General features: G+C 68.2%; 52 protein-coding genes, 1 tRNA gene and 3 pseudogenes (1 of these 56 only partly in view). 21 read left to right on the forward strand and 35 right to left on the reverse strand.

Annotated features, from left to right (window positions below; genetic code table 11):
* Window positions 1-1,049, forward strand: the 3' portion of a protein-coding gene (locus G3I71_RS07890) for a DNA cytosine methyltransferase (RefSeq protein ID WP_164313181.1). Its footprint begins 313 nt before the window's first position; 1,049 of the gene's 1,362 nt are visible here — the last part of the coding sequence; its start codon lies beyond the left edge, outside the window; the stop codon is at window positions 1,047-1,049.
* Window positions 1,050-1,056: 7 nt separating this feature from the next.
* Here the strand turns inward: G3I71_RS07890 and G3I71_RS07895 are convergent, their stop codons facing one another.
* On the reverse strand, window positions 1,057-1,689 hold the full coding sequence (locus tag G3I71_RS07895; RefSeq protein ID WP_164313182.1) for an ATP-binding protein: 633 nt from the start codon (window positions 1,687-1,689) through the stop codon (window positions 1,057-1,059).
* A 225-nt stretch (window positions 1,690-1,914) separates the two neighbouring features.
* Here G3I71_RS07895 and G3I71_RS07900 point away from each other — a divergent pair, with 225 nt between their 5' ends.
* Together G3I71_RS07900 and G3I71_RS07905 are read left to right on the forward strand one after the other, a co-directional pair.
* Window positions 1,915-2,763 carry a helix-turn-helix transcriptional regulator gene (locus G3I71_RS07900; RefSeq protein WP_343242880.1) on the forward strand — a complete coding sequence of 283 codons (849 nt, stop codon included), beginning with the start codon at window positions 1,915-1,917 and terminating at the stop codon, window positions 2,761-2,763.
* Window positions 2,760-3,005, forward strand: a complete 246-nt coding sequence (locus G3I71_RS07905; protein ID WP_164313183.1) for a DUF397 domain-containing protein — start codon at window positions 2,760-2,762, stop codon at window positions 3,003-3,005. The genes G3I71_RS07900 and G3I71_RS07905 overlap by 4 nt, the downstream gene beginning before the upstream one ends.
* A 169-nt stretch (window positions 3,006-3,174) precedes the next feature.
* Here the strand turns inward: G3I71_RS07905 and G3I71_RS50960 are convergent, their stop codons facing one another.
* On the reverse strand, window positions 3,175-3,705 hold the full coding sequence (locus G3I71_RS50960; RefSeq protein ID WP_239148993.1) for a DUF6082 family protein: 531 nt from the start codon (window positions 3,703-3,705) through the stop codon (window positions 3,175-3,177).
* A 470-nt stretch (window positions 3,706-4,175) separates the two neighbouring features.
* On the opposite strand from G3I71_RS50960, the gene G3I71_RS07915 reads away from it, so the two are divergent.
* From G3I71_RS07915 to G3I71_RS07925, 3 genes and pseudogenes are all read left to right on the forward strand, one after another.
* The gene (locus G3I71_RS07915) at window positions 4,176-4,730 is read left to right on the forward strand and encodes a GNAT family N-acetyltransferase (RefSeq protein ID WP_164313185.1); all 555 of its coding nucleotides are present in this window, start codon (window positions 4,176-4,178) and stop codon (window positions 4,728-4,730) included.
* A 62-nt stretch (window positions 4,731-4,792) separates the two neighbouring features.
* Window positions 4,793-5,398, forward strand: coding sequence for a DUF5753 domain-containing protein (locus tag G3I71_RS07920; protein WP_164313186.1), 606 nt, complete (start codon window positions 4,793-4,795; stop codon window positions 5,396-5,398).
* Window positions 5,398-5,733: pseudogene (locus tag G3I71_RS07925) on the forward strand (PIG-L deacetylase family protein); the annotation flags it as partial. The gene G3I71_RS07920 and the pseudogene G3I71_RS07925, both read left to right, overlap by 1 nt.
* Window positions 5,734-6,084: 351 nt before the next feature.
* On the opposite strand, the gene G3I71_RS07930 reads toward G3I71_RS07925, so the two are convergent.
* The 5 genes from G3I71_RS07930 to G3I71_RS07950 all read right to left on the reverse strand — a co-directional run bounded on the left by G3I71_RS07930 (window position 6,085) and on the right by G3I71_RS07950 (window position 13,480).
* Window positions 6,085-7,353, reverse strand: a complete 1,269-nt coding sequence (locus tag G3I71_RS07930; RefSeq protein WP_343242881.1) for an MFS transporter — start codon at window positions 7,351-7,353, stop codon at window positions 6,085-6,087.
* A gap of 319 nt (window positions 7,354-7,672) precedes the next feature.
* Window positions 7,673-8,086 (reverse strand): hypothetical protein, encoded by a 414-nt coding sequence (locus G3I71_RS07935; protein WP_164313188.1) that lies wholly within the window; start codon window positions 8,084-8,086, stop codon window positions 7,673-7,675.
* Window positions 8,083-10,176: an integrase gene (locus G3I71_RS07940; protein WP_164313260.1), complete on the reverse strand. Its 2,094-nt coding sequence runs from the start codon at window positions 10,174-10,176 to the stop codon at window positions 8,083-8,085. The genes G3I71_RS07935 and G3I71_RS07940 overlap by 4 nt, the downstream gene beginning before the upstream one ends.
* Window positions 10,177-10,214: 38 nt before the next feature.
* Entirely contained in the window at window positions 10,215-11,867 is a 1,653-nt protein-coding gene (locus G3I71_RS07945; protein ID WP_343242882.1) for a hypothetical protein, read from the reverse strand.
* A gap of 77 nt (window positions 11,868-11,944) precedes the next feature.
* Window positions 11,945-13,480: an integrase gene (locus G3I71_RS07950; protein WP_164313190.1), complete on the reverse strand. Its 1,536-nt coding sequence runs from the start codon at window positions 13,478-13,480 to the stop codon at window positions 11,945-11,947.
* A 44-nt stretch (window positions 13,481-13,524) separates the two neighbouring features.
* Between G3I71_RS07950 and G3I71_RS07955 the strand changes: the two are divergent.
* The 3 genes and pseudogenes from G3I71_RS07955 to G3I71_RS07965 form a co-directional block, all read left to right on the forward strand.
* A pseudogene (locus tag G3I71_RS07955) lies at window positions 13,525-13,968 on the forward strand (PIG-L deacetylase family protein); the annotation flags it as partial.
* A gap of 137 nt (window positions 13,969-14,105) precedes the next feature.
* Window positions 14,106-14,552: a hypothetical protein gene (locus tag G3I71_RS07960; protein WP_239148994.1), complete on the forward strand. Its 447-nt coding sequence runs from the start codon at window positions 14,106-14,108 to the stop codon at window positions 14,550-14,552.
* Window positions 14,553-14,596: 44 nt separating this feature from the next.
* The gene (locus G3I71_RS07965) at window positions 14,597-15,166 is read left to right on the forward strand and encodes a hypothetical protein (RefSeq protein WP_164313192.1); all 570 of its coding nucleotides are present in this window, start codon (window positions 14,597-14,599) and stop codon (window positions 15,164-15,166) included.
* Between the two features lie 121 nt (window positions 15,167-15,287).
* Here G3I71_RS07965 and G3I71_RS07970 read toward each other — a convergent pair whose 3' ends face one another.
* The gene (locus tag G3I71_RS07970) at window positions 15,288-15,710 is read right to left on the reverse strand and encodes a hypothetical protein (protein WP_164313193.1); all 423 of its coding nucleotides are present in this window, start codon (window positions 15,708-15,710) and stop codon (window positions 15,288-15,290) included.
* An 18-nt stretch (window positions 15,711-15,728) separates the two neighbouring features.
* Complete coding sequence (locus tag G3I71_RS07975; protein ID WP_164313194.1) at window positions 15,729-15,926, reverse strand: hypothetical protein; 198 nt, start codon at window positions 15,924-15,926, stop codon at window positions 15,729-15,731.
* Window positions 15,927-16,202: 276 nt separating this feature from the next.
* On the opposite strand from G3I71_RS07975, the gene G3I71_RS07980 reads away from it, so the two are divergent.
* Window positions 16,203-16,616, forward strand: coding sequence for a hypothetical protein (locus G3I71_RS07980; protein WP_164313195.1), 414 nt, complete (start codon window positions 16,203-16,205; stop codon window positions 16,614-16,616).
* 329 nt (window positions 16,617-16,945) lie between these two features.
* On the opposite strand, the gene G3I71_RS07985 is transcribed toward G3I71_RS07980, so the two are convergent.
* Both G3I71_RS07985 and G3I71_RS07990 read right to left on the reverse strand, forming a co-directional pair.
* Window positions 16,946-17,125: a hypothetical protein gene (locus G3I71_RS07985; protein WP_164313196.1), complete on the reverse strand. Its 180-nt coding sequence runs from the start codon at window positions 17,123-17,125 to the stop codon at window positions 16,946-16,948.
* Window positions 17,126-17,143: 18 nt separating this feature from the next.
* Window positions 17,144-17,308, reverse strand: a complete 165-nt coding sequence (locus tag G3I71_RS07990) for a hypothetical protein (RefSeq protein WP_164313197.1) — start codon at window positions 17,306-17,308, stop codon at window positions 17,144-17,146.
* A gap of 298 nt (window positions 17,309-17,606) precedes the next feature.
* On the opposite strand from G3I71_RS07990, the gene G3I71_RS07995 reads away from it, so the two are divergent.
* On the forward strand, window positions 17,607-17,927 hold the full coding sequence (locus tag G3I71_RS07995) for a hypothetical protein (RefSeq protein WP_164313261.1): 321 nt from the start codon (window positions 17,607-17,609) through the stop codon (window positions 17,925-17,927).
* A 105-nt stretch (window positions 17,928-18,032) separates the two neighbouring features.
* Here the strand turns inward: G3I71_RS07995 and G3I71_RS08000 are convergent, their stop codons facing one another.
* Together G3I71_RS08000 and G3I71_RS08005 are read right to left on the reverse strand one after the other, a co-directional pair.
* Complete coding sequence (locus tag G3I71_RS08000) at window positions 18,033-18,524, reverse strand: hypothetical protein (protein ID WP_164313198.1); 492 nt, start codon at window positions 18,522-18,524, stop codon at window positions 18,033-18,035.
* Between the two features lie 109 nt (window positions 18,525-18,633).
* Window positions 18,634-19,992, reverse strand: coding sequence for a DUF445 domain-containing protein (locus G3I71_RS08005; protein ID WP_164313199.1), 1,359 nt, complete (start codon window positions 19,990-19,992; stop codon window positions 18,634-18,636).
* A gap of 203 nt (window positions 19,993-20,195) precedes the next feature.
* Between G3I71_RS08005 and G3I71_RS08010 the strand changes: the two genes are divergently transcribed.
* A complete protein-coding gene (locus G3I71_RS08010) occupies window positions 20,196-21,545 on the forward strand; it encodes an SGNH/GDSL hydrolase family protein (RefSeq protein WP_164313200.1) in 1,350 nt (449 codons plus the stop codon).
* 123 nt (window positions 21,546-21,668) lie between these two features.
* Here G3I71_RS08010 and G3I71_RS08015 read toward each other — a convergent pair whose 3' ends face one another.
* From G3I71_RS08015 to G3I71_RS08030, 4 genes are all read right to left on the reverse strand, one after another.
* Complete coding sequence (locus G3I71_RS08015) at window positions 21,669-22,379, reverse strand: DUF1707 domain-containing protein (RefSeq protein WP_164313201.1); 711 nt, start codon at window positions 22,377-22,379, stop codon at window positions 21,669-21,671.
* 42 nt (window positions 22,380-22,421) lie between these two features.
* A complete protein-coding gene (locus G3I71_RS08020) occupies window positions 22,422-23,390 on the reverse strand; it encodes an ATP-binding cassette domain-containing protein (RefSeq protein WP_164313262.1) in 969 nt (322 codons plus the stop codon).
* Between the two features lie 95 nt (window positions 23,391-23,485).
* On the reverse strand, window positions 23,486-24,292 hold the full coding sequence (locus tag G3I71_RS08025; protein ID WP_164313263.1) for an ABC transporter permease: 807 nt from the start codon (window positions 24,290-24,292) through the stop codon (window positions 23,486-23,488).
* Between the two features lie 136 nt (window positions 24,293-24,428).
* Window positions 24,429-25,229, reverse strand: a complete 801-nt coding sequence (locus G3I71_RS08030) for an ABC-2 family transporter protein (RefSeq protein WP_164313202.1) — start codon at window positions 25,227-25,229, stop codon at window positions 24,429-24,431.
* 214 nt (window positions 25,230-25,443) lie between these two features.
* Between G3I71_RS08030 and G3I71_RS08035 the strand changes: the two genes are divergently transcribed.
* A complete protein-coding gene (locus tag G3I71_RS08035) occupies window positions 25,444-28,107 on the forward strand; it encodes a transglycosylase domain-containing protein (RefSeq protein ID WP_239148995.1) in 2,664 nt (887 codons plus the stop codon).
* A gap of 74 nt (window positions 28,108-28,181) precedes the next feature.
* Here G3I71_RS08035 and G3I71_RS08040 read toward each other — a convergent pair whose 3' ends face one another.
* Both G3I71_RS08040 and G3I71_RS08045 read right to left on the reverse strand, forming a co-directional pair.
* Window positions 28,182-28,538 (reverse strand): co-chaperone GroES, encoded by a 357-nt coding sequence (locus G3I71_RS08040; protein WP_164313203.1) that lies wholly within the window; start codon window positions 28,536-28,538, stop codon window positions 28,182-28,184.
* Window positions 28,539-28,559: 21 nt separating this feature from the next.
* Window positions 28,560-28,892: a DUF3618 domain-containing protein gene (locus G3I71_RS08045; RefSeq protein WP_164313204.1), complete on the reverse strand. Its 333-nt coding sequence runs from the start codon at window positions 28,890-28,892 to the stop codon at window positions 28,560-28,562.
* 163 nt (window positions 28,893-29,055) lie between these two features.
* On the opposite strand from G3I71_RS08045, the gene bcp reads away from it, so the two are divergent.
* The 3 genes from bcp to G3I71_RS08060 all read left to right on the forward strand — a co-directional run bounded on the left by bcp (window position 29,056) and on the right by G3I71_RS08060 (window position 30,836).
* Complete coding sequence (gene bcp / locus G3I71_RS08050; RefSeq protein ID WP_164313205.1) at window positions 29,056-29,523, forward strand: thioredoxin-dependent thiol peroxidase; 468 nt, start codon at window positions 29,056-29,058, stop codon at window positions 29,521-29,523.
* Between the two features lie 147 nt (window positions 29,524-29,670).
* The gene (locus G3I71_RS50250) at window positions 29,671-30,699 is read left to right on the forward strand and encodes an HNH endonuclease (protein ID WP_239148996.1); all 1,029 of its coding nucleotides are present in this window, start codon (window positions 29,671-29,673) and stop codon (window positions 30,697-30,699) included.
* Between the two features lie 54 nt (window positions 30,700-30,753).
* Window positions 30,754-30,836, forward strand: a tRNA-Leu gene (locus tag G3I71_RS08060).
* 64 nt (window positions 30,837-30,900) lie between these two features.
* On the opposite strand, the gene rdgB is transcribed toward G3I71_RS08060, so the two are convergent.
* From rdgB to G3I71_RS08080, 4 genes are all read right to left on the reverse strand, one after another.
* Window positions 30,901-31,503, reverse strand: coding sequence for an RdgB/HAM1 family non-canonical purine NTP pyrophosphatase (rdgB, locus tag G3I71_RS08065; RefSeq protein ID WP_164313206.1), 603 nt, complete (start codon window positions 31,501-31,503; stop codon window positions 30,901-30,903).
* Between the two features lie 92 nt (window positions 31,504-31,595).
* The gene (locus G3I71_RS08070) at window positions 31,596-32,024 is read right to left on the reverse strand and encodes a hypothetical protein (protein WP_203729611.1); all 429 of its coding nucleotides are present in this window, start codon (window positions 32,022-32,024) and stop codon (window positions 31,596-31,598) included.
* 156 nt (window positions 32,025-32,180) lie between these two features.
* Window positions 32,181-32,918, reverse strand: coding sequence for a ribonuclease PH (gene rph, locus G3I71_RS08075; RefSeq protein ID WP_164313207.1), 738 nt, complete (start codon window positions 32,916-32,918; stop codon window positions 32,181-32,183).
* Between the two features lie 104 nt (window positions 32,919-33,022).
* Window positions 33,023-33,280 (reverse strand): PTS glucose/sucrose transporter subunit IIB, encoded by a 258-nt coding sequence (locus G3I71_RS08080; protein ID WP_343242883.1) that lies wholly within the window; start codon window positions 33,278-33,280, stop codon window positions 33,023-33,025.
* Window positions 33,281-33,471: 191 nt separating this feature from the next.
* On the opposite strand from G3I71_RS08080, the gene G3I71_RS08085 reads away from it, so the two are divergent.
* The gene (locus G3I71_RS08085) at window positions 33,472-34,722 is read left to right on the forward strand and encodes a PTS transporter subunit EIIC (RefSeq protein WP_164313209.1); all 1,251 of its coding nucleotides are present in this window, start codon (window positions 33,472-33,474) and stop codon (window positions 34,720-34,722) included.
* Between the two features lie 95 nt (window positions 34,723-34,817).
* Here the strand turns inward: G3I71_RS08085 and G3I71_RS08090 are convergent, their stop codons facing one another.
* On the reverse strand, window positions 34,818-35,570 hold the full coding sequence (locus G3I71_RS08090) for an MBL fold metallo-hydrolase (protein WP_164313210.1): 753 nt from the start codon (window positions 35,568-35,570) through the stop codon (window positions 34,818-34,820).
* Between the two features lie 206 nt (window positions 35,571-35,776).
* Here G3I71_RS08090 and G3I71_RS08095 point away from each other — a divergent pair, with 206 nt between their 5' ends.
* On the forward strand, window positions 35,777-36,244 hold the full coding sequence (locus G3I71_RS08095) for a type II toxin-antitoxin system PemK/MazF family toxin (RefSeq protein ID WP_164313211.1): 468 nt from the start codon (window positions 35,777-35,779) through the stop codon (window positions 36,242-36,244).
* A 90-nt stretch (window positions 36,245-36,334) separates the two neighbouring features.
* On the opposite strand, the gene G3I71_RS08100 is transcribed toward G3I71_RS08095, so the two are convergent.
* From G3I71_RS08100 to clpS, 6 genes are all read right to left on the reverse strand, one after another.
* The gene (locus tag G3I71_RS08100; protein WP_164313212.1) at window positions 36,335-37,285 is read right to left on the reverse strand and encodes a PLP-dependent cysteine synthase family protein; all 951 of its coding nucleotides are present in this window, start codon (window positions 37,283-37,285) and stop codon (window positions 36,335-36,337) included.
* 16 nt (window positions 37,286-37,301) lie between these two features.
* A complete protein-coding gene (locus G3I71_RS08105; protein WP_164313213.1) occupies window positions 37,302-37,580 on the reverse strand; it encodes a MoaD/ThiS family protein in 279 nt (92 codons plus the stop codon).
* A gap of 121 nt (window positions 37,581-37,701) precedes the next feature.
* Entirely contained in the window at window positions 37,702-37,800 is a 99-nt protein-coding gene (locus G3I71_RS52640; RefSeq protein ID WP_343242884.1) for a putative leader peptide, read from the reverse strand.
* 79 nt (window positions 37,801-37,879) lie between these two features.
* Window positions 37,880-38,302, reverse strand: coding sequence for a Mov34/MPN/PAD-1 family protein (locus G3I71_RS08110; protein WP_164313214.1), 423 nt, complete (start codon window positions 38,300-38,302; stop codon window positions 37,880-37,882).
* 96 nt (window positions 38,303-38,398) lie between these two features.
* Window positions 38,399-39,004, reverse strand: coding sequence for a DUF2017 domain-containing protein (locus G3I71_RS08115; protein ID WP_164313215.1), 606 nt, complete (start codon window positions 39,002-39,004; stop codon window positions 38,399-38,401).
* A gap of 12 nt (window positions 39,005-39,016) precedes the next feature.
* Window positions 39,017-39,334 (reverse strand): ATP-dependent Clp protease adapter ClpS, encoded by a 318-nt coding sequence (clpS, locus tag G3I71_RS08120; RefSeq protein ID WP_164313216.1) that lies wholly within the window; start codon window positions 39,332-39,334, stop codon window positions 39,017-39,019.
* A 101-nt stretch (window positions 39,335-39,435) separates the two neighbouring features.
* Between clpS and G3I71_RS08125 the strand changes: the two genes are divergently transcribed.
* Complete coding sequence (locus tag G3I71_RS08125) at window positions 39,436-40,776, forward strand: nicotinate phosphoribosyltransferase (RefSeq protein WP_164313217.1); 1,341 nt, start codon at window positions 39,436-39,438, stop codon at window positions 40,774-40,776.
* A gap of 205 nt (window positions 40,777-40,981) precedes the next feature.
* Window positions 40,982-41,566, forward strand: coding sequence for a nicotinamidase (locus G3I71_RS08130; RefSeq protein WP_164313218.1), 585 nt, complete (start codon window positions 40,982-40,984; stop codon window positions 41,564-41,566).
* A gap of 21 nt (window positions 41,567-41,587) precedes the next feature.
* Here the strand turns inward: G3I71_RS08130 and G3I71_RS08135 are convergent, their stop codons facing one another.
* The 3 genes and pseudogenes from G3I71_RS08135 to G3I71_RS08145 form a co-directional block, all read right to left on the reverse strand.
* Window positions 41,588-42,094: a pyridoxamine 5'-phosphate oxidase family protein gene (locus G3I71_RS08135; RefSeq protein WP_164313219.1), complete on the reverse strand. Its 507-nt coding sequence runs from the start codon at window positions 42,092-42,094 to the stop codon at window positions 41,588-41,590.
* Window positions 42,095-42,219: 125 nt separating this feature from the next.
* Window positions 42,220-42,567: pseudogene (locus G3I71_RS08140) on the reverse strand (hypothetical protein); the annotation flags it as partial.
* A 122-nt stretch (window positions 42,568-42,689) separates the two neighbouring features.
* On the reverse strand, window positions 42,690-45,038 hold the full coding sequence (locus G3I71_RS08145; protein ID WP_164313220.1) for an immune inhibitor A domain-containing protein: 2,349 nt from the start codon (window positions 45,036-45,038) through the stop codon (window positions 42,690-42,692).
* 457 nt (window positions 45,039-45,495) lie between these two features.
* Here G3I71_RS08145 and G3I71_RS08150 point away from each other — a divergent pair, with 457 nt between their 5' ends.
* Window positions 45,496-45,777 (forward strand): hypothetical protein, encoded by a 282-nt coding sequence (locus G3I71_RS08150; protein ID WP_164313221.1) that lies wholly within the window; start codon window positions 45,496-45,498, stop codon window positions 45,775-45,777.
* A gap of 98 nt (window positions 45,778-45,875) precedes the next feature.
* Here G3I71_RS08150 and G3I71_RS08155 read toward each other — a convergent pair whose 3' ends face one another.
* Window positions 45,876-46,553, reverse strand: coding sequence for an RDD family protein (locus tag G3I71_RS08155; protein WP_164313222.1), 678 nt, complete (start codon window positions 46,551-46,553; stop codon window positions 45,876-45,878).
* Window positions 46,554-46,728: 175 nt separating this feature from the next.
* The coding region (locus G3I71_RS08160; RefSeq protein WP_239148997.1) for an RDD family protein at window positions 46,729-47,478 on the reverse strand (750 nt) is incomplete at its 5' end.

Here is a 47,478-nt window from a genome sequence, read left to right on the forward strand (position 1 = left end):
GTTTCTCGGCCTTGAACCGCAGCAAGAAGGGCAGCGATCGTAACCGGCTGTGGGAGGAATATGTTCGCATCGTTGCCAAGATTCGCCCGAAGGTCTTCGTCATTGAGAACGTCGACCGCTTCCTCAAGTCGAACGAGTTCCTCAACCTCCTCAGCCAGGTCGAGGAAGGCGGCCTGCTGGCCGACTACGAACTTGTCGACCCTCCTGGGCACGAACCGACCGACACCGACGAGCAGAAGCACAAGCGGTACTTGCTCAACTCCGCCAACTACGGGGCAGTTCAAGCGCGCCGCCGAACGATCGTCATCGGAGTGCTTCGCGATGTCGACAATGGTCGCAGGATGGCCTACCCCGCCGCGACACATGTCCGACGCCCCAAGCGCAACTCGGGCCTCCCGTCGAATCTGCAACTCGACGGCGCCCATGCCGAACCCTCGTTCTGGCAAGCCGTGCGGAGCGTGTTCGACGAGTCGGCCAAGCTCAAGATCGAAGGCACTGAGCTTCCGGATGGCAAGGACCACATCCCTGAAATCGATGCCGTGATCCCGGGTGTCTTCACCACTCGCGACCTGCACTTCGGCCGAAATCCGGAACCTCTTTCAAGGGCTCGCTACCGCGCCATCCCGGAGGGGGGGAACCGCAAGGACCTGCGCAACAAGTGGTACACAGTGAATGAATCCGGTGAAATCCGCCTGTTCAACACTCCTGAACCTGCAGGTGTGAGAACAACGGTCGGCTACCTCTCCACCGCAAGTTGGGACAACCACAACACCGGCACAGGCGACGTTATGGGCCGGCTCCGCATGGATGAGCCCTCGGTCACCATTCGAACCGAGTTCTTCAAACCGGAGAAGGGCCGATACCTCCACCCGACGGAACCCCGTCCGATCACCCATTACGAAGCCGCTCGCATTCAAGGATTCCCCACCGACTTCCGCTGGTGCGGATCGAAGACGGAGATCGCTACACAGATCGGCAACGCGGTGCCTATCCCTCTCGGGAAAGCCATTGCCGAGGCGATTCATACGTACCTGCACGGAAACGCCTGACGCCCCTTCACCCATCGCCCCCTTCCGCCTCGAAGTGCATCTGAGCCCGGTCCAACACGTCATCCGCATCGCGACCGTGCGCCCGGAGCCAGTGAAGAAGGTCCGCAATGGCACCGACCACTGCCTCCTCCGCCACAGTTGCACCCAGGCGGCTTGAACCAGCTGCGGTCGGCAGCTTTGCCCCGCAGTAGAGGCCGAGCATCTGCTCCGCTCTTGCCACATGAGGGCGTCCACTGTGGCCGTTGGCCGAGGTCAGCGTGGTGGAGAGCTCACACCACGTCACTTTCCGGTCGGCGAAGAGTTGCACGCCCCAGCGGTCGGCAGCGAAGGTGATGAGCCCCATACCCCGCCCCGATTCGGAGTTGACGTCCTCGCTGAGAAGTGTTGGCAGAGCGCGCGTGTCGGGGTCATAGACCTCGATCCGCAGATGGGTTCCCTTCATCGCCACAGCGAGGGTAGTGGGAGTACCGGGACCGACATGAGTGATCACATTGGAGACCAGCTCGCTGACGCAAAGTTGAGCCGCGTCGATGAGCTCGTCCAGGCCCCACAACCCCAAGTGGACCCGCAGCACGCGTCGCAGGCCCGCCACTTCCTCGGGCTCCGCCAGAAAGTGAAGGTCCCACGGCTTTCGTGACATACATGCTTCCCGGATCACGAAGACCCCTCTCGTCGCATGTCGCCTCCCCTGACCCCACATGATCAGCGGAGAGTTGCACGCACTCACAGCGAGTTGCGTCACCGGAAGCATGGACTGGGCGTATCCCTTTATGCAATGTGCACGACGGGATTCCCACTTACGAGTGATTGGCAAGCAGCTCCCTTGGCGCAAGACTGAACGCCCGCTATCCGAAAGAGGGTTGAAGTGGCCGGTTCACCGACGGCACGGCGTCGTCGTCTCTCGATCGAGCTGAAGAAGCTCCGCGAGAAGAGCGCGTTCACGTGCGCCCAGGTCGGCGAGGCGCTGGACTGGAGCGGCTCCAAGGTCAACCGCATGGAGACGGGCAGCGGCAGGGTCCAGCCGTCCGACATCGATGCCCTGTGCCGGTTCTACGCCACTAGCGACGAGCTGCGCGAATTCCTCAAGTCGCTGGCTCGGCAGGCCAAGACGCGCGGTTGGTGGCAGGTGCACGGCGCCGGCGTCCCGGAATGGTTCAACATCTACATCGGCCTGGAGCAGGACGCCTCCACACTCCGCCAGTACCAGTGCGAGTTGCTGCCGGGCCTGATGCAGACCCCGGCCTACACGGGCGAACTCCACAAGACCGGCGCACACATGTCCACGGAAGACATCGACCGTGCCGTGCGGGTACGTATGGAGCGCCAGGCCATGCTGACGCAGCCAGGCGCCCCCGACGCATGGTTCATCGTGAACGAGGGCGCTCTGCGCAACGTCATCGGCGATCGGGCCTTGATGCGAGAGCAGCTTGAACGTGTCCTGGACGCTTCCGAGTTGCCAAGCGTGACCTTGCAGGTCCTCGCCTTCGACTCAGGCACCTACCCCGCGACCGGCTCGTTCACGATGCTCGGCTTCCCTGATCAGGCAGATCCGGACATCGTGTATCGGGACGGCATCACCGACGCCGTCTATCTTGAGGGCGAGCATCATGTCCGTGAGTACACCCGGGCCTTCGACGGCCTCAGGGCCGCGGCCTTGAGCCCTCAGCGTTCCGGTCAACTGATCAAGTCCGTTCTGAAGGAATACGCACGATGAGCACTGCACGATCCAAGGACGACGGCCCCCCGACGTGGTTCACGTCGTCGTACAGCAACGGCGCGGGGGGCGAGTGCGTTGAGTGTGCGCGCACTGGCGACGGCGCTCTTGTACGTGACTCCAAAAGTACTGGAGGGCCTGTCATCGTTGTTCGAGGTCAAGGCTGGCAGACCTTCATACGAGCCCTGAACAAGAGGGAGTTGAAAGGCTGGTTCCGTGACCGCACAGGTTCGACGGCGTGACGGGTGCGGTAGGCGGTGGGCGGTTGGATGTGCGAGAAAGCTGGCTCTCCAACACCGCCCACCACCCTCGACCGCCTCGTTCAGGCCCCCTTCATGTTCCTGTCGGCCACCACTCCCAGGCTGTTTGGCGGACGCCCAGGGTCTCGGGTGACGACGTGCGACGAGTGCCTCAGTCCGCCCCATCACTGAGGAAGAACTCAGAGGCCAGCACAGCGGGACCTTCAGCCTGAGCCGCCTCGAATGCCTCATTGAGCACCTTCACGAACTTACGCGAGCGCTGTTCGTGGATCATGTTCTGTCGCCAGCCGCTCCCCAGTAAAGTCCAGAAATCGCGCCCCACTTCTCCCCGGAAGAGACGCTGCGCGTTGATCCGAACGACTGCGTCCGCCACTGGACCGCCAGCCAGTACATACTGCGTGTGCCAGAAGCTGATGATCATGTTGATGTACGTAAACTGCCGCCACCGATGTGGCGTAAGACGAACGGGTAGCGGCCCCCAGCACACTCGAAGGTCGGCATCTTCTAGAGCAGCGGTCAGAAGCTCCCTGTGAATGGCGTTCCTTGCATCAGCCTGGCTGATCGCTGTCTGTCGAGCCTGGTGCCGGAGAGAAGTGACTGCACCGAGCAAAGCGGCAGCGGTCAGCGGGACTGAGATAGCCGCGTAGGTCTGGCTGATCTCACTGAGTGTCGACCAATCCATCCCTCCTGGGGTTGCCCATTGAAGCAGAAGGGGGATCCCAGGGAGGGCAAGCACAGTTACGACCCCCGCTGCTATCCACTCCAGCGTTCGACGTTTTGGCTTATATTGCAAGTTTCCTTCCCCCTTGCCGTGTAGGACCAGTTCGTCATGTTCTCGAAGCGGGCCTGGGAGGGCAAGGTTGTCGGGCCGCGGAGCTTGAATTCAGACATAGCCCGGTCCGGGCGAGGCATCCACCGATGGAGCGGGGGCGACGGTTCCAGGCGGAACGCCTCACGCTCGAACGTGTCGAAGAGTCCTCCGATGGTCCTGCCTCGGTCGTGGTCCCGGTTTCCACTCTTGCAAGTTGCTGCCGGTTCCCTACCCGGGCTCGATGCTCCAGAGGCAGAATCTCGCGGAACAAGCGATCACAATTGACGGAGCGGGAACCCACGTCGTCTGCGATGCCCTCTCTGCCCCAATAGGATCCCGGCATGCATCAGGTGCAGCGCCTCGATGACCGCCTCCTCGTACGCGAACTCACCCCCGGCGACGTGGACGCCGTACACGCGATCTACGGCGACCCGAAGGCCACGGAACACCTCTCCTTCGACCCCCGCACCCGGGACCAGGTCGAGCAGATCGTCGCCCGTTCCATTGAGGCCGCTCACGCGGACGAGCGCCGCGAATACGCCTTGGCCGTCGTCGAGCAGACCGGCGGAGATCTTGTCGGCTTCGGACGGCTGGCGCTCGACCCGCACCAGCCGGGGGCCGCGACGATGGGCTTCGCCCTCAGGGTGTCGAGTTGGGGGCGTGGCTACGGCCTGGAGACTGTCCGGCTTCTCCTGGCCGTTGCCTTCGAAGACCTCGGCCTTCATCGGGTCTGGGGAGCACGCTCGCCCGCCAACGAAGCCTCGGCCCAAACCATGGAGCGGGCCGGGATGATCGTGGAAGGCCGGATTCGCGAGCACATCCAGCGGGGAGGCAGATGGCGGGACAGCATCGTTCACGCCGTCCTTGATCACGAGTGGCAATCCGCCAACAGGTAACGGCCGCTGCCGAATCGCCGACGCGGAAATGCCTGACGGCGCATGACTCTGGGAGGAACACGGTGACCAGTTCGGTCCCCTGGCAGCAACGCCTGTCCACCGGTACAGCTGACGTCCAGAACGAGGTCATCAACCTCTACCGGCAGACGCGGCACAGCAAGGCCTACGTCCCCGCCATGATCTGGGGCACCCTCCAGACCGAGGCCTACGCGACTGTGATCCTCCGTAAGGTGGTCGACTTCCTCGGCATCCCCGACGATGTGCCGGCGGGCGTGGCCAAACGGATGGAGCGCCAGCAGGTGCTGTACGACGGCGAGCACCGCTACGAAGTGATCCTCGGTGAACAGGCCCTGTACACGTACGTCGGTGGGCCCGAGGTGATGCGCGGGCAGCTGGAACGCCTCCTCCGTGAGATCGACCTTCCCTCTCTCACCCTCGGCATCCTTCCAGCCTCCGCCGACGTCGACATGGTCCCCGCGCACGGCTTCAACATGTACGACGACAGCCGAGCCCACTACGAACTCGTCTCCACCGGCGTTGACATCACCGACCCGGCCGAACTCGCCCTGCACAACAAGGCGTTCGGGCTGCTCAGTAGCGCCGCGTACTACGGGGCCGACGCCAAGGAACTGATCGAAAAGGCCTTGGTGTTCTGGAGCCACGAGTAGTGCCTCGCCAGCGAGGCGCCCCCAGCCTCCTCGCCGTCTTCGCCCACCCCGACGACGAGTCCATCTCGGCGGGTGGGGTCCTCGCCCGCCACGCAACCGCCCACGCCCGCACCGCAGTTGTCACCACGACCTGGGCCGCCACCACCCAACGCGCCACAGAACTCACCGAGGCCCTCCGCATCCTCGGCGCCGGCGCCCCCCGAATGCTCGGCTACGCCGACTCCCGCGTGCCACAGTCAGCCCCGGGCAGCCAGCGCTTCCTCGACGCGCCCCTCGACGAAGCGATCGGTCAACTGGTCGCACATATAAGGGAGTTCCGGCCGGAGATCGTGGTCTTCCCTGTCAAGTTCTTGTGTTCAGCTCTGCGAGGTCTCCGGAACTACACCTCGGTGGCGCTGGCTCGGTCGGCCGCTCAGGCGAGGGGCATGGCCATGCCCGGAGGCTAACGCGACAGCCACGGCATCTGGCTCAGCACCAGACGCCCCTTTGGCGTCATCCTCTGTCCCTAAATCACGCGGAAACCCTCAGCGCCACATACACAATTAGAGCTGCCGCGAACGCCACAGCTCGAGCGGCAAGCTATAGCGGACCTGAGGGATCCCAGATCGCTTTGGCATAATTCAGGAGCCCGGCCAGCCCAAAGGTGAGCCAGACCGTTTCGGGGCACCCGTTGCGGGTCACGGAGTTCAGGGTGCCTTGCGGTTCGTGGACGAATCCCGCCGTGTGGTCGGCGGGTTCGGCGCCATGGTTTCCGCGGGCGCGGACGACTTCGGCACGTCCGGTGATGAGCCCCGTAGACCGCCGAGCGTCAGGACCGTCATCACCGCCGCGGCCCCCGCCGCCACACCGAAACCGCCGTGCGCGCCGCCTGTGTCCACCACCCGACCCGCGACCGCCGCGGCGCCTGCTATTCCTGCCGCGCTTGCGGAGTTGCCCCAGGTGAACGCCTGGGTGAGGACGGAGCGCGGGACCGCCGACTCGGTGAGGACGGAGGAGAGGATCAGCAGGACCGGCACGGCGAGTCCGGTCAGGGCGAGGGTGACGCCGACCGCGAGGGGCGCGTCGAGGAAGGTCAGCGGGAGGCTCGCAAGGGCGAGGCAGGCTGCGGCTGCAGCCTGGTGGCGCCGTGGTGAGCCGCCGTGACGCCATGCTCCGTAGGCCCAGCCTCCCACCAGGCTGGTGCAGTTGGCGGCGACATAGAGCAGCGCTGCCGTGTCCGGGGTGCCGCGTCCGACGGCGTACGCGGCGACGGACACCTGCATCGAGCCGAAGAACACCCCGAGCGCGAGGCCGAGCGCGACCTGCCGCAGGAATGCGGAGCGGAGCAGGGCGCGTCCGGCGTGCCGGCGTTCGGCGTGGCCGGTGAGTGGCGGCATGGTGCGGCGCTGGGAGGAGAGGGCGAGCCCGCCTCCGACGACGAGCGCGGCAGCGAGCAGCACCCCGGCGCCCGGGCGGCCCGCCGCACCGAGGACGCTCACCAGGGCCGGGCCGGCCAGGTAGGACACACCGTTGGCGAGGGCCTCCAAGGCGAAGGCTGTAGGCAGCGCGGCAGCCCGTTCGCCGGACAGCAGGGCGGACCAGCGAGCGGCGGACAGGGCAGCGAGCTGGGGCAGCGTTGCCCCGACGAGCACTCCAGCGACGAGGTCCGGAACGGCGCCGGCGAGCAGCAGCGCCACGGCCCCAGCATGTGCGCCCAGCGTGCAGGGAAGCACCCGTGCCTGCCCGAATCGGTCGACAAGGCGCCCGATCTGGGGCCCGGCGACGGCGTCCGCGACAGCGAACCCGCCGGTGACGAGACCCGCGACGGCATACGATCCGGTGCGTGCGTGCACCAGCCAGACGATGCCGATCCCCGTCATGGCGATACCCAAACGCCCGACAGCGGCGGGAAGGAAGAAGGCCACGGCACCCGAAGTGCGCAGCACAGTGCGGTAGTTCGCCGAAGCCGAAGGCACGACGCATCCCTTTCGCCGCCCGGCGGGACGCGCCACACAAGGTCGTCGGCGTCCGGAAGTGCCGACCCGTGGCTGCGCCTGAAGCCGTCCAGTGGTGGCGTGGAGCGGGGACGCGCACCCCACGCCGACTCCGTCACCGGGCAGATGTCATGCGGTAGTTGATGACCTTCTCGAGCGTAGAGGAACGGCGCGCAGAAACGAACAAGGAGGGACACCACGTCTCCTTCGAAGTCGTGCAGGCCGAGAAGGTCCAGATCTTGGGCTAGGAATGCCTCTGCGTAGCCGTCCGGCCCCGGTCCACCGGAGCCGGACGGCTGGGTCAGGTGACGGGCCGAAGAAGGATGACGTTGTCAGGAACCGGCCGCGGGGGCGGTGGCGTGCCCTCCCTTTGGGTGAGGACAGCGGCGGCGAGGGTCAGCTGGGTGACCCGCTGACGGAGTTCTTCGATCTCGGCCTGCTGATCCTTGATCGTTTGCCGCTGGCGGATGACGGTCTCCCGCAGCTTCCTCTCCGATTCAGGGAGCTGGAGGGTCTCGTTGCGGACCCGTTCGTAAAAGAGGTTCTTCAGGTCCGAATGCCGTTTCATGAGGGCCATGCGGTGGACGCCGGCCTCGGCAGCGAGGGCCTTGACCGTGAGGCTGCCGTCCGAGGCGGTGGCCTTCCCGGCAAGGAGCTGGTCCATGGCCTCGCGGATACGGGTCCGCTCGTCCTCGTGACGGGGCTGCGGGGTCATGCGATGGCCTTTGCAGGTTGAGCGGCGGTGTCGTGGGCGTCTGCCGTGTCGCGGAGCCTGTCGGCATTCGCTGTGAGTCGTCGGCCGACCGGGGCGGGGGCCGAGGCTGCGAGTCGGTCGAGTTCGTCCGCTCGCTCGCGCAGGAGGCGGGCGTGGGTGTCGGTGCGGACGGTGTTCCCGCAGCCGGGCCGACAGTCGTACTGTCTTGGGGCATTCGCTCCTGGTTCGGGCTCGCAGAGCGCTGTATCCCGTTTGAACGCGCAGATCAGCATGGCATCGGGATTATCGAAGAGGACGACGCCGTCCCGGGCGAGGAACTTAGTGGCCTTCTTCGCGAATGTTGCCGGGACGATCCGTCCTTCGAACTTTGGCGTGTGGGCAGCGGCGGTGAGGGCCCGGCGGGAAGCGGGTCCTGAGATCTTCTCCCCTGCCGCGGCCTGATCGCGGAGACGGGCTGCGGTGTTGGCAGCGGCGAGGGCGGTCTCGACGTCGAGGACGCCGTGGATGCCACCGCGGCTGCGGGAGCCGTAGCCGCTGGACGTTCGAGCGTCCAGCACAGTTCTCATGTGGCCGTACTGGATCGCGAGCGCGATCAGCCCGCCTGGACGGCGCGCGATATGCCAGGCCAGGCTCCGCCTGAACCGGGCCACTCCGATTCCCCCGAGTGGATCCTCGGGGATGGCCTGACCAGTCAGGCCCTGGGACGGGGCCTCGCGGTTCGCCCATTCCACAAACGCCTCGATCCGCTCGTTCAGGGTCCCGCTCTTCAGGGCGCCATGATGGCCCTGCTGGTGGGTGAAGTCGTGGTGAGCTGAGCTGAGAAGGAGCTCTCCTTCGGGAACCATCCGCTCCAGGACACGGATGGCATGGACGACTGGGGTGATGGCGACCCAGGGAACGTCGCGTTCCTCGCCGGCGGAGATGTGGCTTCCTTCGTCGTCGGTGACGTTCTTGTAGTGGTGGCTGCGGATCAGATGTCGTCGGGGAGTGCCGTCGGCGGTGGGTTCGGGCTCAGGGCAGCATCCCGCTCGTAGGCCCTGGACTTCCTGGGGTCGCATGCCGGTCAAGTACAGGCAGATGATCGCTGCGGCGGTTCCGAGATGGCGCATGAGTTCGGCGGTTTCGTCGAAGTCCAAGTGCTCGCGCCAGGGCTTCCCGTTGATCCGCCCGGTGACCGGCACCTGCAAAGGACACGGTCCCGGCCGGTCGTTGACTGCGACCGAGAGCTGGTGCCGGTCCTTGAATCGGTCCACCTGCTTGAGGCTCGCGCCGGTGATGGCAGCGACGTAGGAGCGGGCTAGCTTTGGCCGGTCGCGCCCCCGGACCGAGGGCAGTGGGGCGCCTGCCTGGAGCAGGAGATCCGCGAGGGCTGCCAGGGTCTTTGGACTGCCCCTGTTGGCGGCGGCCGTGGCGATGAGGCGACACCGCTCGTCCCAGGCGGCAAGGATGTCGTCGGCGAAGTCGTCGACCAGGCGGATCGCCCAGACCAGTAGCGGACCGAGAACCTGCGGGTCAAGCGGCTCCGTACTGTTCTCTCCGCGTGCCGATCCGTCATCTGCGGGAAGGAAGTCGTCGAGGCCCTCCGTTTCCCAGGGAGGCCGTGCGATGCCGGTGGGCTGTGCACTGAGCTGATCGAACGCCCAAAGGTCCGTCAGGCTGGAGCAAACGCTCTTCGCGGGGTCGCGGGTGATACCGCCCTCCCAGCGCTCGGAGATGTAGACCCGCCACACTTCCTCGGTGCATGCGCCGAGGCTGGTGATGCGGCGTTCGTGCAGCCAGCGCGCCAGACGTATCCATTCGTTGCATGTGGCCCGCATGACTGCGGCGGACGTCCGGGCCCGGGCCCGGACCCCTCGGTCCTTGAGGTAGGTGGGCCGGAGCTGACCGTTGAGCATCGTCCAGGCCGTGAGTTTCACCTGGCCGAGCAGGGACGCGGGGCACCTTTCCCAGAAGATTGCGCAGAGGCTGGTGCCGGGGTTGTCGATGAGCGGAGCCAGTGGCCAGACGAGGTCTCGGTAACGGGCGTTCGGGTGCGTGTTGCCGGGCTTGATCCACTGGGGCAGCACCACGGGGCTGTCGAGGCCGGGCATGGCCAGGACGTACGGGTCGTTCTCGACTGCGAGGCTGGTCACAGGGCGAGGTCTTTCTTCACCAGGAACTGGACGATGGTGCGATCGGCGTCGTTGACGTGGGCCAAGGCCGCCTTCCAAGCGGCCGGGCCGACCCTGTCGCGCAAGTCCTCCAGCCGCAGCCGATGATCACGCCAGCGTTCGTGGAACGTGCGGTCGTCCATGACGGACCGCAAGCTCAGGATCTGCTCGTGCAGATGGGCGAGCCGGGGGTGGTGGCCCGGGTGGACGTGGGCGTTGGGGCAGGCCAGGCAGAGCAGAAAGTCCGCTCCGCAGCCGCCCCCGGGAGCCGGCCAGGGGCTGGACTCCTCGTCCTCGCAGTCCGCGGTCGCGGTCTCCTGGTGCTCGCGGTCCGGGTTGTCTGTGATCTGCCCGCCGAAAACAGCAGCCTGGGCCTGTTCTAGGGCCTCGATCGCGCCGGCTTCGAACACGTCGCGCGAAGCGCGCTGTACGCGCTGGTCAGGCAGGACGTAGACGCTCTCGTGGGTGCCTTGGCTGTGCTGCAGGGGACGGCCCTCCTCCGTCACCGTTGTCCGGCGGGCCCGCTGAAAGGGCGACCCGGACAGCCCATGCCCGCGGACCCACCACTGGATCGTCGACACGGAGACGCCGAAGGACAGGGGACCCACCGGGGCGGGTCGGTCCAGGTCCAGGTGCTCCTGCTCGAGCAGATAGGAGCGAGCGGTCATCAGCAGGTCAGTCCCGGGTGCCAGACGGCTGGCCAGCGCGCGTCCGTGAGCGGTGGCCTCCAGAGCCTGGGTGATCAGGCGCCCAGGGGAGCTGGCCCCTGAATCGGTGATGTTCTCGGTGGAGAACCACCGTCCTCGACCCAATCTGCGCTTTTCGACCTGAACCTGATAGGTCACCGACACCATCTCGCCCACCGACGGCGCCGTCGTCGGCGCCGGCATGCGGTCATAGACGGACAAGTTCCAGCCGAACCTGTCGGTCAGCAGCACGGCCAGCGCGGTGAGCTCCCCACGGGTCAGGAACAGCCGACCCCATGCCTTCTCTCCCCCCTTGCCGCCCAGCAGCCCGTGGTTCGTCACGCTGCTGTGTCCGCCAGGGTGGAGAGTGCGAGGGACATCACCGGTGCGGGCGAGGTGGTCGAGGATCTTCCCGATCCTCCACTCGCGGCTGCCCTCGGTGACGCCGCCCGCCCTCCATGCGTTCAGCAGCCGCGTGTTGTCACCGATCCGAAGCCAGGCCGACCGGAACTGGCGTTGAGCGGCCTGCACCACCTGCTCCCGCGCACTCTCCCCATAGGACTGCTTGTTCGGTGTCGGCCCGGGGATCCGGCGGGCCAGTTCCTCCGCCACCGGCCCAGCAGCCAGTCGGGGGTCCGCCTGCAGCAGATTCCGGACCTCTCTCAGCATCCCCTTCCCGGAGTTGGTGCTGATACGCCCATTACGCCAGCTCTGCATGATGGCGACGGTCAGAGCGTCCAGATCATCCGGTGGACTGTCCAACCCCGAGAGGAAATCGGCGAAATATCCTAGCTTTATCCAGCTGCTTCGGGCAGTGCTGTGGCTGGTCCAACCGCGAGACCGGTCTGCGAACACCTTGGCCAGTGAGCGCTGCATCGGCACGGCCACAGACAACTCGGCGAAGTCGAACTCCTTTTTGTAGCCGGCCTTGTTGGTGACCGTCACCACTAGGCCGTCCGGGGCCAGCGGGGCTTCGGCCCGGTGACCTGCCGGGGGCAGGACTGCTTCACGTCCCCGCCCTGTCACGAGGCCACCTCGCCGAGGAGGACGTCGATGTCCTGGATCCCGGACGTCTCTCGGGCGAGTCGCGCGAAGACGCCGTCCACATCCTCGACATGCTCGTTCTGACCATCGGCGCTGTCGGCCATGGCAAGGATCGACTCCAGCTGCAGGTGAGCGACCGGCGCGAGATAGTGCCGCTTCGTCGTCTCCACGTCCGCGTGCCCAAGGATCGTCTTCACCAGCCACCACGGGTCACCGAACAACAACGCGAAGTCCCGCCTCTCCGCCTTCGACAGCCCGTAGCGGGTCTCCACCAGCTGGTTCAGCACGATCAGCAGATAGAGCGCCGCTGAATGCCGGGCCGAGTGCGGGGTTACGTACGGGCTCTTGCCCCGGACGTCCGCCAGCCGAAAGTCTCGGGTGATCTTCCGTTCCTTCTCGGTGAGCAGGACCCTCTCGCAACGCAGGTTCGCCGTCCTGAACACCCCGTTCCACCTCTCGGGCGGCATCGGCAGGCCCTGCTCAGTCAGCCACAGATAGGCCGGCTCCGGCCCCTCCGGTCCCTCCAGGAACAACGACTGCCTCTCCCGCCAGCCGAGCCGGCTCAGTTCCCGCTCGCCGATGGCCCCATTCCGGTCGGCCCATTCGACCTTCGGCTTCAGCCCGCCGGTCACCCGCGTGATCAGCAGCATCACCGGCAGCCGCTCATAGCGTCCCTCGGCCTGGGCTCGCTGGACGGCCCAGGCCCGCTCAGACTGCACGTACGCCTCGACCTGGCCGACTGCATCCACCGAGGCGTAGAACACCCGGCTGTTTTTCGACCGCGTCACCGCCCCCGCGATCCGGCCGTGGCAGTAACGGCCGTGCCGTAGCCGCTGGGCAGGCAGCTCGAACGTCAGCAGCGACCCACCTTCCTGCCTTCGGAGAGCCGAAGAAAGCAGCAGTTGGACGAAGCCCGTGTTCCGTAGCTCCGTCCGCGAGTCCCACCCCGGCGCCGGGAGGCCGCCGCGGGTGTGGCCGCGCAGGCCGATGTCCGACCACAGGCCCCAGGTCCGCGGCGTCAGCCACGACACCCGCGAACTGACCGAGTCCGCCGCCCGGTCCTCCCGCCGCGACACGTCCACCGGCAGCGGACGCACCTTCCCCCACCGGAACAGCTTGGTGAACGCCGCCGCCTCCCGGTCCCACTTCGTCCCGCTGATCCGCTCTGGGTTCTCCTGTGCCTCACACCGCCAGTCCCGGAAATCATCCAGATCCTGCTGTGTCGCCTCCCACCACTCGACATCCCGCGAGGACAGAAAAACAAGCAACAGACGGATATCCGTCGAGTAGTTCCGTTTCGACTCACGCTGCATACTCCGGAATTCGTTCGAACGGACGAAATCCAGAAGCCCTGCATCGACCACCCCGTCGGGCCTGACGAACACCGGGTCACCCGGCTTGAGACCGATCCGAGCCACCGCCTCCGGCAGCTCACGTACCCCCAGAACCCCCTCAGCAGGGAGAGTCCCCCACCGGCCTGGATCCGGAACCCGCACTACTTGCCACGTACTCAACTGCGGTCCTTCCTGACGCTTGAACTCACTCAAGCATCAGGGAAGTGGTCACGCACGATGCGTACGGCGGGCTGACCGGTCACGAGGATCACGTGCACACGCACCGCGTGACCATGCTCGCCGTACACGCGGCCGGACTTGAGCGGCTCTACCTGGGGGCCGGTGAGCCCTGGCAGCCGAGCGCTCTGTACCTGGCCACGCATCCGCACTCGGCCATCCCGGTGTGGGGCGGACTCCTGGTCCCGGCGGGCAAGGCCATGCACAGCGTTCCGGACGAGCAGGTCACCGCGACCGTCGACGTCAGGCCCTGGCTGGAGCAGAAGGTCGCCGCCGTGCTGGCCCATCGCACCGAGGTGGCACGGGGAGCCGCCCTCGGGCTGATCGCCGGGCTCTCCGGCGCCGAGCGGGAACGGCTGCTCTGCACCGAGTGGTTCATCCGCCACGACCTCGTGTCCGCGACGGCAGCGCAGACAGGGCTCACGGTCTGAGTACCAGTACCTCCGACAGTGCGTACGTCTGCGACCCCTCCTGACCCTCGCGCCCGCGGAACCGTTTCATCACACCCCGTGTCCTTCTTCGTGGAAGGTGGTTCCACGCCGCGGACCGCCTCTGGAGGGGGATGGTCATGGGGGAGATACGCGACGGGGCACGGATAGGGGCTTGGGCTGTCGTCGGGGTTCTCGGCCTGGCGGTGTTGTACGTGGTCGGGGCGTTCGCCTTCGGCGGTGCGATGTGGATCACCGCCCCGTTCCGCGGTGAGGTGGACAAGCGCGAGAACACCGTCGCCTCGGGCGAGTTCCGGCAGACCACGTACGAGGAGTTCTTCGATCTGTGCGAGGCCGTGCAGAACGCCGAGGGGACGATCCAGGTGCTCCAGGAGGAGCGGAAGGCCGCTTCGGAGACTCGCACGACGCAGATCGACCAGTCGATCACCGCGCTGAAGGCCACGCGGATCGAGTCGGTCAACGACTACAACTCGAAGGCCGCCCAGGAGCACCGCGCGCCCTTCCATGACAAGGATCTGCCGTACCGGCTGGATGTCGGCGCCGAGCGCACGACGTGCACCAACTGATCCCAGCTCATCCCCATTTCATCCCGGGAAGAGGGCAGCACGGCATGAAGAAGTTCGTACGCATGGCCCTGGCCACCGTCGTCGCGCTCGTCGCGGGCCTTGCCCTGACGTCCTGCACCGACGACACCAGCCAGGACAAGGAGAACGCGGCCAAACAGGACAACTACGACCACCTCGTGGCGCTGCAGCCGGCGGGCCGCATGGAGTACTCGCCGACCCGTGAAGCGATCAACCAGTGGGTCAAGACGTGGGGGCAGCGGGGCAAACTCTCGTACGTCTACATCCAGAACGCCAAGGGCGAGTACGGGTACTTCATCATGAAGGGCCTGCCGGTACCGCGCTGCAAGATGCTCACTCCGACGGAGAGGGTGGAGTCCTACAGCGAGGGTGGCGTCGCGGTCCTCCCGCAGCCCGGCATGGACGGCACGTACACGACGGGTTCCACCTGCAACGCCTACTACGGTTTCGACGCCACGACGGGCGCGTACATGGAGTTCACGGTAGGCACGAACCAGTCGTTCTTCCTGTTCGACAAGCCCATGACGTTGCCGGAGTACTCCAGCGCCAAGCAGTTGGGGCCGACCTCGGTGAAGGACGCCGCGAAGCAGCCTTGAGCGGTCGGGGGCCGGTTGGCGGATGCGGGAGGGCCGTGCCGACGGCCCTCCCGGTGGCCCCTGAATCGGCCAGGGCTCATCAGGAAGCCTCCGGTCGATAGCCGAGTGCGGGACCGGCAGATCAGAAGCCCCGGTGCACCCCGTCCGCGTCGACGGCCGCCGCGAAGTCCCTGAAGTCCATGTTCGAGAGCGACAGGTTGTTCTCGATGCCCCACAGCTCGCTCGCCACGACCCGGAGGCAACGCCCGTACTCCTCACGCAGATCCACGACCAGGAGGGGGAACTCCGCCGAGGCCAGGGCTGTCGCGTCGGCCAGGATGAGGATCGGATGCCGGTAACCGGCCGGGAGCAGGATGAGCGCCTCCGCCGCGGTCACTCCGGCGAACCGGCGGTCCGACTGTGAGACGAGTTCGACGGTCGGCAGGAAACCGTCCTCGCTCGGCGAGGAGAGGGCCGACCTCAGGTTCTCCCACGCGGCGTCGCTCGAAAAGTCGGTGCGGACAACCAACGTGTCCGCGGTGATGGGCAGTTGCTGCTCAGGCATACGCGCACAGTACTGCCGTCACGCACGACGTTCCGTCCCCCGCCCGGGACGCGTGGTAAAGGTCCGCCTCGCCCCCGTCCTCCGCGCGGAGTGAGAGAGGCCCTCCTCCGGGCCGCCGTCCACCACGTACGGCTCCGTCACCTGCCGCAGCCGTTCCGCGTCCAGGGCAACGACCTCGCCGTCCACGAACCGGAGCAGAAAGATGCTGTAACTCACGGCCACACTCTCTCGCATCACCATGCGCCGGAGAACCCTTGAACCGACCTGCACGTACCCCACAGGTTTACCCGTACGTACGTCACAGGTTTACCCACAACTCCAACCAGCGCGAGATGGCACCGATCACTCGGAATGCCAGGATCTCCAGTGTCCTGAAGCGCAGGTGAGCGCCAGGCCGCTCTACCCGTCCTGGACGCTGTCGCAATCCTGACAGCCCTCTTCTCGTGCTCGAACATCGCCTGCCACGCAAATACTTGATCAAGGGGATTCAGAATGCGCAAGATAATGGCCGCGTCAATATCCGCCGGCGTGATCGCCCTCGCCACCTTGGGGACAGCCAGCCCCGCCTCCGCCAGCTGGACGAACTGCGGGAACGGCGGGGACGACGACCTGGGGCACTGGCAGGTCTGCTACACGATCAACGGCGACGGCATGTACGTCGATTCGGTTGTAGGCACCGCCAAGCGATACGACGGCGGCGGCGCGAAGTCGATCCATATTGAATATGTCAAGGCCGGCGACGTGCACTGGAAGAACACCGCCCAGGTCACCAGCAACAACTTCACGAACACTCAGTCCGTCAAGGGCAATGTGGCGAAGGAGGGCGACTACTGCGCAAAGCTCTGGGTTGCCTGGAACGGCGGCCACTACTGGGCCGGCCAGGCCTGCGTCAACATTCACCCTTAAATCCTGGCCGGATCGAGCCTGGCCGAGTGTCGGCGAGATCCGGACACCACAGGAGTGGAAGAGAAACCACGGGGACGGAAGAAATTGATCCGTGAGCTGGAGGAATGTCCGTATCTCCACCTTGCAGATCAACGAAGAAGGGGCACCACCGGTCAGGCGGCCGACGGTGCCCCTACTGGCTGTCTTGGGGGCCGGTTTCGCGGGGACGCACTGCACTCCCTACGCATCACCCGCCTCCCGCCCCGCCGAGGCCAGGGCTGTCGCGTCGGCGAGGATGGGGATCGGGTGCCGGTAACCGGCCGGGAGCAGGGTGAGCGCCTCCGCCGCGGTCACTCCGGCGAACGGGCGAACCGGCGGTCCGACTGTGAGACGAGTTCGACGTTCGGCAGGAAACCGTCCTCGCTCGGCGAGGAGAGGGCCGACTTCAGGTTCTCCCACGCGGCGTCGCTCGAAAAGTCGGTGCGGACAACCAACGTGGCTACGGTGATGGGCAGTTGCTGCTCAGGCATGCGCGCACAGTACTGCCGTCACGTCTTCCTGACCTTGTCGTAGCGGCCCAGGAAGCGCGGCGAACCGTTCTCCACCCGGTGCAGGAAGAGGCCGTTGACCAGGTGGAACTGGTCGGTCTTCGCATCGAATTCGATGGTCTTGGCGAGTCCCTTGTAGGTGGACGTGCGGAGTCTGCGCACCATGGCGCCCCGCTCGACCTCGACGGAGCCGAGGCCACCGAGACCACGGTCTCTGAAACACCGTCAACTCCCCCTGTTAGCACCTGTGTTCCCGCGTTGGGAGCGTAGCGACTATGCCGGCGGGACACTACGAACATGGCGGAGTCCGTCGCTCCCTCTCAGACGGGACCGGCCACCCCGCCCGGCCTGTTACCCAGGATCACGCGTTAGCCTCGCCCGTAGTGCACGTACACGCACACGCATGTACACGCACGTACGTACACGACTGCTGTACGACCCGATCCAGCGGAGGCAGACCGGCATGGCGAAGACGACGAAGGTTCCTACGGCGCTCGTGGCCGCCACCGGGCTCGTCGGCGGGTACGCCGTAGCCCGGTGGAGCAGGAACCGGCAGCTCGGCGGGACCGTGCTGGCCGTCGCGGGGACCGTCGCCGCCCAGCGCTGGCACGAGCAGGCGGGTGTGACGGCCGCCGGGGCGCTGACCGTCGCGTACGTCGCCGCCTTCGCCGGATCGCACCCGCTGGCCAAGAAGGTGGGCGCCTGGCCCGCCGTGTTCGGGGTCGCCGGAGCCGTCGCCCTCGCCTCCTGGGCGGTCGCCGACCGCCACGAGACGCTCCGCTGAGGTGCCGTGAGTTGCTGCGGCGCCATGAATTGCTGCGGCGTCATCGTGGCTGGTCGCGCCCACGCGGCGGAGCCGTAGATGTCACAGCCCCGCGCCCCTGAAGGCTTACCTCAACCCCGCCGACGCCAACCCCTCCATCGACTCCTCCTCCACCCGGAACGCGCGTCCCACTCCCGCCATGACCAGCACCCCCGCCGCGATCACCAGCGTGAAGAAGGCCCAGCTCAGGGGCCAGACGTTGGCGAAGCCGTCGGGCGGGTCGGGATGGGTGCGCAGGGAGACGTACATGAGCACCGCCGGAGGGGCCGCGATCAGGAGCAGCGGCCAGCCCCGGCTGTCGCGGTAACCGAAGTAGGCGGCCAGGAGCAGCAGTACGACGCCCAGGGCGACGACCCCGACGCCCGTCACCGGGGTCGTCTCCTGCGTCGTGCCCGCGCTCTCCGCCCGGTTGCGCAGATCCCCGGGGACGCAGACGACGTACGACGCCGAAGCGACGGCGACGCCGAGTGCGCGCGTCAGCCAGCGCTCGGCCCAGGGACGCGTCCCCAGCGGCCCGAGCAGCTTCCCGGTGGTGCCGTTCCCCGTAATCTCGGTCATACGTACGAGGGTCACCCGTCCGAGGGCGGTCCGACAGAGTACGCGTACTCAGGTGCGGGTACTCAACCTCGTGCCCGGCCGCGTACCCAGCCGTGTACTCAACCCCTGGCTACACCCCCACCGCCCGCGACACCACGTAGATCAGCAGCCCCGCCAGCGAGCCGACCACCGTGCCGTTGATCCGGATGAACTGGAGGTCGCGGCCGATGTGCGCCTCGATCTTCCTCGTCGTGTGCTCGGCGTCCCAGCCCGCCACCGTGTCCGTGATCAGGGAGGTGATCTCGCCCTGGTAGGTCGTCACGACGTACACCGCCGCACCTTCCACCCAGCCGTCCACCTTGTTCTGCAGGCCGGAGTCGACCGCCATCCGGGACCCCAGCGACAGCAGCGACGCCCGTACGCGCAGCCGCAGCTCGCTGCGCTCGTCCTCGGCCGCCGAAACGATCATCGATCGTACGGCCGTCCAGGCCGACGCGATCAGGTCCTGGACCTCGCCGCGCCCCAGAACCTCGGTCTTCAGCCGCTCGACACGCGCGCGCGTGTCCGTGTCGGACTGGAGGTCGGAGGCGAAGTCGGTGAGGAAGCGGTCCAGGGCGCCGCGCGCCGGGTGGGAGGGTGCGTCGCGCATCTCGGTGACGAAGCGCAGCAGTTCCTTGTAGACGCGCTCGCCGACCCTCTTGTCGACGAACTTGGGCGTCCAGCCGGGCGCGCCGCCCTGCACGGCGCCCATGACCTCCTCCTCGTGCAGGACGAGCCAGTCGTGGGCGCGTACGCAGACCAGGTCGACGACCCGTTTGTGGCCGCCGTCGACGACGACCTTCTCCAGCATCTTCCCTATACCGGGCGCGATCTCCTGGGCGTCGGCCCGCCGGGTGATGGCCTCGCCGACGACCGCCTGGACGTCGGAGTCGCGCAGGACGGTGAGCGCCCCGCGCAGGGCCGCCGACAGCTCCGCCGTGACACGGTCGGCGTGCTCCGGCTCGGCGAGCCACGTACCGAGGCGGCTGCCGATGCCGACAGCCCGCAGCCGCTGCCGTACGACGTCCTGGGAGAGGAAGTTCTCGCCGACGAACTCACCGAGGGAGACGCCCAGTTGGTCCTTCTTGGTGGGGATGATCGCGGTGTGCGGGATGGGCAGGCCGAGGGGATGGCGGAAGAGGGCGGTGACCGCGAACCAGTCGGCCAGCGCACCGACCATGCCCGCCTCGGCCGCCGCGGCGACATACCCCGTCCAGGCACCGGCGCCCTGCTCACCGGCCCACTTGGCGAGGACGTACACGACGGCGACGAAGAGCAGCAGCCCGGTCGCCGTGAGCTTCATACGGCGCACCCCGCGTTGGCGCTCCTCGTCGGCGGGGCTGAAGGAGGTCATGGCGCGACCCGGAACCGCGCCGTCCGCCGACCCCGTTCTCGTGCGTTCCGGCCGTTCTGTTCGTTCCGTCTGCGCTGTTCGTTCCGTCCGTTCCATTCGCTCCACTCACTCCACCGTTCAGTGATCCCTCACACATTGTCCCTTCCTGACCGACTCCCGGAACGGAACAAGAGTTCCCTGCGTATACCCGGAGGAAGCCGATCCGAAGGATTGGACCGGCTCGCACAGGCCCATCCCGCATCATGGGCACAGCCCACCGGAGCCCCACGCTCCCCGCCGTACGAGGAGTCACGCATCCCATGACCAGGCGCCACGGTTATGGCCTGCTCGCCGCGATGATCACGCTCGTCGTGGCCATGTCGGCCGCCATATACGTCGGGGCGACCCTCGACGACAGCAGCAGCCGGAACACACGGTCCGTCAGCCAGGCTCGCGGCGACTCGGGCAACGACGTCGCCCCCGCGTCCACCGGCGCCTGGGTCGGCACCTGGGCCGCCTCCCCCGTCGAGGGCGAGCCCGGCACCGAGGTGCGGGGCCTGGCCGGCCGCTCCCTGCGCAACGTCGTGCACACGGCGGCCGGCGGTACGAGTGCCCGCGTCACGCTCTCCAACCTCTACGGCAAGCAGCCGCTGACCATCGCCCACGCCTCGGTCGCCGTCGCCGCCGCCGAGAACAGCGCCGCCGCCGACGCCGGCACCATGCGCCGGCTCACCTTCGGCGGCAGCCCGTCGGTGACCGTCCCGGCCGGGCAGCAGATCGTCAGCGACGCGGTCCGGATCGTCGTCCCGCGCGACAGCGACGTCCTGGTGACGACATACGCCTCGGTCCCGTCCGGCCCGGTCACCTACCATCCGCGCGCCCGGCAGATCTCGTACTCCGCAGCGGGCGACCGCACCGAGGACCCGCACGCCACGGCGTACACCGAGCGGACCGAGGCCTGGCGGTACGTCACCGCCCTCGACGTCCTCAGCGACCAGGCCAACGGCACGGTCGTCACCCTCGGCGACTCGCTCACCGCCGGCAGCACGTCGAGCGTGGGCGCCAACAGCCGGTGGCCCGACGTCCTCGCCGACCGGCTGCACGCGGCGGCACAGTCCGGCGCGGACGTGCCCCGCTACAGCGTCGTCAACCAGGGCATAGGCGGCAACCGCGTCCTGCGGCACGGCGGCGTCGGTGTGCCGGCGCCCAACGCGAGCGGACTGTCGCGGTTCGGGCGGGACGTCCTGGGCCGTACGAACGTCAAGGTGGTCGTGATCGACCTGGGCGTCAACGACATCCTGCGCGCCCGCGACCCCAAGGACCTGCGGGCGTCCTCGATCGTCTCCGGGCTGCGTGAGCTGGTGGACGACGCGCACCGCCAGGGGCTGAGGGTGGTGGGGGCGACGCTGATGCCGTTCGGGGGGTTCCACGGGTACTCGGCGACCACGGAGGAGCTGCGGCAGGCCGTGAACGCGGAGATCCGGGGTGGGCAGGTGTTCGACGCGTACGCGGACTTCGACAAGGCGCTGCGCGATCCGTACGACCCTCGGCGGTTCCGGGCCGACTACGACTCCGGGGATCACCTGCATCCGAGCGACAAGGGGTACGCGCGGATGGGGGATGTGTTCGACCTGGAGGACCTGAAGGGCGCGGTTCCGGCGGAGCTTTAGCGGGTGCGCGGTGTGGGGTGCGTTTTCGGGTGCGGGTCCGTCGTGGCTTGTCGCGCAGTTCCCCGCGCCCCTAAAAGGGGCGCCTCAGTCGCCCGGAGTTCACAGGCACCGAGCCGCCCCGGGTCACCTGTGATCCGACCCCGAGCCGTCCAGTTCCCCTCGCCCGTCCCGCCGCTCCAGCTTCTCCTGCCGCCGCTCCTCCTTGAGGCGCTGGCGCTCCGCCTTCGGGAGTTTGCGGGTCACTCCGACGCCGCCCCAGAAGGCGAAGCCCTGGACGATCACCCGGGGTGCGCCGGGGTCGCCCAGCACCCCCTCCTGGCTGTGGTCGAAGCCGCCCATGATGCCGATGCCGCGTACGACGACCTCGACACCGGGCGGCACCAGCACATTCACGCCACCCATGATCGCGACGCAGTTGAGGACCACCTCACGGTCCGCGAAGTTCGCCTCGCGCAGGTCGAGTTCGCCGCCGCCCCAGAAGGCGAACGAGTTGAACTGCCGCGGCACCGTCCAGCGCCCCCTGCGCTGGAACCCGCCCATGATGGCGACACCCCACCGCGAGGACCCCTCGCCCCCGACGATCCGGTCCGGCCAACTCCCGTCCCCCACCGGCTGCTTGACCATGCTCACAGCGGGCGCGCTCACCCCGGCCCCGGGCAGGTCACGGGTGATCGGCGTCAACTCACCGTACGTACGTGCCTGGTAGGTCGCTTCCAGCCGCTCCTCGAACTCGGCCATGTCGAGCCGGCCCTCCGCAACAGCGTCCCGCAGTACCTCGGCGACTCGTTCACGATCGGCGTCGGAAGCGCGCAGCTCCGGAAGGTCGTCCGTCATGCACGCAGCCTACGAGGTTCTGCCAGATCTCCGCGAGGGAGCCTACGGGGCCGCCTTCCCCGACTTCTCGGCCTGCTCGGCGTACATTTTCGCGATCACGGCCTCGATGTCCGGCTCCCGCACCGACAGGTCGACCAGCGGATACTCCGCCGCGATCCGCGCGACCAGCGGAGCCGCCGACTCCGACGCCGGGAACGCCAGCCACTGACGCGGGCCCTCCACCCGTACGACCCGCGCCGACGGCACCTCGATCGGCGGCAGTTCGCGCTCCAGGTCCACCACCAGGGTCCGCTCGCTGTCGCCCACCTCGTGCAGGCCGGTCAGCGGGCCGTCGTACATGAGCCGGCCGTGGTCGATGACCATGACCCGCGAGCACAGCTGCTCGATGTCCTGGAGGTCGTGCGTGGTGAGCAGGACCGTCGTACCGCGCTCGGCGTTCAGCTCGCGCAGGAACTCCCGTACCCGGGCCTTCGAGATCACGTCCAGGCCGATCGTCGGCTCGTCGAGGTACAGCACCTCGGGATCGTGCAGCAGGGCCGCCGCGATGTCGCCCCGCATCCGCTGACCGAGGGACAGCTGGCGGACCGGTACGTCCAACAGGTCGGCCAGTTCGAGGAGTTCGACACAGCGGTCGAGGTTCTCCCGGTAACGGGCGTCCGGGATGCGGTACATGCGGTGCATCAGGTTGTACGAGTCGATCAGCGGAAGGTCCCACCACAGCGTCGTACGCTGCCCGAACACCACCCCGATACGCCGTGCGAGACGCGTGCGCTCACGGGACGGGTCGATGCCTGCGACGCGCAGCCGGCCCCCGCTGGGGGTGAGGATGCCCGTCAGCATCTTGATGGTCGTGGACTTCCCGGCGCCGTTCGGGCCGATGTAGCCGACCATCTCCCCGCGCGCCACCCGGAAGGAGATCGAGTCGACCGCCCGCACCTCCCGCCGCTCACTCCTCATGAACCCGGTCTTCTTGCGCACGTCGAAGACCTTCTCGACACCGTCCAGCTCGATGAAGGACTCGTTGAAGGACTCGTTGAAGGACTCGTTGGACGAACCGTCCGCGAAACGACCGTCCACGTGACTGCGACTGTGACTGTCCACGTGCCCTAACTCCCCGTGCTCCGGTACGAACGAAGTCCCGCCCGCCAGGCCAGCCCGGCCAGCGCGCAGCAGCCCGCCGCCACCAGCGGCGGCAGGAACGCCACCCACTCCGGCAGGTCGAGCGGATAGGGGCGGCCCAACACGTACAGCGCGGGCAGCCAGTTGACGAAGGCCAGCGGGAAGACGAACGTCACCCCGCGCACCAGGTCGTGCGCGAACAGGCCCGGCGGATACTGCAACAGCGTGGCGCCGCCGTACGTGAACGCGTTCTGCACCTCGGAGGCGTCCCGCGCCACGAACTGGAAAGCCGCGCCCCCGACGAACACCGCGCAGAAGATCGCCCCGCCACTGAGCACCATCACCGGCATCAGCAGCACCTTGAGCGCCGTCCAGTGGACGCCGTCGAGGGCCGTGAGGGCGTAGCCGAGCACCAGCAGGCCCTGGGTGATCCGGCCGAGGCGGCGCAGCGCGAACCGGTCGGCGGCGACCTGCGCGAGCACCGGCGCCGGCCGGACGAGCAGCGTGTCCAGGGTGCCGTCACGGACCCGGCGCCCCAGCCGGTCCATCGACCCGACGACGAGGTCGGCGATCCCGAACGCGACCGCCGACAGCCCGTACAGGAACGCGATCTCGGGCAGCGAGTAGCCGCCGAGCCGGTCGATCTGGGAGAACATCAGCACGATCGCCAGGAAGTCGAGGCCGGTCGCCACGAAGTTCCCGAACGTGGTCATCACGAAGGAGACCCGGTAGGCCATCGTGGACCGGATCCACATCGCGGCGATCATCCGATAGGCCCGTACGCCGTCGAGCATGCGCTCCCGGCGACCGAGCGGCCCGTCGTCCCAGTCGGCGCCGGTCCACCGCTCACCCCGGACACGGACACCGGTCTTCACCGCGCCGTCAACGCCTACGCCCGCGCCCGCGCCCACGTCACCCACGTCACCCACGTCACCCACCCTGAACCACCACCCGCCGAGTAGCGACCGCCTGCAACAGACGCCCCGCCGCCAGCAGCGCCACCGCCCACCCGGCCTGGAACGCGAACGTGCCCAGCGGATCCGCCTCCCCCAGCAGGATGTCCGTCGGCGCCTGGATCAACGCCGCCCACGGCAGGGCCCGTACGATCTCGCCGAGCAGCCCCGGGAAGACGTTCAGCGGGAGCACCATGCCCGAGCAGAAGACACCCGCGAGCCACGCCATCTGGATGATGCCCGCGCCGTCCAGGAGCCAGAACGCGGTCAGCGCCACCAGGAACCGGAACGAGTAGCTCACCAGTATCCCGAGCGCGACCGCGCCCAGGAACGCCAGCCAGGTCAGCGGCGAGGCCGGGAGCGTCAGGTCGAAGAGCCAGGCACCGAACGCCAGCGGGATCAGCCCCCGGCCCAGCAACTGGAACAGGGCCCGGCCCATGTCCTGGGCCAGCCACCACAGCTGGAGGTCGGCCGGCCGGTACAGGTCGATCGCGATGTCACCCGTACGGATACGCTCGATCAGCTCGTCCTCGAAGCCCGTGCCCATCACGCACATGGTCGTCAGCAGCGCCTGGGCCAGCCAGACATAGGTGAGGGCCTGGGACTGGTCGTACCCGCCGAGGTGCGGTCTCTCGTCCCACAGGGCGATGTAGGTGTAGGCGAGGATGACGCCGAAGACGGTGTTGGTGAACACCCCCGCCAGCGTGGCCGCCCGATAGGTGGCATACCGTCGGAAACCCCCCACCGCGACGGCCGCGTACAACCGCCCAGAACCCACGACACCAGCCTTCCCCAACGCGTCCGGACCGAAGCGCAGGAGCCTAGTCCGCCCACTCCCCGGCCCGCCACGCATTTTCGGGCAGGACGCGTGCCGAGGTCAGGGAACTGATCGCCGGGTGCGACAGTCTTCAAGAGGGGGCGCAGAAAACGTTTGAAGTGGTGAATGAGGTCGTACGGGAACGTACGACGCGAAACAGGAGTCCGTGCACGACATGAGCGACCAGCCAGAGCCGCAGCAGCCGACGCAGGGCTCGGCACCCAGAGAACCCGACGTGGAACCCGACGCACAGCCCGAGCAGACGGTCGTACAGCCCGTTGTGCCACCCGTTGCGCCACCCGTCGTACCGCCCGCCGCCGAGGCCGACGTGGAACCCGACGCACAACCCGAGCAGACGGTCGTACAGCCCGTCGTGCCACCCGCCGTACCGCCCGTCGTCCAAGGAGACGCGCAACCCGAAGTGGTGGAGGGCGGGACGCCCGAGAACCCAGGGACGGCCGCGAGTCCAGGGACAGCCAAGAAGCCCAGGCGTCCCCGGCGGGCCGGATGGCGGCGGCTGGTCCCGACCTGGCGGTTCGTGCTCAGCGCGTTCGTGCTCGGGACCATGATGATCATCGCCCTGTTCGCGCTCGGCTACTACATGGTGAACATCCCGGCGGCGAACGCGGCAGCCACCAAGCAGAGCAACATCTACCTCTACGCCGACGGCAGCCAGCTCGCCCGCGACGGCGAGGTCAACCGGGAGAACGTGACGCTGGCGCAGATCTCCAAGGACGCCCAGCACGCCGTACTGGCCGCCGAGGACCGCGACTTCTACACCGAGTCCGCCATCGACCCCAAGGCGATGCTCCGCGCCGCCTGGAACACGGCGACCGGCAAGGGCAAGCAGTCCGGCTCGACGATCACCCAGCAGTACGTGAAGAACTACTACCTCGCGCAGGAGCAGACCGTCACCCGAAAGGTGAAGGAGTTCTTCATCTCGATCAAGCTGGACCGGGTGAAGTCGAAGGACGAGATCCTTGAGGGCTACCTCAACACCAGCTACGTCGGCCGCAACTCGTACGGCCTGCAGGCCGCCGCCCAGGCCTACTACGGCGTCGACGCCGTCGAACTGACCGCCGGCCAGGGCGCCTACCTCGCCGCACTGCTGAACGCGCCCAGCGAATACGACGTGATCGCCCACCCCGAGAACAGGCCGGCCGCGCTCGCCCGCTGGAACTACGTCCTCGACGGCATGGTCACGAAGGGCTGGCTGACGGAGTCGGCGCGGAAGGCCATCACCTTCCCCGAGCCGAAGCAGTCGATCGTCTCGACGGGCATGTCCGGCCAGCGCGGCTACCTGGTCAAGGCGGTCAACGACTACCTCTTCGACAACAAGATCCTCACCGAGGACGAACTCCAGGCCGGCGGCTACCGCATCACCACCACCCTGCAGAAGTCCAAGCAGGACGCCTTCGTGAAGGCGGTGAACGACAAGGTGATGAAGAAACTCGACAAGAAGAAGAACAAGGTCGACAACTACGTCCGCGCGGGCGGCGTAGCCATCGACCCGGCCTCCGGCAAGGTCCTCGCGATGTACGGCGGCATCGACTACACCAAGCAGTACGTCAACAACGCGACCCGCCGCGACTACCAGGACGGCTCCACCTTCAAGCCGTTCGTGTTCACCTCGGCCGTCCAGAACGGCTCGCAGACCCAGGACGGCCAGACGATCACCCCGAACACGTACTACGACGGCACCAACGAGCGCCCGGTCGAGGGCTGGAACGGCGGCGAGTACGCCCCCGAGAACGAGGACCAGTACTCGTACGGCGACATCACCGTCCGCACGGCGACGGACAAGTCCGTGAACGCTGTGTACGCGCAGATGGCCGTGGACGTCGGCCCCGCGAAGGTCAAACAGACGGCCATCGACCTCGGACTGCCGTCCGACACCCCCGACCTCAACCCGTACCCGTCGATCGCGCTCGGCACGTCGACGGCCAGCGTCCTCGACATGGCGGAGGCGTACGCCACGCTCGCCAACCACGGCAAGCACGGCACGTACACGATCATCGAGAAGATCACCAAGGACGGCGACGAGGGCGCGGTGACCCTCCGCAAGCAGGAGACCAAGCAGGTCGTGACGCGCGAGGCCGCCGACACGACCACCGCGGTCCTGCAGAGCGTGGTGGAGCAGGGCACGGCGACAGCGGCCCAGGCTGCCGACCGCCCGGCCGCAGGCAAGACCGGCACCGCCGAGGAGGACACGGCGGCCTGGTTCGCCGGCTACACCCCCGACCTCGCGACGGTCGTCTCGGTCATGGGCCAGGACCCGGTCACCGGCAAGCACAAGTCGCTGTACGGCGCGATGGGCCTCGACCGCGTCAACGGCGGCGGCGCCCCCGCCGAGATCTGGGCCCAGTTCACGAAGGCCGCCCTGAAGGGCAAGAAGGCGAAGGACTTCGACCTCCAGCTCCAGCCGGGCGCCGACGAGGAGCAACTCCCGCCCGCCGACCCGTCGTCCGAACCCGGCACGGACGCCGGCCAGGACAACGGCGGCACCACCGACGGCGGCCAGGAAACCCCGGGCGCGACGACCGGTCCGGCAACGGGGGGCGGCACCCCGACGACCGGCGGCACGACGACGACCGGGACCACCACCACGGGCGGCACCACCACGACCGGCGGTACGACGACCACCGGCGGGACCACCACCACCGGCGGTACGACGGACACGGGCGGCACGACGACGGACGGCGGCACCACCGACACCGGGGGCACGACGACCGACGGCGGCACCACCGACACCGGCGGCACCACCGACACGGGCGGCACCACGGAAGGAACGACGTCAGGAGTGGCGGCCGGCGCGCTGAGCACGTCGAGACGGGACTGACACCGACACTGCGACACCGACGGGAGAGGGGCTGGTGACCGTCGTCACCAGCCCCTCTCCCGATTGCCTGCGATTCAGAGATACAGGCCTGTCGAGTCCTCGGAACCCTCGAACCGGTCCGCCGCGACGGCATGCAGATCGCGCTCACGCATCAACACGTAGGCGACCCCGCGCACCTCGACCTCGGCCAGGTCCTCCGGGTCGTACAGAACGCGGTCACCCGGCCCCACCGTACGTACGTTCTGCCCGACCGCGACGACCTCCGCCCAGGCCAAACGACGGCCGACGGCCGCGGTGGCGGGGATCAGGATGCCGCCACCGGAACGCCGCTCGCCCTCACTGGCGTCCTGCCGCACGAGCACACGGTCGTGCAGCATCCGGATCGGCAGCTTGTCGTGATGGGTGCTCTGCTCTTTGCTCTTGGCGCTCACACTCCGAACCTACCTGCCTCTTCAGCCCTTGCGCCGCCGGGTGCCCAGAGCGAGCAGCCCGACCAGCCCCACGACCACCAGGGCGACGGGCACGATCCGCTCGATCCGGGGCGCCCCGTCCTCGTCGACGAACTGTCCCTTGACGTCACCGACGACACGGTTGACGCCTACGTAGGCGCGCCCGAGGGTGTGATCGACGCCGGCGACGACCTTGGCCTTGGCATCGCCGACGATCGTCTTCGGGTGCACCCGCACCCCGATCTCGTCGAGCGTCTCGGCCAGCGTCTCGCGACGACGCCTGATGTCCGCCTCGATCTGCGCCGGGGTTCTGCTGCTGTCCGAGGTGTCCGCCACCGTACGCCCTCCGAAGTCCGCTGGATGCATTGCTCCGGACAGTCTGTCAGTTCCGCCTCGGCCCGCACTGTCAGCACCCCCGGTTACGCTCGGACCCGGCACCCTTTCAAGGACTCACGTGGCCGCACGTGAACGCACGAGGACGTACGAGGAGACCTGACGGATGAGCGAGCGACTCCAGCCCGGTGACGTGGCCCCGGCCTTCACCCTGCCCGACGCCGACGGCAACGAGGTGTCGCTGGCCGACCACAAGGGCCGCAAGGTCATCGTCTACTTCTACCCGGCCGCCCTGACCCCCGGCTGCACCAAGCAGGCCTGCGACTTCACGGACAACCTCGACGTCCTGGCCGGCGCGGGCTACGACGTGATCGGCATCTCCCCCGACAAGCCGGAGAAGCTCGCGAAGTTCCGCGAGAAGGAGAACCTGAAGGTCACCCTCCTCGGCGACACGGAAAAGACGGTCCTGCAGGCGTACGGCGCCTTCGGCGAAAAGATGAACTACGGCAAGACGTACGTCGGCGTCATCCGCTCCACGATCATCGTGGACGAGGAGGGCAAGGTCGACCAGGCCCTGTACAACGTCCGGGCGACGGGCCACGTCGCGAAGATCATCAAGGACCTGGGCGTCTGAAACCCCGTTCCCGCTGCTCGCGCGGCCCGTGCCGATTCAATTCCGGTGCGGGCCGCTTCGCGTTTTGGGCGTGACTGTCCGATAAGCGGTTCGTTACTCCGTACGAGACCACGAACGGGTGGTCGGGAGATGGAGGGGACATTCAGCATGGAGACGGCACCAGTACCGGCGATGCCACCTACAGACCCATACGGCAAGAAGCGGCTCGCGCCGATCGTCGCCGAAGCACGTAACTGGACAGACCTGATGCGGCGGCTCGGTCTCCGGCCCAGCGGAGGTCAGCGGCGCGTGCTCCAGGAGAAAGTCGCCGGTCATGGACTGGACACCGGGCATTTCGTGAAGCGGAGCCCATGGCGCAAGTACCCGGACGCCGCTATCGCGGAAGCCGCGACTTCTTCTTCGTCGCTACGCGAAGTGGCCCTGAAGTTGGGCGCCACCCCGGCTACCGGAACTCTTTCTCACATCAGGCGTCGCATCGACGCCGCGGGAATCGACATCAGCCACTTCCCCGGTGCGAATCGCGCGGAGTTGGACTTGCCCTTCACCCCCGAGGAACTGAGAGCGGCGGCGGCAGACGCCACCAGCGTGCGTGGTGTGGCGCGCGCCCTGGGCGTACCCGACGACAGCCGGTCTCGTGCGACGTTGAGCCGCATGCTGCGTGCGCAGGGCGTCAGTACGGACCATCTCTCGCATCGGCGCGCGACCATCCCCGAAGACAAGCTTCGCGACCTTGTTCCGCGCTCCGCGAGCTATGCCGATGTGATGCGCGGCCTCGGCTTGGACGTCAACGACATCAATCACCGGCGAGTCCGTCGCACGGCAGCTCGCCTCGGCCTCGACACAACCCACTTCAAGCGCCGAGCCTGGGGTCGAGCCGATACCCCTGCGCCCGCACCCATCGCTCCCCGGGTGCTGGTCTTTCTACCCGCCCACGCAGGCCGGACCAACAGGACTCAACTCCACCGGGCCTTGAACGAGGTCGGAGTGCCTTACGCGTGCGAGAGCTGCGGCAACCCTGGTGAGTGGCTGGGCCGCTCGATCACTTTGCAGATCGACCACATCAACGGGGACTGGCACGACAACCGCCAGGAGAATCTGCGGTACCTGTGCCCGAACTGCCACGCGCTGACAGATACGTGGTGTCGGCAGAAGCAGAGAATGCCGCTCGCCGGATAGCCATGGCTCGCCGTACACTTACAGCCGCCTGTCGTGCTTGACGACGGGCAGTCAGCGGCCTTGGCGGAACGGCAGACGCCTCGCGTTTAGGGCGCGATGGGAGCAATCCCGTGAGGGTTCGAATCCCTCAGGCCGCACTGACCTTCATTTGAAAGGTCTGGCTTACCACTTCCGTAAGCCAGACCTTCCAGTGCACGCAGCTCAGCCCAACAACTCCCGCACCACCGGCACCAACCCCCGGAACGCCTGCCCCCGATGGCTGATCGCGTTCTTCTCCGCCGCCGTCAGCTCCGCGCACGTCCGCGTGTCGCCCTCCGGCTGGAGGATCGGGTCGTAGCCGAAGCCCCCCGAGCCCACCGGACTGTGGCGCAGTACGCCCCGCATCCGACCCTCGACCACTCGCTCCGTACCGTCCGGAAGCGCCAGGGCCGCCGCGCACGCGAAGTGGGCGCCCCGGTGTTCGTCCGCGATGTCCGACAGCTGGGCCAGGAGTAGTTCCAGGTTCGCTCGGTCATCCCCGTGCCGGCCCGACCAGCGGGCCGAGAAGATGCCCGGGGCGCCGTTGAGGACGTCGACGCACAGGCCCGAGTCGTCGGCCACCGCCGGTAGGCCTGTTGCCTGGGCCAGGGCGTGGGCCTTGAGGAGGGCGTTCTCCGCGAAGGTGACGCCTGTTTCCTTGACGTCGGGGATGTCGGGGTAGGCCTCCGCGCCGACCAGGTCCATGGGGAGGGCCGCGTCGGCGAGGATCTGCCGCAGTTCGGTGATCTTTCCGGCGTTGCGGGTGGCGAGGATCAGGCGTGTCATGGCGTCCAGTATCCCGGGCTCACCCGGGACCTCTCACGCCGGTCACGCCGGTCACGCCGGTCACATCACCCCGGTCACGCCGCTCGCGCCGTCTACGACGTGCACACCTTCGTCAGTTCGCCCGCCGCGTCCGTGACGCCGCTGATGTCCGGGGTCTGGTCGCCGCCCTCGATGGCCGAACGGACGTTGTCCACGGCCTTGTTGAGGTCGTCGACCGCCTTGTTGACGTCGGTGTTGTCGGTCTTGTCGCCGAGGTCGGCGAGGCTCTTGTCGATCGCCGACAGGGCCTCGTCCGCCTGCGTCGGGTCGTTCGCCGCGTTCTCGACGGCGTTCTGGAGGTTGGAGACGCTGGTGGCGACGGCGTTGGCGGTCTGGACGCAGTCCAGGGCCTTGTTGACGGCGTCGCATCCGGTGGTGAGCCCGGCGGTCAGCACGACGGCCGCCACGGTGGCGGCGACGGCGGTGACACGGCGCCCCTGTCCGAGTCCTCGTGCGTTGTGGAGTCGGCGGCTGACGGGCATGGTTCGGGGTCCCTCCGTTGGCTGGTCGGGCGTACGGCAGCGCAAGATCGCCGTACGCCCGTCTCTCTACGTGTTCCGCTTGTTCCGCGTACCTCTGAAGACGCGCGGGAGCAGCGGTGCGGTTGCCCGCGACCGCCACCTTATTTGGTGTGCCCTTTACCTTTCCAGGGCCTCGTCCAGCGCCTTGCGCTGGAGTGCCGCCAGGTCCGTGCAGCCGGCGACCGCGAGGTCGAGGATGGAGTTGAGTTCGTCGCGGGCGAAGGGTTCGGCTTCGGCGGTGCCCTGGACCTCGACGAAGCGGCCGTCGCCGGTGCAGACGACGTTCATGTCCGTCTCCGCGCGTACGTCCTCCTCGTAGCAGAGGTCGAGGAGCGGCACCCCGTCCACGATGCCGACCGACACCGCGCTCACCGTGCCGGTGAGGGGCTGGCGGCTGGCCCGGATCAGCTTCTTGCCGTGTGCCCAGGCGATGGCGTCGGCGAGGGCGACGTACGCGCCGGTGATGGCGGCTGTACGGGTGCCGCCGTCGGCCTGGAGGACGTCGCAGTCGAGGACGATCGTGTTCTCGCCGAGCGCCTTGTAGTCGATGACCGCGCGCAGGGAGCGGCCGATGAGGCGGCTGATCTCGTGCGTACGGCCGCCGATCTTGCCGCGGACGGACTCGCGGTCGCCGCGGGTGTTGGTGGCGCGCGGGAGCATCGAGTATTCGGCGGTGACCCAGCCCTCGCCGCTGCCCTTGCGCCAGCGCGGGACGCCCTCCGTGACGGAGGCGGTGCAGAAGACCTTCGTGTCGCCGAAGGAGACGAGGACAGAGCCCTCGGCGTGCTTGCTCCACCCGCGTTCGATGGTGACGGGGCGGAGTTGTTCGGGGGTGCGGCCGTCGATACGTGACATGGCGACGAGCCTAGCCGCAACGGCGGAAGGGGCCCTTCCTGTGCCGGGAAAGGGCCCTTCAGGGATGAACGCCCGTGCTGGGAACGGGGGTTCGGATCCGGGGTCTACATCATGTCCTCGATGTCCGCTGCGATCGGGTCGGCGTCCGTGCCGACGACGACCTGGACGGCGGTGCCCATCTTGACGACGCCGTGGGCGCCGGCGGCCTTGAGGGCGGCGTCGTCGATCAGCGAGGGGTCGATGACCTCGCAGCGCAGCCGGGTGATGCAGCCTTCGACCTCTTCGATGTTGTCGAGGCCGCCGAGTCCGGCGACGATCTTCTCTGCCTTGGTGGACATGTCGTACTCCCTGGTCCGAGCCACTTTGTCGCAGTAACCCACAGTTGACCGATCTTCGCGAGCGGTCTGCGCATCGTCCGCACACTGTTCGCGACTGGTCTACACCAGTCTGCATCTGTTGTGAAATCGCGGGTTCCTTATGCGCCCTTCACCGTGCTACAACATGGTCTACACCACTGACTGGTGTAGACCATGTTCCACCCGTTGGAGGAAGTATGAGCACCGCCACCACCGCGGCGGTCCCCGCGAAGAAGAGGGGATCCGGCCTGTTCCAGGGCCTGCAGAAGGTCGGCCGCAGCCTGCAGTTGCCGATCGCCGTACTTCCGGCGGCGGGCATCCTGGTGCGCCTCGGCCAGCCCGATGTCTTCGGTAAGGACGGACTGGGCTGGGGCAAGGTCGCGGACGTGTTCGCCACCGCGGGCGACGCCGTCTTCGCCAACCTCCCGCTGCTGTTCTGCATCGGCATAGCCATCGGCTTCGCCAAGAAGTCCGACGGCTCGACCGCCCTCGCCGCGCTGGTGGGCTTTCTGGTCTACAAGAACGTCCTGACCGCGTTCCCCATCTCCGACGCGAAGATCACCAAGGGCGCGGACGTGGCCGCCACCTACAACGACCCCAAGGTCTTCGGCGGCATCATCATGGGCCTGATCGCCGCGGTCACCTGGCAGCGCTTCCACCGCACCAAGCTCCCCGACTGGCTGGGCTTCTTCAACGGTCGCCGACTGGTTCCGATCCTGATGGCGTTCATCGGCACCGCCGTCGGTGTCCTCTTCGGCCTGGTCTGGGAGCCCATCGGCGACGTCATCACCAACTTCGGCGAGTGGATGACCGGTCTCGGCGCGGTGGGCGCGGGCATCTTCGGTGCCGTCAACCGAGCGCTGCTTCCCGTGGGCATGCACCAGTTCGTCAACACGGTGGCCTGGCAGGAGATCGGCTCCTTCAAGGATCCCTCCGGTGCCGTCTGGCACGGCGACCTGCCGCGGTTCTTCCACGGCGACCCGACCGCCGGCCAGTTCATGACCGGTTTCTTCCCGATCATGATGTTCGCGCTGCCGGCCGCCGCCCTCGCCATCACGCACACCGCCCGGCCCGAGCGCCGTAAGGCCGTCGGCGGCATGATGCTCTCGCTCGCGCTGACCTCGTTCGTCACCGGCATCACCGAGCCGATCGAGTTCTCGTTCATGTTCATCGCGCCGGTCCTGTACGTCATCCACGCGGTCCTGACAGCCCTGTCCATGGCCGTCACCTGGGCCCTGGGCGTGCACCACGGCTTCAGCTTCTCGGCCGGCGCGATCGACTACTTCCTCAACTGGAACCTCGCGACCAAGCCCTGGCTGATCATCCCGATCGGGCTCGTCTTCGCCGCGATCTACTACTTCACCTTCCGCTTCGCGATCACCAGGTGGAACCTCCCCACCCCCGGCCGCGAGCCCGAGGAGGAGGTCGAGGATCTCACCAAGGCGTGAGCCACCCTCGTACAGGAGTACGGCATGACGAGGGCCCCGGAACCCGAGCAGGAGTCGGTTCCGGGGCCCTCGTGCGCCCTACGAGGCGTCAGGTCTCAGATCTCGTACGACGCCCGCGGCGCCGCCAGTTCCACCGGTCCCCTGAACACCTCGCGTGCGTCGAGGAGGTTCACCTGCGGGTCGGTCCACGGGGGGATGTGGGTCAGGACGAGCTTGCGCGCGCCCGCGCGTCTCGCCGTCAGGCCTGCCTCGCGACCGTTGAGGTGCAGGTCGGGGATGTTCTCCTTGCCGTGCGTGAACGCGGCCTCGCAGAGGAACAGGTCGGTGTTCCGGGCGAGTTGCTCCAGCGTGTCGCTGACGCCGGTGTCCCCCGAGTACGTCAGTGACTTCCCGCCGTGCTCGATGCGGATGCCGTACGCCTCCACCGGGTGGCGCACCCGCTCGGTGTGGACGGTGAACGGGCCGATGTCGAAGGTGCTCGGCTTGACCGTGTGGAAGTCGAAGACCTCGCTCATGGAGGAGGCGGTGGGGGTGTCGGCGTAGGCGGTGGTGAGGCGGTGTTCGGTGCCCTCGGGGCCGTAGACCGGGATCGGGTCGCAGCGCCCGCCGTCGTGGCGGTAGTACCGTGCGACGAAGTACGCGCACATGTCGATGCAGTGGTCGGCGTGCAGATGACTGAGAAAGATCGCGTCGAGGTCGTAGAGACCGCAGTGGCGCTGCAACTCGCCAAGGGCACCGTTGCCCATGTCGAGGAGCAGCCGGAAGCCGTCGGCCTCTACGAGGTAGCTCGAGCAGGCCGATTCCGCGGACGGGAACGACCCAGAGCAGCCGACGACGGTGAGCTTCATAAAGCAGAAACCTCCGCGGGCGGGGAGCGTCAAAACGAACGTGACGGGGTTCTTGCGGTGCTGTCGAGCGTAAGGCGCAAAACCCCCCGTCGCTCCTCCGCCAAGGGCTGTTGTGGGCGAACTCACCTGTGCTGTCACCGGTTCGGCTGGACGTGAAGCGCCGGTAGCACGGGCGTCGTGGGGAGTGCGCCGGTACGGTCTTCCGTATGGACACGTCATGGTGGCTCGCCCTGGCGGCCGTCGTGCTGCTCGCGCTGGTCGCGGCGCTGGTGGACGGCTGGGGACGCGGGCATCGGCCCTCCAGGCGCGGGGGCAGGCCGCCGGGGCGGCCCGAGGGGCCGAAAGGTCGACGGGGGCGGTCGGCGCGGCCCCGGCCCGCGGAGATCTGGTGGGCGAACGTGCCCTTCGAGGACGGGCCGGGGAGCAAGGACCGGCCGTGTCTGGTGCTCGCGGTGCGCGGGCGGCGCGTGACGGTCGTGAAGATCACCAGCAAGTACCACGACGAGCGGCCCGGAGTGATCCCGCTGCCGCCGGGTGCGGTGGGTGACGCCCAGGGCCGGCCGAGCTTCCTGGAGACGGACGAGCTGCGTGACCTGCCGGTGAGGGAGTTCCGGCGGCGGGTGGGGGTGGTGGACCCGGCCCTCTGGGACCAGGTCCGACACCTCGCCACGTAGCCACCTCGTGGTGCGGAACAGGCTCGTGGTGCGGAACAGGCTTGCAGTGCGGAACAGGCTCGTGAACGGCCTGTTGGTGCCTTGCGGCCCTTACGCCCAGAGCTGGCCCTGCAGTGTCTCGATGGCTTCCTCCGTCGTGGCCGCCGTGTAGACGCCTGTCGAGAGGTATTTCCAGCCACCGTCGGCGACCACGAAGACGATGTCCGCGCTCTCGCCCGCCTTGACGGCCTTGTTGCCGACGCCGATCGCGGCGTGCAGCGCGGCGCCGGTGGAGACGCCCGCGAAGATGCCCTCCTGCTGGAGGAGTTCCCGGGTGCGGGTGACCGCGTCCGCCGAGCCGACGGAGAAGCGGGTGGTGAGGACGGAGGCGTCGTACAGCTCGGGTACGAAGCCCTCGTCGAGGTTGCGCAGGCCGTACACCAGGTCGTCGTAGCGCGGCTCGGCGGCGACGATCTTCACGTCCGGCTTGTGCTCGCGGAGGTAGCGGCCGACGCCCATCAGGGTTCCCGTGGTGCCGAGGCCGGCCACGAAGTGGGTGATGGAGGGGAGGTCGGTGAGGATCTCCGGGCCGGTGCCGGCGTAGTGGGCGCCCGCGTTGTCCGGGTTGCCGTACTGGTAGAGCATCACCCAGTCCGGGTGCTCGGCGGCGAGCTCCTTGGCGACGCGTACCGCCGTGTTGGAGCCGCCGGCGGCTGGGCTGGGGATGATCTCGGCGCCCCACATGGCGAGCAGCTCGCGGCGTTCCTGCGAGGTGTTCTCGGGCATCACGCAGACCATGCGGTAGCCCTTGAGCCTGGCGGCCATGGCGAGGGAGATGCCGGTGTTGCCGGAGGTGGGTTCGAGGATCGTGCAGCCGGGGGTGAGCCGGCCGTCCTTCTCGGCCTGCTCGACCATGTGCAGGGCGGGGCGGTCCTTGACCGAGCCGGTGGGGTTGCGGTCCTCCAGCTTCGCCCAGATCCGTACGTCGGCGGACGGCGACAGCCGCGGCAGGCGCACCAGGGGGGTGTTGCCTACCGCGGCCAGCGGCGAGTCGTAGCGCATGGGTGCCAGGGGCCTATCAGGCCATGCCGCCGGCCACGGCCGGCAGGATCGTCACGGTGTCGCCGTCGGCGAGCTTGGTGTTGATGCCGTCGAGGAAGCGGACGTCCTCGTCGTTGAGGTAGACGTTGACGAAGCGGCGCAGCTTTCCGTCGTCCACGATGCGGGCCTGGACACCGGCGTGCCGGGTCTCGAGGTCGGCGAGGAGCTCGGCGAGGGTCTCCCCGGCACCGGGGACGGCCTTCTCGCCGTCGGTGTAGGTGCGGAGGATGGTCGGGATGCGGACCTCGATGGCCATGGCTCGGGCTCCTGTCGGGAGTGTTGGGTCGATGGGCGCGCGGCGGCGCGAAAAGCATTCTTCAGCAGGTCATGCATGTGAGGCGCCGCGGCTCACGGCCGTACGGCAGCAGGGATCGGCGTCAACAGATGGCGCTGGCCAGCCTGCACAGGTCGACGTGCAGCCGCGCCACGAGCAGCGGGGCGCCCGGCGTCTTCTCACTCACGTCGTAGGGAACCATGGGCTCATCGTATCGATTCCCGGTCCGGATCCTGGAGGCCTGTCCCGCACTCTGGACATTTTCGGGCCGCTGGATGAGATCAGTGCTCTTCCGCGACACTGACCTTCTCCTCCGTGACCTCGCCCTCGATGATCCGGAACGAGCGGAACTGGAACTCGCCGAGGCCGTCCGTGTCGGCCGTGGACACGAGGACGTAGTGGGCGCCGGGCTCGTTGGCGTAGGAGATGTCGGTGCGGGAGGGGCGGGCCTCGGTCGCCGTGTGGGAGTGGTAGATGACCACCGGCTCCTCGTCGCGGTCGTCCATCTCGCGGTACAGCTTCAGCAGGTCCCCGGAGTCGAACTCGTAGAACGTGGGCGACATGGCCGCGTTCAGCATCGGGATGAAGCGCTCGGGGCGGTCCGTGCCCGCCGGTCCGGCGACGACGCCGCATGCCTCGTCGGGGTGGTCCTTGCGCGCGTGGGCGACGATCTGGTCGATGAGGGCCTGGGTGATGGTCAGCATGCCGGCCAGGATAAGCAGAGGGGCCGTCCCGTACCGAGGGTTGGTACGGGACGGTCCACATGCCGGAATCCGGCGAGGCCTCAGGGCGTAGGAGCGTCAGGGCATCAGCGTGGTGACGAGTGTCTCCTGCAGCCCGCCCAGCCACAGGTACGCCATCACCATCGGCTTGCGGGGGTCCTCGTCCGGCAGCTGGTAGAGGAGGTCGGTGTCCTCCTCGTCGATGACGTCCAGCCGGGAGCCGATCGCCAGGCGCAGGTCGTTGAGTGTGCCCAGCCACTGCCGGGACTCCTCGTGGGCCAGCTTGAGCACCGCGCCCCCGTCGCCGGCCGGCGTCAGGGCGTCCAGTGAGCGGATCACCGTGAGGGCGTTCTCCCGCTTGCCGGTCCGCAGGTCGTTCTCGGTGAACCGGCGGAACTCGGCGGAGTACTCCCGTTGCTCCTCGGCCTTGCCGGGCGAGGCCGGTACGTCGACGGGGTCGCCGTAGGCGTCCGGGAACAGGCGCTTGAGCACCGGGTCGGAGGGCGGCTCGCTCGGGCCCTCGGCGAACAGTTCGGCGAGCGGGTCGTCGGAGGCGTCCTCGGCGGGGCCGGGGCCGATCAGCTCCAGGAGCTGGACGGCCAGCGACCGGATGATGGAGATCTCGACGTCGTCGAGCGCGACGGCCGCGCCGCCGCCGGGGAGCGGTTCGAAGTGTCCTGGCATGGAGTGAGTTCGCTACTTCCGGTCCTGCTGGAGGGTGGCCCACAGACCGTAGCCGTGCATCGCCTGCACGTCGCGTTCCATCTCCTCGCGACTGCCGCTGGAGACGACTGCCCGGCCCTTGTGGTGGACGTCCATCATGAGCTTGGTGGCCTTGTCCTTCGAGTAGCCGAAGTACGTCTGGAAGACGTAGGTCACATAGCTCATGAGGTTGACCGGGTCGTTGTGGACGATGGTGACCCACGGGACGTCGGGCTCGGGTACGGCGAAGGTCTCCTGCGCCGACTCGGTGCGTTCGATCTCTACGGGAGCGGGTGACGTCACCCGGCCCATGCTGCCACCACAAGGGGGTCCCGAGCCAAACGGGATCCGGGGCGGGGCCGCTCACGAGCAGAAATCGTCAAAGTGACGAGATGGGGGTAGCATCCCTCCTTATGAACACAGCGGACCTTGGGCTGCCGGTGGACGTTCCTTCGACGGCGCTCTTCACCGATCACTACGAGCTGACGATGCTCCAGGCCGCCCTGAAGGCGGGCACCGCCGACCGGCGGTCGGTCTTCGAGGCCTTCACCCGACGGCTGCCGGAGGGCCGGCGCTACGGCGTCGTCGCGGGCACCGGGCGGGTGCTCGACGCGGTGGAGAACTTCCGGTTCGACGCTGCCGTCCTCGACTTCCTGCGCGAGCGCCGGATCGTCAACGAGGAGACCCTGGAGTGGCTGGCCGCCTACCGCTTCGGCGGGGACATCTGGGGCTATCCCGAGGGCGAGGTCTATTTCCCGGGCTCGCCGGTGCTCCGGGTCGAGGGCTCCTTCGCGGAGTGCGTGCTGCTGGAGACGGTGATCCTCTCCATCCTCAACCACGACTCGGCGATCGCGGCGGCGGCCTCCCGGATGGCCTCGGCCGCCGGTGACCGCCCGCTGATCGAGATGGGCGCCCGGCGCACCCACGAGCTGGCCGCGGTGGCCGCCTCCCGCGCCGCGTACATCGGCGGCTTCGCGACCACGTCCGACCTGGCCGCCGGTTTCCGCTACGACATCCCGACCGTCGGGACGAGCGCCCACGCGTTCACTCTGCTCCACGACAGCGAGCGGGACGCCTTCCAGGCCCAGGTGGACTCGCTGGGCCGGAACACGACGCTGCTGGTGGACACGTACGACGTCACCGAGGCGGTACGGGTGGCCGTGGAGGTCGCCGGGCCCGAGCTGGGCGCGGTGCGCATCGACTCAGGGGATCTGCTCCTCGTCGCGCACCGGGTGCGGCAGCAGCTGGACGAGCTGGGGGCCGGGCGGACGCGGATCATCGTGACCTCGGACCTCGACGAGTACGCGATCGCCTCGCTGGCGGCGGCGCCCGTGGACGCGTACGGGGTCGGCACCCAGCTGGTGACGGGTTCCGGCCACCCGACATGCTCGATGGTCTACAAGTTGGTGGCCCGCGCCGAGTCGGCGGACCCGAAGGCTCCGCTCGTCCCGGTGGCGAAGAAGTCGAGCGGCGGCAAGACGTCCGTCGGCGGCCGGAAGTGGGCGGCCCGGCGACTGGACCGGGACGGGATCGCGGAGGCCGAGGTGATCGGTACGGGACCGGTGCCCGTCGAGCTGGCCGACCGGCAGCTGCTGGTCGAGCTGGTCAAGGGCGGCCGGGTGATCGCCCGCGAGCCGCTGGACGTCGTACGGGACCGGCATGCCACCGCGCGCGCCAACCTGCCGCTGTCGGCGACGCAGCTGTCGCGCGGGGAGGCCGTCATTCCGACGGAGTACCTGTCCGTGCGTGTCTGACAACCCCGGTACACAGGGGCAACGGGCGTCCGCGTGCGCCGATTGCCCCGAACGCCCCCTCCCGAAGTGGTGCGGAAGTCTCTAGGCTCGGTGGTTCAGCAGTTCGCACAGTCGCACCGGCCGGGCCCGCACCCCTCCCGTACGACCGACCCGGCGTCACCGCCGAAACGGCCGTACGGCCGAAACCGTCGAAGGAAGACCGCCCATGCGCCGCGCCTTGATCGTCGTAGACGTGCAGAACGACTTCTGCGAGGGAGGCAGTCTCGCGGTGGCCGGAGGTGCCGACGTGGCCGCCGCGATCACCGAACTGATCGGGCAGGCCCCCGCCGGATACCGCCACGTCGTGGCGACCCGCGACCACCACATCGCCCCCGGTGGCCATTTCGCCGACAACCCCGACTTCCAGCGCTCCTGGCCCGCGCACTGTGTGGCCGGCACGGAGGGCGTCGGCTTCCACCCGAACTTCGCCCCTGCGGTCGCCTCCGGCGCGGTCGACGCCGTCTTCGACAAGGGGGCGTACGCGGCGGCCTACAGCGGCTTCGAGGGCGCCGACGAGAACGGGGTCACGCTGGCCGAGTGGCTGCGGACCCGCGAGATCGACGAGGTGGACGTGGTCGGCATCGCGACCGACCACTGCGTCAGGGCCACCGCCCTGGACGCGGCCCGCGAGGGCTTCCGCACCCAGGTCCTGCTGGACCTCACCGCCGGCGTCGCCGAGGAGTCCACGGACCGGGCCCTGGAGGAGCTGCGGGCGGCGGGCGTGGAGCTGTCCGGCAAGCCGGTGGTGTGACCCGTAGTCCGTACGCCCTGGTCAGTCGGCCGCCTGGTTCAGCCACTTGCCGTCACACATCAGGTCCCGGTCGGCCATCTCGGGCACGGTTCCCCACGCCTGGATCACCTCCGGGACGACCTGGAACCAGACGTACGAGGGGCCGCTCTCCCGCGGGTCCCAGCCGTCCTTCGCGGTGAAGGCGTCGCCCACGCCGGCCGGCAGCTCCTCGCGGGTCAGCCTGCGGGCGGTGCCGTGGATCAGGACCACGTCCCGGGTGTGGCCGAAGCAGAGGCGTACCCGGCCCGAGGCGCGCAGGTTGCGGCCGGTCGGGTTGGTGTCGCGGGTGGCCAGCCACACCGTCTCGCCGTCCCACCAGTAGGTCAGCGGAACGAGGGTCGGCTCGCCGTCGGCGTCTGCCGTGGCGACCCATACGTCGATGTCCCGCGCGAGCCGTTCCAGCGCCTCGCGCCTGCGCTGCCCGATGCTGCGGGGTCCGTCGGGAGATGCCTCGGGAGATACGTCGGAAGGTGAGCCGGCTGCCGTCATACGGCGAGGTTATGGCGTACACCGGCCGGTCACATCCGACGGCGGGCCTAGGTCGCAGGACCGAGGACGGCCTGCGACGCCCTCCCGGCCACCCTCACGGCCGCCGTCACACCCGGTACCGGCGGCGGCCTCCGCAGGAGGGACCTGATCGGGTGCCACAGCTCCGTGCGCTCCGGTATCGACGGGACGCTGTTGTCCGGGGCCGTGCGCCATATGAGGCCGTCGGGGTGGTGGAGGACGGCCGTGATCTCGTCGGGGGTGGGCGGGGCCGCGTTGCCCCGGAGGTAGACCGCTCGCAGGCCGAGGTTGCGCAGGCGGGTCAGTGCCCTGGCCCGGTTCTGGGCCAGTACCAGGACGCGTACGTCGTCCAGTCCGGCGCCCGTGCGGGTGGGGGCCGGGGCGGTGGGGCTCGGCAGGTTCAACGCCACCACCACGCTGCCACTAGGCAACTTGCAGAAACCTCCTGCGGCCATGCGGTCACACCCCCCGTGGGACTCGGTGTCAATAAGAAAGGCACAGGAGGCACCTAAACACGATCGGCCGCGACCCGCCAGGGGGTCACGGCCGATCATGCTCTGACCTGCAATTATGCGGACTACTTCACTGCGGGGCCCACCTGGAGCGAGATCGTGGAGCCGTCCTTGGCTTCCTTGACGATCTTGATCTTGGTGTTGGTGTCAGTGATCTTCACGCCCGCCAGCGGGGTCGCCGCGTCGTAGTACGTGGAGGTGTGGTCGTTGAAGATCGGCACGCCCTTCTGGGAGGCGACCTTCGTGAGCACGTCCGCCTTGTGGAGCCGGAGCGCGTCCGTGCGGTAGAGGCTGAACGGGGAGTCGTAGGACTGGATACGGCTGCGCATCAGCGTGCCGTCCGCCCACTTCAGCGCGGCCGGGTGCGCGTCCACCGGGAGGACCAGACCGGCACCGGGGTGCGCGGTGACGTTGTTGTCCTTCTGGGAGGTGTCCCACTTCCAGATCAACAGGCCGTTCTGGTACGGGAAGTGCTCGACCCAGGACGGACGGGTCGTCGAGAAGCCGAAGTTGTACGGGCCGACCTTGAGGGTCTTGTCGTACGACACGTACTGGCGGTTCTCGGCGATGTAGTACTGCGGGTAGTCGTCCGTGATGGCCGCGCCGATGCGCGAGAAGCCCTTCGTCGTCCACGCCGCGTCCGCGCTCTCCGCGTTGTCGGCGAAGACCGTGGCGCCGTCGGCGGTGACGGTGATCTCGTCGGCCGCAAAGCCCATTTGGGAGACGCCGCCGTCGGACGTGTAGCGGAAGCGCAGGTCGAACTTCTGGCCCGCGTAGGCGTCCAGGGAGTACGACAGCTTCTTGTACGCGTCCACCGTGCCGGTGAGCGCCGGGTTGCCGCTGCCGTCACGCGGGATGGCAGCGCCGTCGACCGTGCCGTCGATGGGCGTGTAGGTGACGCCGCCGTTGGTGGAGACCTCGGTGTAGAGGTAGTCGTAGTCGGCCTCGATGTCGTACCAGCCGTCCAGGGTCAGGGTGGCCGAGGACTTGCCGGTGAGGTCGACCGAACGGGTCAGCGTGTTGGAGAGGTTGTTGTCGCTGCCGCTCCACCACTGGGTCGCGCCCTGCGCCGGAGTGACGACGTCGGTGGTGACCGTCTTCTCGGGCAGTTCGACGACGAGCGCCTGCGCGTTCTTGGTGTTGTACTCGGCGACGCCCAGCTTGTGGTTCGACTTCTTCCCGGCCTTCGCCGTGTCGTAGTCGAGCCAGCCCAGCTGGAGCTTGTCCCAGGCGTTCATGTCGCCGGGCAGGTTGCCGATGTTGTCGCCACCGGTGCCGAGCCAGGAACCGGACGACATCAGGGTCCAGAAACCGGTCGAGTTCTCACCGGTGTTGGTGGTGTCGTAGTGGTCCGGCAGACCGAGGTCGTGGCCGTACTCGTGGGCGAAGACGCCGAGTCCGCCGTTCTCCGGCTGGATGGTGTAGTCGCCGACCCAGATGCCGGTGGCGCCGATCTGCGCGCCGCCGAGCTGGTTGCCGGACGGGCCGGTCGAGCCTGCGTCGGTGCCGAACGCGTACCAGCGGTGGGCCCAGATGGCGTCCTCGCCCTGGGCGCCGCCGCCCGCGGACTCGTCCTCACCGGCGTGCACGATCTGGAAGTGGTCGATGTAGCCGTCGGGCTCGTTGAAGTTGCCGTCGGCGTCGAAGTCGTAGCGGTCCCACTGGTCGTACGCGGCGAGCTGTGCCTTGATCTCCGCGTCGGTCGCGCCTGCTGCCTCCTGCGCCGCGACCCATGCGGTGACGCCGTCCTGAACCGCGTACCAGGCGCCGTCGTTGGCCAGGTTGGAGCCGTAACGGGCCTCGTTGTAGGGGACCTTGACCCAGTCCGAGACGGTGCCCTCGACCGAGTAGCGGCCCGAGGACTGCTTCTCGTAGTACTTCTTCATCGACTCGACGTTCTTGCCGGTGCCGAAGTAGAGCTTCTGGAAGTGGTCGGTGTTGTAGTCCGCCTGCCAGGCCGTGCTGTTGTCCTGGGTGCGGTCCGGCTTGGCTATCTCGTTGTGGAGCGGGCCGACCGTGCCGCCGTAGCGGCTGTCGACCTGGTCGCCGAACTCGACCAGGATCGTGAAGATCTTGTCGGTCTTCTCCCGGCTCAGTTCGACGTACTTGCCCTTGCCCTTGCCGCTCTTCAGCTGCACGACCTGCGAACCGTTGCGGTTCTTGGCCGTGGCCTCGCCGGAGATGACCTGGTTGAGCGCTTCCTCGCGCTGGGCCTCCTGGGTCTTGCTGAGCGGACCGTCGAGGTCGTGGTCCGCGTGCTGCTGCTCCGCCGGGTCGTGCCGGTTCGCGGCCGAAGCACCGGCGACGGCGCCCGAATCGGCCTCGGCGATGGCGTAGGTGGAGAAGGCGGCGGCGGCTGTGGCGAGTGCCACACCGACGGCCGCCGTTCTGAACGTCCAGGGTCTGCTGGTCACTTGAGGGTCCCTCCCCCGCGCCCGTCCACGCGGATGGGGGGTTCCTGGTTCGGAAACTCTCCGCGGGCGGTATACGCGTGTAGTCAAGTGACGTAATTTGACTAGAGGTTTAGAAGAAAAGACAGACCTTGACTTGGACAGGTCAAGTGCATTATGCGGAGTTGGCAACCGCTATATCTCCGCCATGGGTTCCCTTTACGGACATCGGGAGCAGGTCCGACGTGTCGCCCAACGCATCGCCCAACCGGCGCGCGGGCGCGTCCAGTCGGTGGACGCCGTGACTCCGTGCGCCCCCTGTGCTCCGGAGCCGTGGGTTAGGTCACGCTTACTGCGCGTTCCAGTCGGGCATGGACGCGATTAGAGTCGGTTGGCGGAACGCCGGATGCCCGGTGGAAAGCCAGGTCGACCCGCGCCTCACCCCCGTTCACCCCCCGAATCCAACGAGGACTCGATTGCCATGCCTCGTCAGACCGCGCCTCGTCCGACCGTCGCACAGCTCACCTACGGTTCGTGCACCGTGATTCTCTCGACGCTCGCCATGCTGCTGCTGTCTCGGACGGATTCGGGTCCGGGGGTCGCGCTGATCGCCCTCGTGGGACTCGTCCTGGGACTGCTCGTCGCCATGACCGTGCCCCGGTCCAGGCCGGCCCGCGCGACCTCACAGATCGTCGCCTCGTCGGCCGCCCCGGCGCCGCGCGAACGCGTCCCGGTACAGGCCTCCTCGGGACAGCAGGACTGAACCACCCCGACCCCGACCTCTTCCGCTCCGCCAACGGCGGTTGGGCGGGTCCGCGTGATGCGGGCCCGCCCAACCGCCGTTGCCGTCAGAAGAGTTGATCAACCGGTGCTGACCACCACGGTCTTGGCCGCCTTGTCGTGCAGGCCCTGCCTGTACGGCTTGTCGAAGAAACTCCAGCCGCCCGAGATCGCCGTCCAGATGCAGGCGCAGCAGAAGGCGAACGGGATCCACAGCACGAGCGACCGGACGAGCGCGGTCTGCACGGAGGGCGTGGCGCCGTTGTCGAGGTTGGCCACCCGCAGCCGGAGCCACTTCTTGCCGAGCGTCTGCCCGGTGCGGGAGATCAGGATCGTGTCGTACGCGATGTAGAGCACGGCGGCGATGAGCGACTGGCCGACCGAGCGGCCGTAGTTCATGTTGTCGCCGTCGACGTCGTACTCGTTGACGTTGAAACCCCAGGTGAGCAGCCCGACGACGACACCGACGAGGATCATGTCGATGAGCCGCGCGAGCACACGCCGGCCGCCGTCGGCGAGCGGTGGCATGCCCGCGAGGGGGTCGCCTGCACCGCCGTACGGATCACCGCCGCCGCCTGCGTAGGGCGGGCCGCCACCTCCATAGGGCGTGCCTGCGCCTCCGTACGGCGAGCCGCCGCCGGTGGGGCCTGAGCTGCCGTACGGATCACCTGCGCCGTGCGGCGGAGGCGGTGGCTGCTTCCTGAACGGGTCGTCGTCCGGTGGCTGCTGACCGGAGCCGGGGGGCGGTTCGCTGCTCATGGCCCGAGTGGACCGCGAACCATCCGGCTCCGCATCCGGCGAGGGGCCGTCCGGGGTACCGAATCAGCTGATCCGTACTCCGTACCCGACCACCCCGCGTCGAACGTACGGCCGTCGTATATCCGTTTGTGTCTTGTGCGCGTCTTGCATATGTCCTGCGTGTGTCCGTGTGCGCTCAGCCCGCCACGAAGGTGTGCGCCGCCTTGTCGTGCCAGCACTGGCGCCACGGGCGGTCGAACAAGCACCACAGGACACCCACGACGCCGATGCCGAGCAGCCCCGGGACGGCGTAGACGAGCCAGCGGCGCAGGGCCCCGCCGAACGACGGCGGCTCGTGGCCCTCGATGTCCCGGACCTCCAGACCGACCAGCTTCTTGCCGAGGGTGCGGCCCCACTTGGCCGTGGGCCACGCCTCGGACAGGATCCCGGCCAGCAGCAGCACGGCCAGCACGATGCCCAGGTACAGCCCGGTCGTGCCGTCCAGCAGCCATACGGTCACGGTCTCGCCGGAGAGCCTGGCCGCGTCGATCTTCTCCGTGATGTGGTCGACGGCCATGGTGCCCAGCGGCACGGCCGCCGCGGCGGTGAGGGCGCCGACGACCAGGGTGTCCACGAGCCGCGCGAACAGCCGCTTGCCGAGGCCCGCTGGACGGGCCGACGCCTGTCTGCGGGCGGCGGCCTGGAACACGTCCTCGACGGGCGGCTTCCAGGGCGCGAGGCGCTGCTCTCCGCCCTCCTCGGCCCCGCCCAGGCGGTGCACCTGCTGGGCCCAGGAGGGCTGACCGCCGCCGACGCCGGGGGCCATGGCCGCACCGGCGCCGGGAGTGTTCTGCTGGGGGACGGCCGGGGGCGGGGGCAGCAGGGCTGGATTCGCGCCCTGGGCCGACGCCGCGCGGGCCACCGCGGCCTTTCCGGCGCCGAAGCC

Origin of the sequence: Streptomyces sp. SID12501, from assembly GCF_010550245.1 — a bacterium.
Classification (GTDB): domain Bacteria; phylum Actinomycetota; class Actinomycetes; order Streptomycetales; family Streptomycetaceae; genus Streptomyces.

Excerpts from the sequence above, each read along its gene's own strand:
- G3I71_RS07895 (WP_164313182.1), bottom strand. The coding sequence starts at position 1,689 with ATGTCACGAAAGCCGTGGGACCTTCACTTTCTGGCGGAGCCCGAGGAA.
- G3I71_RS07905 (WP_164313183.1), top strand. The coding sequence starts at position 2,760 with ATGAGCACTGCACGATCCAAGGACGACGGCCCCCCGACGTGGTTCACG.
- G3I71_RS50960 (WP_239148993.1), bottom strand. The coding sequence starts at position 3,705 with ATGGATTGGTCGACACTCAGTGAGATCAGCCAGACCTACGCGGCTATC.
- G3I71_RS07915 (WP_164313185.1), top strand. The coding sequence starts at position 4,176 with ATGCATCAGGTGCAGCGCCTCGATGACCGCCTCCTCGTACGCGAACTC.
- G3I71_RS07935 (WP_164313188.1), bottom strand. The coding sequence starts at position 8,086 with ATGACCCCGCAGCCCCGTCACGAGGACGAGCGGACCCGTATCCGCGAG.
- G3I71_RS07940 (WP_164313260.1), bottom strand. The coding sequence starts at position 10,176 with ATGCCCGGCCTCGACAGCCCCGTGGTGCTGCCCCAGTGGATCAAGCCC.
- G3I71_RS07960 (WP_239148994.1), top strand. The coding sequence starts at position 14,106 with ATGGGGGAGATACGCGACGGGGCACGGATAGGGGCTTGGGCTGTCGTC.
- G3I71_RS07965 (WP_164313192.1), top strand. The coding sequence starts at position 14,597 with ATGAAGAAGTTCGTACGCATGGCCCTGGCCACCGTCGTCGCGCTCGTC.
- G3I71_RS07970 (WP_164313193.1), bottom strand. The coding sequence starts at position 15,710 with ATGCCTGAGCAGCAACTGCCCATCACCGCGGACACGTTGGTTGTCCGC.
- G3I71_RS07980 (WP_164313195.1), top strand. The coding sequence starts at position 16,203 with ATGCGCAAGATAATGGCCGCGTCAATATCCGCCGGCGTGATCGCCCTC.
- G3I71_RS07985 (WP_164313196.1), bottom strand. The coding sequence starts at position 17,125 with ATGCCTGAGCAGCAACTGCCCATCACCGTAGCCACGTTGGTTGTCCGC.
- G3I71_RS07990 (WP_164313197.1), bottom strand. The coding sequence starts at position 17,308 with ATGGTGCGCAGACTCCGCACGTCCACCTACAAGGGACTCGCCAAGACC.
- G3I71_RS07995 (WP_164313261.1), top strand. The coding sequence starts at position 17,607 with ATGGCGAAGACGACGAAGGTTCCTACGGCGCTCGTGGCCGCCACCGGG.
- G3I71_RS08000 (WP_164313198.1), bottom strand. The coding sequence starts at position 18,524 with ATGACCGAGATTACGGGGAACGGCACCACCGGGAAGCTGCTCGGGCCG.
- G3I71_RS08005 (WP_164313199.1), bottom strand. The coding sequence starts at position 19,992 with ATGGAACGGACGGAACGAACAGCGCAGACGGAACGAACAGAACGGCCG.
- G3I71_RS08010 (WP_164313200.1), top strand. The coding sequence starts at position 20,196 with ATGACCAGGCGCCACGGTTATGGCCTGCTCGCCGCGATGATCACGCTC.
- G3I71_RS08015 (WP_164313201.1), bottom strand. The coding sequence starts at position 22,379 with ATGACGGACGACCTTCCGGAGCTGCGCGCTTCCGACGCCGATCGTGAA.
- G3I71_RS08025 (WP_164313263.1), bottom strand. The coding sequence starts at position 24,292 with ATGCTCGACGGCGTACGGGCCTATCGGATGATCGCCGCGATGTGGATC.
- G3I71_RS08035 (WP_239148995.1), top strand. The coding sequence starts at position 25,444 with ATGAGCGACCAGCCAGAGCCGCAGCAGCCGACGCAGGGCTCGGCACCC.
- bcp (WP_164313205.1), top strand. The coding sequence starts at position 29,056 with ATGAGCGAGCGACTCCAGCCCGGTGACGTGGCCCCGGCCTTCACCCTG.
- G3I71_RS50250 (WP_239148996.1), top strand. The coding sequence starts at position 29,671 with ATGGAGACGGCACCAGTACCGGCGATGCCACCTACAGACCCATACGGC.
- rdgB (WP_164313206.1), bottom strand. The coding sequence starts at position 31,503 with ATGACACGCCTGATCCTCGCCACCCGCAACGCCGGAAAGATCACCGAA.
- G3I71_RS08070 (WP_203729611.1), bottom strand. The coding sequence starts at position 32,024 with ATGCCCGTCAGCCGCCGACTCCACAACGCACGAGGACTCGGACAGGGG.
- rph (WP_164313207.1), bottom strand. The coding sequence starts at position 32,918 with ATGTCACGTATCGACGGCCGCACCCCCGAACAACTCCGCCCCGTCACC.
- G3I71_RS08085 (WP_164313209.1), top strand. The coding sequence starts at position 33,472 with ATGAGCACCGCCACCACCGCGGCGGTCCCCGCGAAGAAGAGGGGATCC.
- G3I71_RS08090 (WP_164313210.1), bottom strand. The coding sequence starts at position 35,570 with ATGAAGCTCACCGTCGTCGGCTGCTCTGGGTCGTTCCCGTCCGCGGAA.
- G3I71_RS08095 (WP_164313211.1), top strand. The coding sequence starts at position 35,777 with ATGGACACGTCATGGTGGCTCGCCCTGGCGGCCGTCGTGCTGCTCGCG.
- G3I71_RS08100 (WP_164313212.1), bottom strand. The coding sequence starts at position 37,285 with ATGCGCTACGACTCGCCGCTGGCCGCGGTAGGCAACACCCCCCTGGTG.
- G3I71_RS08105 (WP_164313213.1), bottom strand. The coding sequence starts at position 37,580 with ATGGCCATCGAGGTCCGCATCCCGACCATCCTCCGCACCTACACCGAC.
- G3I71_RS52640 (WP_343242884.1), bottom strand. The coding sequence starts at position 37,800 with ATGGTTCCCTACGACGTGAGTGAGAAGACGCCGGGCGCCCCGCTGCTC.
- G3I71_RS08110 (WP_164313214.1), bottom strand. The coding sequence starts at position 38,302 with ATGCTGACCATCACCCAGGCCCTCATCGACCAGATCGTCGCCCACGCG.
- G3I71_RS08115 (WP_164313215.1), bottom strand. The coding sequence starts at position 39,004 with ATGCCAGGACACTTCGAACCGCTCCCCGGCGGCGGCGCGGCCGTCGCG.
- clpS (WP_164313216.1), bottom strand. The coding sequence starts at position 39,334 with ATGGGCCGGGTGACGTCACCCGCTCCCGTAGAGATCGAACGCACCGAG.
- G3I71_RS08125 (WP_164313217.1), top strand. The coding sequence starts at position 39,436 with ATGAACACAGCGGACCTTGGGCTGCCGGTGGACGTTCCTTCGACGGCG.
- G3I71_RS08130 (WP_164313218.1), top strand. The coding sequence starts at position 40,982 with ATGCGCCGCGCCTTGATCGTCGTAGACGTGCAGAACGACTTCTGCGAG.
- G3I71_RS08135 (WP_164313219.1), bottom strand. The coding sequence starts at position 42,094 with ATGACGGCAGCCGGCTCACCTTCCGACGTATCTCCCGAGGCATCTCCC.
- G3I71_RS08150 (WP_164313221.1), top strand. The coding sequence starts at position 45,496 with ATGCCTCGTCAGACCGCGCCTCGTCCGACCGTCGCACAGCTCACCTAC.
- G3I71_RS08155 (WP_164313222.1), bottom strand. The coding sequence starts at position 46,553 with ATGAGCAGCGAACCGCCCCCCGGCTCCGGTCAGCAGCCACCGGACGAC.